At 71.5% G+C, this 57,671-nt stretch carries 48 protein-coding genes (1 of these 48 running past the window's edge); 26 read left to right on the top strand and 22 right to left on the bottom strand.

The annotated features are described in order from the left end of the window. Nucleotides 1-1,479, top strand: partial view of an alpha-amylase family glycosyl hydrolase gene (locus DIZ27_RS22445; RefSeq protein ID WP_109380237.1) — the 3' portion only. Its footprint begins 258 nt before the window's first position; the window shows 1,479 of its 1,737 coding nt (coding positions 259-1,737); the start codon falls outside the window, past its left edge; it ends in the stop codon at nucleotides 1,477-1,479. Between the two features lie 46 nt (nucleotides 1,480-1,525). Further along, entirely contained in the window at nucleotides 1,526-3,700 is a 2,175-nt protein-coding gene (locus tag DIZ27_RS22440; RefSeq protein WP_109380236.1) for a discoidin domain-containing protein, read from the top strand. 97 nt (nucleotides 3,701-3,797) lie between these two features. Here DIZ27_RS22440 and DIZ27_RS22435 read toward each other — a convergent pair whose 3' ends face one another. Continuing rightward, nucleotides 3,798-4,742, bottom strand: coding sequence for a DUF5996 family protein (locus DIZ27_RS22435; protein ID WP_109380235.1), 945 nt, complete (start codon nucleotides 4,740-4,742; stop codon nucleotides 3,798-3,800). Between the two features lie 234 nt (nucleotides 4,743-4,976). Between DIZ27_RS22435 and DIZ27_RS22430 the strand changes: the two genes are divergently transcribed. The 4 genes from DIZ27_RS22430 to DIZ27_RS22415 all read left to right on the top strand — a co-directional run bounded on the left by DIZ27_RS22430 (nucleotide 4,977) and on the right by DIZ27_RS22415 (nucleotide 7,040). Then, entirely contained in the window at nucleotides 4,977-5,402 is a 426-nt protein-coding gene (locus DIZ27_RS22430) for a hypothetical protein (RefSeq protein ID WP_109380234.1), read from the top strand. Nucleotides 5,403-5,566: 164 nt separating this feature from the next. Further along, complete coding sequence (gene fdxA, locus DIZ27_RS22425) at nucleotides 5,567-5,893, top strand: ferredoxin (RefSeq protein WP_109380233.1); 327 nt, start codon at nucleotides 5,567-5,569, stop codon at nucleotides 5,891-5,893. A 32-nt stretch (nucleotides 5,894-5,925) separates the two neighbouring features. After that, nucleotides 5,926-6,600: a metalloregulator ArsR/SmtB family transcription factor gene (locus DIZ27_RS22420; RefSeq protein ID WP_109380283.1), complete on the top strand. Its 675-nt coding sequence runs from the start codon at nucleotides 5,926-5,928 to the stop codon at nucleotides 6,598-6,600. 125 nt (nucleotides 6,601-6,725) lie between these two features. Next, the gene (locus DIZ27_RS22415) at nucleotides 6,726-7,040 is read left to right on the top strand and encodes a hypothetical protein (RefSeq protein WP_309074891.1); all 315 of its coding nucleotides are present in this window, start codon (nucleotides 6,726-6,728) and stop codon (nucleotides 7,038-7,040) included. 27 nt (nucleotides 7,041-7,067) lie between these two features. Here the strand turns inward: DIZ27_RS22415 and DIZ27_RS22410 are convergent, their stop codons facing one another. Beyond that, nucleotides 7,068-8,066, bottom strand: a complete 999-nt coding sequence (locus tag DIZ27_RS22410) for a DUF2510 domain-containing protein (protein ID WP_109380232.1) — start codon at nucleotides 8,064-8,066, stop codon at nucleotides 7,068-7,070. A 394-nt stretch (nucleotides 8,067-8,460) separates the two neighbouring features. Here DIZ27_RS22410 and DIZ27_RS22405 point away from each other — a divergent pair, with 394 nt between their 5' ends. After that, entirely contained in the window at nucleotides 8,461-11,196 is a 2,736-nt protein-coding gene (locus DIZ27_RS22405; protein ID WP_109380231.1) for an AAA family ATPase, read from the top strand. Nucleotides 11,197-11,233: 37 nt separating this feature from the next. Here the strand turns inward: DIZ27_RS22405 and pcaD are convergent, their stop codons facing one another. The 4 genes from pcaD to pcaH are packed head-to-tail and all read right to left on the bottom strand — an operon-like array spanning nucleotide 11,234 to nucleotide 15,097. Further along, nucleotides 11,234-12,361 carry a 3-oxoadipate enol-lactonase gene (gene pcaD, locus DIZ27_RS22400; protein WP_109380230.1) on the bottom strand — a complete coding sequence of 376 codons (1,128 nt, stop codon included), beginning with the start codon at nucleotides 12,359-12,361 and terminating at the stop codon, nucleotides 11,234-11,236. Beyond that, nucleotides 12,358-13,710 (bottom strand): 3-carboxy-cis,cis-muconate cycloisomerase, encoded by a 1,353-nt coding sequence (gene pcaB, locus DIZ27_RS22395; RefSeq protein WP_109380229.1) that lies wholly within the window; start codon nucleotides 13,708-13,710, stop codon nucleotides 12,358-12,360. Before pcaB ends, pcaD begins: the two co-directional genes overlap by 4 nt. Beyond that, nucleotides 13,707-14,312 carry a protocatechuate 3,4-dioxygenase subunit alpha gene (gene pcaG, locus DIZ27_RS22390; protein WP_109380228.1) on the bottom strand — a complete coding sequence of 202 codons (606 nt, stop codon included), beginning with the start codon at nucleotides 14,310-14,312 and terminating at the stop codon, nucleotides 13,707-13,709. The genes pcaB and pcaG overlap by 4 nt, the downstream gene beginning before the upstream one ends. A gap of 5 nt (nucleotides 14,313-14,317) precedes the next feature. Next, nucleotides 14,318-15,097 (bottom strand): protocatechuate 3,4-dioxygenase subunit beta, encoded by a 780-nt coding sequence (gene pcaH, locus DIZ27_RS22385; protein WP_109380227.1) that lies wholly within the window; start codon nucleotides 15,095-15,097, stop codon nucleotides 14,318-14,320. A gap of 364 nt (nucleotides 15,098-15,461) precedes the next feature. Here pcaH and DIZ27_RS22380 point away from each other — a divergent pair, with 364 nt between their 5' ends. Continuing rightward, nucleotides 15,462-15,920 (top strand): MarR family winged helix-turn-helix transcriptional regulator, encoded by a 459-nt coding sequence (locus DIZ27_RS22380; RefSeq protein ID WP_109380226.1) that lies wholly within the window; start codon nucleotides 15,462-15,464, stop codon nucleotides 15,918-15,920. Between the two features lie 51 nt (nucleotides 15,921-15,971). Here the strand turns inward: DIZ27_RS22380 and DIZ27_RS22375 are convergent, their stop codons facing one another. Further along, nucleotides 15,972-16,976 carry a DUF3048 domain-containing protein gene (locus DIZ27_RS22375; RefSeq protein WP_109380225.1) on the bottom strand — a complete coding sequence of 335 codons (1,005 nt, stop codon included), beginning with the start codon at nucleotides 16,974-16,976 and terminating at the stop codon, nucleotides 15,972-15,974. Between the two features lie 235 nt (nucleotides 16,977-17,211). Between DIZ27_RS22375 and DIZ27_RS22370 the strand changes: the two genes are divergently transcribed. Then, a complete protein-coding gene (locus DIZ27_RS22370; protein ID WP_109380224.1) occupies nucleotides 17,212-18,402 on the top strand; it encodes a zinc-dependent alcohol dehydrogenase in 1,191 nt (396 codons plus the stop codon). Nucleotides 18,403-18,531: 129 nt separating this feature from the next. Here DIZ27_RS22370 and DIZ27_RS22365 read toward each other — a convergent pair whose 3' ends face one another. Both DIZ27_RS22365 and DIZ27_RS22360 read right to left on the bottom strand, forming a co-directional pair. Continuing rightward, the gene (locus DIZ27_RS22365) at nucleotides 18,532-20,715 is read right to left on the bottom strand and encodes an OmpL47-type beta-barrel domain-containing protein (protein ID WP_109380282.1); all 2,184 of its coding nucleotides are present in this window, start codon (nucleotides 20,713-20,715) and stop codon (nucleotides 18,532-18,534) included. 14 nt (nucleotides 20,716-20,729) lie between these two features. Then, a complete protein-coding gene (locus DIZ27_RS22360) occupies nucleotides 20,730-23,249 on the bottom strand; it encodes a ThuA domain-containing protein (RefSeq protein WP_375231994.1) in 2,520 nt (839 codons plus the stop codon). Nucleotides 23,250-23,508: 259 nt separating this feature from the next. Between DIZ27_RS22360 and DIZ27_RS22355 the strand changes: the two genes are divergently transcribed. The 3 genes from DIZ27_RS22355 (at nucleotide 23,509) to DIZ27_RS22345 (ending at nucleotide 26,024) form a co-directional block, all read left to right on the top strand. After that, nucleotides 23,509-24,492 carry a multicopper oxidase domain-containing protein gene (locus tag DIZ27_RS22355; protein ID WP_109380222.1) on the top strand — a complete coding sequence of 328 codons (984 nt, stop codon included), beginning with the start codon at nucleotides 23,509-23,511 and terminating at the stop codon, nucleotides 24,490-24,492. An 83-nt stretch (nucleotides 24,493-24,575) separates the two neighbouring features. Next, entirely contained in the window at nucleotides 24,576-25,616 is a 1,041-nt protein-coding gene (locus DIZ27_RS22350; RefSeq protein ID WP_109380221.1) for a LacI family DNA-binding transcriptional regulator, read from the top strand. A gap of 162 nt (nucleotides 25,617-25,778) precedes the next feature. Next, nucleotides 25,779-26,024: a WhiB family transcriptional regulator gene (locus DIZ27_RS22345; RefSeq protein ID WP_109380281.1), complete on the top strand. Its 246-nt coding sequence runs from the start codon at nucleotides 25,779-25,781 to the stop codon at nucleotides 26,022-26,024. A gap of 88 nt (nucleotides 26,025-26,112) precedes the next feature. On the opposite strand, the gene DIZ27_RS22340 is transcribed toward DIZ27_RS22345, so the two are convergent. The 5 genes from DIZ27_RS22340 to DIZ27_RS22320 all read right to left on the bottom strand — a co-directional run bounded on the left by DIZ27_RS22340 (nucleotide 26,113) and on the right by DIZ27_RS22320 (nucleotide 31,946). Beyond that, nucleotides 26,113-27,087: an acyl-ACP desaturase gene (locus DIZ27_RS22340; RefSeq protein ID WP_109380220.1), complete on the bottom strand. Its 975-nt coding sequence runs from the start codon at nucleotides 27,085-27,087 to the stop codon at nucleotides 26,113-26,115. Nucleotides 27,088-27,268: 181 nt separating this feature from the next. Beyond that, on the bottom strand, nucleotides 27,269-28,045 hold the full coding sequence (gene ddaH, locus DIZ27_RS22335) for a dimethylargininase (protein ID WP_109380219.1): 777 nt from the start codon (nucleotides 28,043-28,045) through the stop codon (nucleotides 27,269-27,271). 211 nt (nucleotides 28,046-28,256) lie between these two features. Further along, a complete protein-coding gene (locus DIZ27_RS22330; protein ID WP_109380218.1) occupies nucleotides 28,257-29,873 on the bottom strand; it encodes an ABC-F family ATP-binding cassette domain-containing protein in 1,617 nt (538 codons plus the stop codon). Nucleotides 29,874-30,209: 336 nt separating this feature from the next. Then, complete coding sequence (locus tag DIZ27_RS22325) at nucleotides 30,210-31,439, bottom strand: GDSL-type esterase/lipase family protein (RefSeq protein WP_109380217.1); 1,230 nt, start codon at nucleotides 31,437-31,439, stop codon at nucleotides 30,210-30,212. A gap of 90 nt (nucleotides 31,440-31,529) precedes the next feature. Further along, nucleotides 31,530-31,946 (bottom strand): SsgA family sporulation/cell division regulator, encoded by a 417-nt coding sequence (locus DIZ27_RS22320; RefSeq protein ID WP_109380216.1) that lies wholly within the window; start codon nucleotides 31,944-31,946, stop codon nucleotides 31,530-31,532. Between the two features lie 234 nt (nucleotides 31,947-32,180). Between DIZ27_RS22320 and DIZ27_RS22315 the strand changes: the two genes are divergently transcribed. Beyond that, entirely contained in the window at nucleotides 32,181-32,897 is a 717-nt protein-coding gene (locus tag DIZ27_RS22315) for an endonuclease V (protein ID WP_109380215.1), read from the top strand. Here DIZ27_RS22315 and DIZ27_RS22310 read toward each other — a convergent pair. Both DIZ27_RS22310 and DIZ27_RS22305 read right to left on the bottom strand, forming a co-directional pair. Continuing rightward, nucleotides 32,894-33,100, bottom strand: coding sequence for a hypothetical protein (locus tag DIZ27_RS22310; RefSeq protein ID WP_109380214.1), 207 nt, complete (start codon nucleotides 33,098-33,100; stop codon nucleotides 32,894-32,896). The two genes, DIZ27_RS22315 and DIZ27_RS22310, sit on opposite strands and share 4 nt — an antisense overlap. A 94-nt stretch (nucleotides 33,101-33,194) precedes the next feature. After that, the gene (locus DIZ27_RS22305; protein ID WP_109380213.1) at nucleotides 33,195-34,391 is read right to left on the bottom strand and encodes a trans-acting enoyl reductase family protein; all 1,197 of its coding nucleotides are present in this window, start codon (nucleotides 34,389-34,391) and stop codon (nucleotides 33,195-33,197) included. Between the two features lie 262 nt (nucleotides 34,392-34,653). Between DIZ27_RS22305 and DIZ27_RS22300 the strand changes: the two genes are divergently transcribed. From DIZ27_RS22300 to DIZ27_RS22290, 3 genes are read left to right on the top strand one after another with little or no spacing between them, the layout of a single operon-like run. Next, a complete protein-coding gene (locus DIZ27_RS22300; RefSeq protein ID WP_109380212.1) occupies nucleotides 34,654-35,808 on the top strand; it encodes a CaiB/BaiF CoA-transferase family protein in 1,155 nt (384 codons plus the stop codon). Next, on the top strand, nucleotides 35,805-37,019 hold the full coding sequence (locus tag DIZ27_RS22295) for an acetyl-CoA C-acetyltransferase (RefSeq protein ID WP_109380211.1): 1,215 nt from the start codon (nucleotides 35,805-35,807) through the stop codon (nucleotides 37,017-37,019). Before DIZ27_RS22300 ends, DIZ27_RS22295 begins: the two co-directional genes overlap by 4 nt. 39 nt (nucleotides 37,020-37,058) lie before the next feature. Then, a complete protein-coding gene (locus DIZ27_RS22290; protein ID WP_109380210.1) occupies nucleotides 37,059-39,284 on the top strand; it encodes a 3-hydroxyacyl-CoA dehydrogenase NAD-binding domain-containing protein in 2,226 nt (741 codons plus the stop codon). A gap of 83 nt (nucleotides 39,285-39,367) precedes the next feature. Here DIZ27_RS22290 and DIZ27_RS22285 read toward each other — a convergent pair whose 3' ends face one another. Then, on the bottom strand, nucleotides 39,368-40,066 hold the full coding sequence (locus tag DIZ27_RS22285) for a MerR family transcriptional regulator (protein WP_109380280.1): 699 nt from the start codon (nucleotides 40,064-40,066) through the stop codon (nucleotides 39,368-39,370). Between the two features lie 181 nt (nucleotides 40,067-40,247). Here DIZ27_RS22285 and DIZ27_RS22280 point away from each other — a divergent pair, with 181 nt between their 5' ends. From DIZ27_RS22280 to DIZ27_RS22270, 3 genes are all read left to right on the top strand, one after another. Then, on the top strand, nucleotides 40,248-41,969 hold the full coding sequence (locus DIZ27_RS22280; RefSeq protein WP_109380209.1) for a BCCT family transporter: 1,722 nt from the start codon (nucleotides 40,248-40,250) through the stop codon (nucleotides 41,967-41,969). 162 nt (nucleotides 41,970-42,131) lie between these two features. Next, nucleotides 42,132-43,163, top strand: coding sequence for an oxidoreductase (locus DIZ27_RS22275; RefSeq protein ID WP_109380208.1), 1,032 nt, complete (start codon nucleotides 42,132-42,134; stop codon nucleotides 43,161-43,163). A gap of 100 nt (nucleotides 43,164-43,263) precedes the next feature. Then, complete coding sequence (locus DIZ27_RS22270; protein WP_109380207.1) at nucleotides 43,264-44,904, top strand: ABC-F family ATP-binding cassette domain-containing protein; 1,641 nt, start codon at nucleotides 43,264-43,266, stop codon at nucleotides 44,902-44,904. A gap of 241 nt (nucleotides 44,905-45,145) precedes the next feature. Here the strand turns inward: DIZ27_RS22270 and DIZ27_RS22265 are convergent, their stop codons facing one another. From DIZ27_RS22265 to DIZ27_RS22260, 3 genes are all read right to left on the bottom strand, one after another. After that, complete coding sequence (locus DIZ27_RS22265) at nucleotides 45,146-47,533, bottom strand: Tex family protein (RefSeq protein WP_109380206.1); 2,388 nt, start codon at nucleotides 47,531-47,533, stop codon at nucleotides 45,146-45,148. 105 nt (nucleotides 47,534-47,638) lie between these two features. Next, complete coding sequence (locus tag DIZ27_RS47270; protein ID WP_258308504.1) at nucleotides 47,639-47,770, bottom strand: LPFR motif small protein; 132 nt, start codon at nucleotides 47,768-47,770, stop codon at nucleotides 47,639-47,641. A gap of 95 nt (nucleotides 47,771-47,865) precedes the next feature. Then, complete coding sequence (locus tag DIZ27_RS22260) at nucleotides 47,866-48,642, bottom strand: enoyl-CoA hydratase/isomerase family protein (RefSeq protein ID WP_109380205.1); 777 nt, start codon at nucleotides 48,640-48,642, stop codon at nucleotides 47,866-47,868. 267 nt (nucleotides 48,643-48,909) lie between these two features. Here DIZ27_RS22260 and DIZ27_RS22255 point away from each other — a divergent pair, with 267 nt between their 5' ends. Beyond that, a complete protein-coding gene (locus DIZ27_RS22255; protein WP_109380279.1) occupies nucleotides 48,910-49,413 on the top strand; it encodes an ATP-binding protein in 504 nt (167 codons plus the stop codon). 29 nt (nucleotides 49,414-49,442) lie between these two features. Here DIZ27_RS22255 and idi read toward each other — a convergent pair whose 3' ends face one another. Beyond that, nucleotides 49,443-50,036, bottom strand: a complete 594-nt coding sequence (gene idi / locus DIZ27_RS22250; RefSeq protein WP_109380204.1) for an isopentenyl-diphosphate Delta-isomerase — start codon at nucleotides 50,034-50,036, stop codon at nucleotides 49,443-49,445. A gap of 282 nt (nucleotides 50,037-50,318) precedes the next feature. Beyond that, a complete protein-coding gene (locus DIZ27_RS22245) occupies nucleotides 50,319-51,257 on the bottom strand; it encodes a cation diffusion facilitator family transporter (RefSeq protein ID WP_109380203.1) in 939 nt (312 codons plus the stop codon). Between the two features lie 512 nt (nucleotides 51,258-51,769). On the opposite strand from DIZ27_RS22245, the gene DIZ27_RS22240 reads away from it, so the two are divergent. The 6 genes from DIZ27_RS22240 to DIZ27_RS22215 form a co-directional block, all read left to right on the top strand. Continuing rightward, nucleotides 51,770-53,662, top strand: coding sequence for a DUF5941 domain-containing protein (locus DIZ27_RS22240; RefSeq protein ID WP_109380202.1), 1,893 nt, complete (start codon nucleotides 51,770-51,772; stop codon nucleotides 53,660-53,662). After that, nucleotides 53,659-54,411 (top strand): sugar phosphate nucleotidyltransferase, encoded by a 753-nt coding sequence (locus DIZ27_RS22235; RefSeq protein WP_109380201.1) that lies wholly within the window; start codon nucleotides 53,659-53,661, stop codon nucleotides 54,409-54,411. Before DIZ27_RS22240 ends, DIZ27_RS22235 begins: the two co-directional genes overlap by 4 nt. After that, nucleotides 54,399-55,460 (top strand): iron-containing alcohol dehydrogenase family protein, encoded by a 1,062-nt coding sequence (locus DIZ27_RS22230; RefSeq protein WP_109380200.1) that lies wholly within the window; start codon nucleotides 54,399-54,401, stop codon nucleotides 55,458-55,460. Before DIZ27_RS22235 ends, DIZ27_RS22230 begins: the two co-directional genes overlap by 13 nt. Beyond that, the gene (locus DIZ27_RS22225) at nucleotides 55,438-56,217 is read left to right on the top strand and encodes a CDP-alcohol phosphatidyltransferase family protein (protein WP_109380199.1); all 780 of its coding nucleotides are present in this window, start codon (nucleotides 55,438-55,440) and stop codon (nucleotides 56,215-56,217) included. The genes DIZ27_RS22230 and DIZ27_RS22225 overlap by 23 nt, the downstream gene beginning before the upstream one ends. Before the next feature lie 44 nt (nucleotides 56,218-56,261). Further along, the gene (locus tag DIZ27_RS22220; protein WP_109380278.1) at nucleotides 56,262-57,107 is read left to right on the top strand and encodes a glycosyltransferase family 2 protein; all 846 of its coding nucleotides are present in this window, start codon (nucleotides 56,262-56,264) and stop codon (nucleotides 57,105-57,107) included. A 108-nt stretch (nucleotides 57,108-57,215) separates the two neighbouring features. Continuing rightward, on the top strand, nucleotides 57,216-57,671 hold a 456-nt coding region (locus tag DIZ27_RS22215; protein WP_375231993.1), incomplete at its 3' end, for an ABC transporter permease.

Below are 57,671 nucleotides of genomic sequence, written 5' to 3'. Positions count from 1 at the left end.
GCCGAAGCGGAGAAACTCATCACCGAGGCGTGGGGACTGGGAATCCGCACGATCGTCGACATCGTGCCGAACCATGTCTCCGACCAGCATCCCTGGTTCCGCGCCGCCCTCGCCGGCGGCCCCGAGCGCGAACTGTTCCACTTCCGCCGGGGCCGCGGGGAGCGCGGCGAACTGCCGCCCAACGACTGGCGGTCGGAGTTCGGTGGCCCCGCCTGGACCCGCCCACCCGTCTCCCACCACCACCCTTCCAAGGAAGGCCCTACGGGCCCTGTTGACCCCGTCTCCCACCACCACCCTTCCAAGGAAAGCCTTACGGGCCCTGTTGACCCCGTCTCCCGCCACCCTTCCAAGGAAGGCCCTGTGGGCCCCACTGACTCCGACGGCGACTGGTACCTCCACCTGTTCGCCCCCGAGCAGCCCGACCTCAACTGGGCGCACCCCGCCGTCCGTGAGGAGCACGAGGACATCCTGCGGTTCTGGTTCGAGCGGGGCGTGGCCGGCGTGCGCATCGACTCCGCCGCGCTGCCGGCGAAGGACCCCCAGCTGCCCGACTTCACCGAGGGCCTCGACCCGCACCCGTACGTGGACCGCGACGAACTCCACGACATCTACCGCGGCTGGCGGGCCGTCGCCGACGAGTACGGGGCCGTCTTCGTCGGCGAGGTCTGGCTCCCGGACACCGAACGCTTCGCCCGCTATCTGCGCCCCGACGAACTGCACACCGCGTTCAACTTCTCCTTCATGACCTGCCCCTGGGACGCCGGTCGGCTGCGCACCTCCATCGACGAGACGCTCGCCGAGCACGCCCCCGTCGGCGCGCCCGCCACCTGGGTGCTGTGCAACCACGACGTGACCCGTACGGTCACCCGCTACGGGCGCTCGGACACCGGCTTCGACTTCGCCACCAAGGCCTTCGGCACCCCGACCGACCTGTCCCTGGGCACCCGCCGGGCCCGCGCCGCCGCCCTGCTGTCGCTGGCGCTGCCGGGCGCGGTCTACGTCTACCAGGGCGAGGAACTCGGCCTGCCCGAGGCCGACATCCCGCTTGACCGCGTCGAGGACCCCATGCACGCCCGCTCCGGGGGCACCGACCCCGGACGTGACGGATGCAGGGTGCCGCTGCCGTGGACGGCCGACGCGCCGCACGCCGGTTTCGGCGGCGAACCGTGGCTGCCACAGCCCGCCGGCTGGGCCTCGTACGCCGCCGACCGGCAGGCCCGGGACCCCGGCTCCATGCTCGCCCTGTACCGCGAGGCGATCCGCCTGCGCCCGGCCTTCGGCGACGGACCGTTCACCTGGCTGCCCACCACCGAGGGCGTACTCGCCTTCACCCGCGCGGACGGCGGCGCCATCTGCGTGGTGAACCTCGTGGACGCGCCCGCCGCCCTCCCGGCCCACACCGGACTGCTCCTCGGCAGCGGCCCCCTCGACCCCGAGGGACGCCTGCCGAAGGACACGGCGGTCTGGCTGCGCGCCTGAGACCGCACCCGTTTGTTCCCGCACCCCCACCACGAAGGGACCAGCCATGCGCACATTCAGATCGACTGTCAGGGGCATGCCAGCCATTGGTGCGGTCGTCGCCGTCGCCGCCGGCATGCTCGTCGCCCTCGCACCCGCGCCCGCCCGTGCCGCCGCGGGCGCCACCCTCCCCTTCACCTCGGTCGAAGCCGAGTCCGCCACGACCACCGGTACCAGGATCGGTCCCGACCACACCCAGGGCACCCTCGCCTCCGAGGCCTCGGGCCGCCGGGCCGTCCGGCTCGACACCGGTCAGCGGGTCGAGTTCACGGTGCCGCGCGCGGCCAACGCCGTGAACGTCGCCTACAGCGTCCCCGACGGGCAGTCCGGCTCGCTCGACGTCTACGTCAACGGCGAGAAGCTGGCCAAGACCCTGCCGGTGACCTCCAAGTACTCCTACGTCGACACCGGTTGGATCGCAGGCTCCAAGACCCACCACTTCTTCGACAACGCGCGCCTGCTGCTCGACCGGAACATCCGGACCGGTGACACCGTCGCCCTTCAGGCCACGGGTGTCCAGGTCACCGTCGACGTGGCCGACTTCGAGCAGGTGGCCGCGCCCGCCGCCAGACCGGCCGGTTCGGTCTCCGTCATCGACAAGGGCGCCGACCCCAGCGGCCGGGGCGATTCCACACAGGCCTTCCGGGAGGCCGTCTCCGCGGCTCAGGGTGGGGTGGTCTGGATACCGCAGGGCGAGTACCGGCTCACCTCCGCACTGGGCGGCGTCCAGAACGTCACCCTCCAGGGCGCGGGCCACTGGCACTCCGTCGTGCGCTCCTCCCGCTTCATCGACCAGTCGAATTTCGCCGGCAACGTCCACATCAAGGACTTCGCCGTCATCGGTGAGGTCACCGAGCGGGTCGACTCCAACCCCGACAACTTCGTCAACGGCCCGCTCGGCCCGAACTCGTCCGTGTCCGGCATGTGGCTCCAGCACCTCAAGGTGGGCCTCTGGCTGACCGGCAACAACGACAACCTGGTCGTGCAGAACAGCCGCTTCCTCGACATGACGGCGGACGGCCTCAACCTCAACGGCAACGCACGCGGGGTGAAGGTCCGCGGCAACTTCCTGCGCAACCAGGGCGACGACTCGCTCGCCATGTGGTCGCTGTACGGGCCCAACAGCAACAGCAGTTTCGAGAACAACACCATCTCGCAGCCGAACCTCGCCAACGGCATCGCGATCTACGGCGGCACCGACATCACCGTCAGGGGCAACCTGATCGCCGACACCAACGCGCTGGGCAGCGGTATCGCGATCTCCAACCAGAAGTTCCTCGACCCGTTCCACCCGCTGGCCGGCACGATCACCGTCGACGGCAACACCCTGGTCCGCACCGGTGCCATGAACCCCAACTGGAACCACCCCATGGGTGCCCTGCGAGTCGACTCCTACGACAGCGCCATCGAGGCACAGGTCAGGATCACCGGCACCACCATCACCGACAGCCCGTACAGCGCCTTCGAGTTCGTCTCCGGCAGCGGGCGCGGACACGCCGCGAAGAACATCACCGTCGACGGCGCCACCGTCGACGGGGCCGGTACGGTCGTCGTCCAGGCCGAGACACCGGGCGCCGCCACCTTCCGGAACGTCACCGCCACCGGCATCGGTTCGGCCGGCACCTACAACTGCCCCTATCCGGCCGGTTCGGGCACCTTCACCCTCACCGACGGCGGCGGCAACTCCGGCTGGGACAGCACCTGGTCGGACTGCTCCACCTGGCCGAAGCCCGGCGGGGGCGACCCCGACCCCGACCCGGACCGCAACCTCGCCCAGGGCCGCCCCGCGACCGCCACCGGCTCCCAGGACGTCTACACGCCGGCCAAGGCGGTCGACGGTGACGCGAACACCTACTGGGAGTCCGCCAACCATGCCTTCCCGCAGTCTCTGACCGTGGACCTCGGCTCCAGCCGGGCCGTCCGGCGACTGGTGCTGAAACTGCCCCCGCAGCCCGTGTGGCAGACCCGCACCCAGACCCTCGCCGTCCAGGGCAGCACCGACGGCTCCGCGTACACGACGGTCCTCGCCGCGAAGGAGTACCGCTTCGACCCGGCCACCGGCAACACGGTCACCGTGACGCTGCCGGACGGCACCGACCTGCGCCACCTCCGGCTGCACGTCACCGGTAACACCGGGTGGCCGGCAGCCCAGTTCAGCGAAGTGGAGGCGTATTTTTCCTGACGTCCTTCCGCCCGGCCTCGGCCGCCCCGCGCCTCGCCGCCCGGATCTGCTCGTACACACGGGTCCGCGGTTCGGTGAAGCGCGGGCCGGCCCCGGCTCAGGCCCGCTGTGCGGCGACGGGGTCGGTCACGCCTCCCGGGCAGGCGTTCCGTTCGATGTCCCAGCCCGCCGTCTCCGCGCCGGCCCGGTAGGCACTCCGCAGGAAGGCGAGTACGTCGGCGCGCGGCGAGGACGCGGTCCTGGCCTTCTCGTACTCGAGGACCGCCAGACGGCTGCCGGTGCCGCGTTCGACCCACGAAGCGGCCGCGGGCTGCAGCGGATGGCGTGCCAGGCCGGTCGGTTCGGGCGCGGTGTAGGAGTAGAACGCCGCCCGGGGGAAGGCCGGGTCGCCGAACCAGAAGCCCGCACTGATCACCTCGCGGGAGTACGCCTCCCTGGTGACCGGATCGACGGATTCGGAGTGGGGGACGACGGTGTCGGAGAACCTGGTCACCGCGATGTCGAAGGTGTGCCAGAAGTGGTGCACCGGACTCGTCTTTCCGCACCACTCGGCGGCGTACTCCTCCAGGACCAGGTTGACCTGGGACAGGATGACCCAGTAGCGGTTCACCGACTCCTGGTCGTAGGCGCGGTGTTCCGTGTCCTCGTCGAAGGGGCGGTCGGAATCCGGCAGGTCGAAGGGGTGCGGCAGCCCGATGCGCACGGAGACGTCGAGTTCGGTGAGCGCGGACTGCAACCGCCGGTAGAAGTCGGCCACCGAGAGGCCGGGCAGCGGGAACGACACCTCGCGACCCGAACCGGTCGTGACGAGAAGCCTGTGGTCGACGAAGTCGAAGTCGATGCAGAAGAAGCGGCCCTGGTCGTCCAGTCCCATCGGGCGGGTGGTGATGCCACGTCCGGTGAGATGGTAGGGAACGTTCCACCAGTGGTTGCGGCGTGGCGACGCCGCGAGCCGCACCTTTCCGACCACCTGCGCGAACCGGTGCAGCGTCTCCTTGGTCGCCCGCCATTCGGCGTAGGGCAGCGGGGGAAAGAGTTCCACAGCTCCTCCAGGGTGCCGCGTATATGTGCATGTCGGGATATGAGCCTGTTTGCCCTTGAACGGTATCCCCCTCAAGGGAAGGTCGAAAGGCGAGGGGCGCCCGGTGTGCCCGCTCGCGGTGCGCCGGACGGGCTTGCGCGATGGGCGCACTGGAAGGCGCTTCGATCTGCCGGTGAGTGCCGCGCGTCCTGGGCTGGATCGCGATCGCGCTTCACATCCTCACCGGGAGTCCCCATGCGTCTGCCCATCGAGCTCAGGCACGTGGCGCCGCGTCCGGCCACGGGAGCGTTCATCCTCGACTCGGGCCTGTCCAGGCGTCGGGTCGACGAGGAGACCGCGGCCCAGCTGCATGGAATGGCCAAGAACACCTACCCGGGCCTGGAGCGGATGCGGCCCGCGACCTTCGTGCGGCTGCTGTCCACCGGGGAGATCACGCTGGGAGCCGCCCTGCTCCTGCCCTTCGTGCCCACGGTGGTGGCGGGTGCCGGGCTCGCCGCGTTCTCGTCGGGGCTGCTGGGTCTGTACCTGCGCACTCCGGGGATGCGGCAGGAAGGCAGTCTGCGGCTGACCCGGGAGGGCACCGCGTTGGCCGAGGACGCCTGGATGCTCGGCATCGGTCTCGGATTCGTCGTGGACGAGATGACGCGCGACACGCGCTGACCGTCCGGTCCCGGGGCGAATCGGCTGCTTCGCCCGAACAGAGCCCTGCCCGACCGGGCAGGGCCCTGTTCCCTGTGGCCCCCGGCCGTCACCGGTGGTGGACCGATGCCGTGAGGCACTATTCTTACAGGTGAGATTCGTGAAAATTCGGGGAGGAGGACGTCGTGACCTATGTGATCGCGCAGCCTTGTGTCGACGTGAAGGACAAGGCGTGCGTCGACGAGTGCCCGGTCGACTGCATCTACGAGGGCCGGCGGTCCTTGTACATCCACCCGGACGAATGTGTCGACTGCGGCGCCTGCGAGCCGGTCTGCCCGGTCGAGGCCATCTTCTACGAGGACGACACTCCCGAGGAGTGGAAGGACTACTACAAGGCGAACGTCGAGTTCTTCGACGACCTCGGCTCGCCCGGCGGCGCCTCCAAGCTGGGGCTGATCGAGCGGGACCACCCGCTGATCGCCGCGCTGCCGCCGCAGGACGGCGCGACGTGACCTCCGGGGAACGCGCCGGGGGAAGCGATCCGATGACCCCGCGCCGCCGTAGCGTGCTCGAGGTGCTGCGCGCCGCCGGCGCGCCGCTCGGCGTCAACGAGGTGGCGGAGCGGGTGGGGGTTCACGCCAACACGGCGCGCTTCCACCTGGATTCGCTGGTGGCGCGCGGGGCGGTGGAGCGGACTCCGGAGGCGTCGTCCGGACGGGGGCGCCCCCGTGCGGTGTATGCGCCGCGTCGCGGAATGGACCGTGGAGGGCGGCGTGAGTACCGACTGCTGGCCCGGATGCTGCTCAGCCGGCTCGCGTCGACCGGCGCCGACGCCGAGGCGGAGGCCGTAGAGGCCGGCCGGGCCTGGGGGCGGCATCTGGTCGACCCGGCACCGCCCTTCCACACCGTGACCGGCCGTGAAGCCGTCGACCGGCTGGTCGGACTCCTCGCCGACCTCGGCTTCGACCCGGTGGACCCTGTGAACCCGGTGGACCCGGTGAACGACGTGCCCGATGACGTGCCCGACGTCATTCGTCTGCGGCACTGTCCGTTTCTCGAACTCGCCGAGGAGTACCGGAAGATCGTCTGCCCGCTCCATCTGGGCCTGATGAAGGGCGCGTTGGCCGAACTGGACGCGCCCGTCGCCGCCGACCGGCTGGAGCCGTTCGCCGAACCCGACGTCTGTCACGCCCATTTCGTCCATGCGCGCGCCGCGTAGAGGAAGGGCAGTCCGGCAGTGAACTCCGTATCGGCCGCCACCGCGGGCGCCGCCGTCTTCGTCTGGCTCTGCATGGTGCCGGCGATCTCCTTCCTGGAGACGCCGTCGAAGTTCCGTGCGCCGGGGTGACCATCCAGATCGGCCTCGGTATCGGCGGTGTCGTCTTCCGGGCGCTCAACCTCGTCGAGCTCGCCCTCGCCGCGACCACCCTTGTCGCCGTGGCGGCCGGCGGGGCCGGCACCTCGGTGGTCGTGCTCGCCGTCGTGGTGGCCCTGGCGCCGGCAGCCCGACTCGGTGTGATCCGGCCCCGGCTCGACCGCCGGTCCGACCGGGTGCTCGCCGGAGAGCAACTGCCCCGCTCCCACTGGTACTACGTGGCGTTCGAGGCCGTCAAGGCAGTGGCGCTCCTGGCTCTCGGCATCCTGCTCCTCACCGTATGAGCGCCACCCGGCCGTCGCGTCAGCGGGTCATACGTCCTGGCCGTCGCCGCCGCGGCCCTTCGCCTCCTCGATGCCCTCGATGATGTCGTCGAGGACCGACTGCTTCTGGTCGGTGTCCAGACCGAAGCGGATCACGACGATCTGCTTCGGCCGCGCGGGGGAGGGAAGGGCCAGCGACTGGACGTACCCGTCGGAGCCCTTGCTGGTGACCGCCTTCCAGCGCACCAGGTAGCCCTTCTGCCCGGCGACGTCCACCGCCTTCGACTCGAGGACCTCGTGCGAGGTGATCCTCCCGTAGGAATCGCCGCCGTACGACTCCTCGGCGTTGGCGGCGATGTCCGCCTTGGCGACCTCCTCGGCGGTGGAGCCGCGGATACCGAGGGCCGGCGCCGGTGCCGAGTAGGCTCCGCCCTTGGTGCAGGTGCTGGAGGTGTTGCCGGGGCATTCGTAGGTGTCCTCCGACATTATCTGGGCGCCCACCCGGCCCTCCTGGCCGTACCAGCCGTCCGGGATGGGCAGGCTGATTCCGCTCAGCCCGTCGGTCACCGACCCGCTCTCGACCCGTGGCGGCCGAGAGGTGTCCGGGTCGGCCCCCTCCCCGTCGGGACCGCCCTTCGGACCGCCTTCCGACCCACCGGGGCCGCCGTCCCGTCCGCCCGGCCCCTGTGAGGCCGCGGAGTCACCACTCCCGCTGTCGTCGGTCAGCGCGTACACGCCGACCCCGATGCTCGCCAGCACCGCGACGGCCGCCGCCACGGCGATTCCGATCCGCAGCCCGCGTCCCCGGCCGGAACCCGAGCCGGACTGCACGACCCCGGGGTATCCCGGGTGCACCGGGTACGCCGGATGGGCCGGGTACGCCGGCCCGGCCGCCGTGCCCGGTGCCGGAGGGCCCCAGACGGGTGCCGAACCCGTCGGCCGGACCTGGTCCGTCCAGGCAGTGCCGTCCCACCAGCGCTCGGTGGCCGGTCCGTCATTCGTCTGCCCGGGGTCGGGATACCACCCGGGAGGAGTCGCCTGCGTCATGCCCCCACCGTATGAGGCGTCGATGAAAGCCGGATGAGACCGGAGGAGACCGGAGAAGAGAGGTCCGTCACCTCCGGTGGTCGGCCGCCCCCGCCCCGGCCGACCACCCTCGGTGCACCCCCAGCAGGACCGGCGTGCCGCCGCTTCACCGCAGGCCTTCCCCTCCCCGGCGCGCCCCTGTGGAACTGATCCGACGTTGCGTCACCATCCCATCCATTGACAGGTGTTGACCTTTGGGACCTTCGGACCCCCAGGTGAGCGCCGGGACGCGTCGACCTCTGTACCGCGTGTCACCCGTCACGGCAAGAGCGGGCACGGTACTGCTCCATCAGGGCTGTCGGAGGACTACGCTCGACGCCTGTACGTCGTTCGGGCGACTTGGGGAGGCAGCGGGATGACGGAGGTACGGCCCACGGTCGCGGCCTCGCCCTCCCTCTGGGAGCGGGACGAGGAGGTCGCCGCCATCACCGCGGTGGTCGACACCCTGTGCGCGGACCGGTCCTCACCCGGCGGCCTGCTGGTGCTCCAGGGCGAGGCGGGGCTCGGCAAGACCACGCTGCTCGCCGAGACCCGGCGCATCGCCGAACAGCGCGGCTGCACCGTCTGGTCGGCCCGCGGCGGCGAGACCCTGCGCTCCGTCCCCTTCAACGTCGTACGCCAACTCCTCCAGCCCGCGCTGCTGTCGATGCTGCCGGAGGAGACCCGTGAGTACCTCGGCGACTGGTACGACATCGCCGGCCCCGCCCTCGGCGTCGCGGAGCCCGGCGCCCGGCACATCGACCCGCAGGGCGTCTGTGAGGGGCTGGTCGCCGCGGTGCGCCGGCTGGCCCGCCGGGACTGGCCGCTGGTGCTGACCATCGACGACGCCCACTGGGCCGACCAGGAGACCCTGCACTGGCTCGCCGTCCTCGCCGAACGCCTGGCGGAGGTGCCCGTCCTCGTCGTGGTCGCCCGCAGGCCGGGCGAGGTCTCCGGGGTGAGCGCCCGCCACCTGGACGCCGTCGCCGAGGCGGCCGAGCACCCCGTCACCGTCCTCAGCGCCCTGACCCCGCTCGCCACGGCCGGACTCACCCGCGCCACCCTGGGCGAGAACGCGGACGCCGCGTTCTGCCGCGAGGTGTGGGCCGTCACCGGCGGCAACCCGTACGAGACCGTCGAACTCCTCGCCAAGGTCCAGGACAGCGAACTCGAACCCGTCGAGACCCACGCGGGCGAACTGCGCGCGCTGAACCGCTCCGCCCGCGGCGGCGGACTCGTGGCCCGCCTGGAACAACTCGGCATAGACTCCACCCGGTTCGCCTGGGCCGCCGCCATCCTCGGCACCGACATCACCGTCGACCTGGTGGCCCGGCTCGCCACCCTGAACCGTGACGACGCCGTCCGCTGCGCCGAACTCCTGCGCGGTGACCGCATCCTCACCGTCCCCGACCCCGGCACCGGCCGCACCGGAGCGGCCGACCTCGAGTTCGTCCACCCGCTCATCGCCACCGCCGTCTACAACTCCATCCCCGACGCCCTGCGCCGGGCCATGCACGGCATCGCCGCCCGGATCGTCACCGATTCCGGACGCGGCGCCGCGTCCGCCTCCCGGCACCTCCTCGAGGTACATCCGGACGACGACGAGGAACTCGTGTGGCAACTGCGTGAGGCCGCCCGCGAACACCTCGCCACCGGCGCCCCTGACGCGGCCCGCCGCTGCCTGGAACGCGCATTGGAGGAGCCGCCCCGCCCCGAGGTCCAAGCGCACGTGCTCTACGAACTGGGCTGCGCCACCTTCCTCACCGCACCCGCCCGGACCATCGGCCACCTGCGGACCGCGCTCGGCATGTCCGGCCTCGACGGCGAGGCACGGGTGGACGCCGTGGTCCGGCTCTCGCAGGCGCTGCTGCACAACAACCAGATGGAGGAGGCCCTCCGCACCGTCGAGGCGGAGGCCGCCCGACTGGAGCCGGGACCCGCCCGGATGCGGCTGCAGGCCGTGCAGTTCATGTGGGAGGGCATCCACGCCGACGAGGCCGCCGCACCCGGCCGCAGCGAACGCCTGGCCGCCCTCGCCGCCACCTGCACCGGCCGTGACAACTCCGAGCGCGCGCTGCTCATCCTGCGCGGCTTCGACGCCATGATGCGCGGCGAGAACGCCGAGGAGGTCGCCGAGATCTGCGACCGCGCCCTGGTCAACGGCCGCCTCGCGCCCGGCCTCGGCTGGACCGACTCCGAATGGGGCGTCGAACTGCTGCTGATGCTGGCCGGGGTCTACGCCTACACCGACCGCCTCGACCGCGCCGAAAGCCTCTACAACGAGGCCTTGCGCGCCTACGAGACGGCAGGCTGGAGCGGCGGCCACCTGGCCCTCGCCCACGCCTACGTCGGTCTCGGGCACCGCAGACGGGGCCGCCTGGCGGCGGCGGAGAAATCGTTGCGCGAGTCCCTGCGCCTGGCCGAACGCGTCGGCCGCGGTCTGCCCCTGTACTGGACGGCGACCTGCAACCTGGTCGACACCCTGCTCGCCCGCGGGCACGTGGACGAAGCCCGGGCGGTCGCCGAACGGCACGGGTTCGCACCGCCCTACCCGTCCACCATCGTGCTTCCCGACCCCCGCTCGGTGCGCGGCAGGCTGCTGCTCGCGGTCGGCCGCACCGAGGACGGCGTCAACGAACTGGAGGCCGCCGAGAAGGCGGCGGCCTCCCGCGGCCACCACAACCCCGTCCACGTCTTCTGGTCCGCCGACCTCGCCCGCGCCCTCGCCGGGGCGGACCCGGCCCGTGCCGCCCGGCTCGCCGTGGAGTACCGCAGGCGGGCCGAACGCTTCGGCACGGACACCGCCCTAGGGGAGGCCCTGAGCTGTGCCGCCGCTCTGGAGACCGGCCAGCGGGCGGTGCGGCTCGCCGCCCAGGCCGTCGCCTACCTGGAGTCCTCACCCTGCCAGTACGAACATGCCGCCGCCCGCGGCGAGTACGGCATCCTCGCCCGCTCGAAGACCGACCTGGAGCGCGGTCTGGCGCTCGCACGGTCCTGCGGCGCGGACGGGCTGGCCGCGCGGGCCCGGGCCGAACTGGCCTCGGTCACCGGACAGGCGTCGACCGCCACGCCTGCTCCGACCGCCGGGCGGGGCCCGGGCAACCGGCCGTAGCGCCCCGCCCCTTCACGGCCCCCGGACCCCGGGCCCGTCACGACGTGCCGTCGGCCTCCTCCGCCAGTACCCGCTGGGCCGTCGCGAAGGCCGAGTTGGCCGCCGGCACGCCGCAGTACACCGCCGTCTGCATCAGCACTGCTCCGATCTCCTCGGGGGTGAGCCCGTTGCGCAGTGCCGCGCGGACGTGCATGGCCAGCTCGTCGTAGTGGCCGTGCGCGACCAGCGCGGTGAGCGTGATCATGCTGCGTTCGCGGCGGGTGAGCGTCGGGTCGGTCCAGATCTCGCCCCAGGCGTAGCGCGAGATGAAGTCCTGGAATTGCGCGGTGAACGCCGTCTGCCGGGCCTGGGCCCGGTCCACGTGCGCGTCCCCGAGAACCTCGCGCCGTACCCGCATCCCGCTGAGCGCGTCCCCGCCGAAGTGGGCCCGCAGCGCCGTCAGCACCGCCTCGGGGCGCTCCGCCGGCGCCAGATGAGAGGCGCCCGGGATCTCCACGAGCCCCGCACCCGGCACCGCGTCGGCGATCTCGCGCAGATGCGCCGGGGGCGTCGCCGGATCCTCCCGGCCGGCCACCAGCAGGGTCGGCACCCGGATCTGTGCGAGGTGCTCCCGCAGATCGAACGCGGCCAGCGCGTCACAGCAGGCGGCATACGCCCCGGGATCGGCGTCCCGGTGGTCGCGGACCAGCTCCGGCACCGTGAAACCGGGCGTGAACCAGCGGGCGTTCGCATTCTCCGCGAGTCCCGAAAGCCCCTCGCTCCGTACCAGCGCCGCCCGTTCCTCCCACGCCTTCGAGCCGTTGAAGTGCGCCGAGGAACAGATCACGGCCAGCGACGGCACCCGCTCCGGGTGACGCACGGCCAGTTCCAGCCCCACCGCTCCGCCCAGCGACACGCCCGCATAGGCGAACCGCTCGATGCCGAGCGTGTCGGCGAGCCCGATCACCAGATCCGCCAGCTCACCGACGGTCGCGCCGGGACCGATCAGTCCGGCCGCCGAACCGCCGTGCCCCGGCAGGTCCCAGCGGACCACCCGGTGCGTGATCGACAGCTCGGGCGCCACCTTGTCCCACAGGGCGTACGACGTGCCCAACGAGGGACCGAGCAGCAGCGGGGGAGCGGAACTGGGCCCCTCGACAAGGTGGTTGAGGACGGTGTCGGTCACGAGCGCTCCAGTGCACGGTCGGTGAGAGGTCCGGCAGAGCCGGTGTAACGGGTGGGGTCGGTCGCGGCGGCGAGGTCGATGTCCTTCAGTTCCGGCAGTTCGGCCGACTCGATCTGTTCGGCGAGGAGTTCACCGAGGTCGCGGCCCTCGGTGTAGGCGCGCCGCGCCAGGCGGGTGAGCAGTTCCTTCGCCCGGCCGCGACCGAGTACGGGCGCCAGCTCCGCGGACAGCCGCTCGGAGACGATCAACCCGTGGGTGAGGCCGAGGTGTCCACGCATCACGTCCGCGTGCACCCGCAGCCCCTCGGAGAGTTCGGCGGCGTCCCGGGCCGCTCCACCGGTCAGGCGGAGCAGGTCCCGCAGCGGTTCCCACTCGGCGTGCCAGGCACCGGCCGGCCGCTCGTCCTCGGCCACCAGTGAGCCGTACAGCGTGGCCGCGAGCTGCGGTGCGCGCCGGGCCGCCGCCGCGATCAGCGTCGAACGCACCGGGTTGGCCTTGTGCGGCATGGCCGAGGAGCCGCCACCGCTGCCCTCGGAGACCTCCGCGATCTCGGTGCGGGAGGAGGTGAGCACGTCCGTCGCGAGCTTGCCCAGCGCCCCGGCGGTGAAGGCGAGGGCGCCGGCGAGATCGGCGACCGGAGTGCGCAGCGTGTGCCAGGGGAGAGCGGGCGGACACAGTCCGAGCTCCCGGGCGTAGAGCGCGGGGAGCGCGGTCGCGTCCGTCGCCCCGTACGCCGTGAAGGCCGCCAGGGTCCCGGCGGCACCGCCGAGTTGGGCCGGCAGCGAGGCGCGTACGGCCGTCGCACGGTCGCGGGCGTCGAGCACCAGCGACCGCCACCCGGCGGCCTTCAGCCCGAACGTCGTCGGCACCGCGTGCTGGGTCAGCGTCCGCCCCGGCAGTACCGTGTCGCGGTGCTCGGCGGCGAGGACGGCCAACGCCCGCTGGCAGCGGTCGAGGTCGTCGAGGAGCGGGCCCAGCACGCGGTGGGCGACCAGCATCATCGCCGTGTCCATGATGTCCTGGCTGGTCGCGCCCCGGTGCACGGAGGGACCGTGCTCCTCGCCGACCGCCCGGGTCAGGTCCGCGACCAGTGGGATCACCGGGTTCCCGCCGCCCCGCGCACGCTCGGCGAGGGACGCGGGGTCGAAGCGCCCGGGGTCGGCGGCCACCTCCGTGACCGCCGCCGCGGCCTCGACGGGGACGAGCCCCGCGGCCGCCTGCGCCCGGGCCAGCGCGGCCTCGGCGTCCAGCAGCGCCCGCAGCACGGCGTCGTCCCCGGTCTCGGCGGCGGCCGGGGAACCGGCCCACCCGGGGGCGAGCAGACCGGTACCGGTGTCGGGTGATGTCACTGGAACTCCAGGAAGACCGTCTCGCCCTCGCCCTGAAGGCGGATGTCGAAACGGTACGTCCCGTGGCCCTCGTCCACCGCGATCAGCGTGTCGCGGCGGTCCGCGTCGAGCCGGGACAACAGCGGGTCCGCCGCGAGCACGGCCTCGTCGCCGGGCAGGTGGATCCGGGTGAACAGATGCATCAGCAGGCCCCGCGCGAACACGCACACACTGAGGTACGGCGCGTGCTGTCCCCGCGCCCCCGGCCGCAGCGTACGCACGTACCAGTGGCCGTCGGCATCGGTCTGGATCCGGCCGAAGCCGGTGAACTCCACCCCGTTGCGGCCCAGGAAGTCGCCGCTCGCCGGGTCCCGCCGCATCGAGCCGTCGGCCGTCGGCAGATTGCCCTCCGGATCGGCGCCCCACACCTCCAGCAGTGCGTCCGGCAGCGGGTTGCCCTCGCCGTCGTACACGTACCCGTGCACGGTGACGGTCTCCGGGTGGCCGAGCGGTGCGATGTCCTCGCCGCCGCGGAAGGGCAGCGCGTAGCCGTAGAACGGGCCGACGGTGTGCGAGGGGGTGGGCAGCACGTTCTCCGGACTGTTCGTGTCGATCTTCGTCATGGTGGTCAGCGCCCTTCTTCCATCCAGGTGGCCCGCGGTCCCTCGAGCACGATGTCCCAGTGGTAGCCGAGGGAGAACTCCGGCACCGACAGGCTGTGGTCGTAGGTCGCCACCAGCCGCCGGCGGGCCGCGTCGTCGGTCACCGACTGCAGGATCGGGTCGTAGGGGAAGAGCGGGTCGTTGGGGAAGTACATCTGCGTCACCAGCCGCTGGGTGAACGCCGACCCGAAGACGGAGAAGTGGATGTGCGCCGGGCGCCACGCGTTGACGTGGTTGCGCCACGGGTACGGACCCGGCTGGATGGTCGTGAAGCGGTAGAAGCCGTCGGCGTCGGTCAGGGTGCGACCGGCGCCGGTGAAGTTGGGATCCAGCGGGGCGTCGTGCTGTTCCCGCTGATGGGCGTACCGCCCGGCCGAGTTGGCCTGCCAGATCTCCACCAGCTGGCCGCGCACGGGACGCCCGTCGCGGTCCAGCAGCCGCCCGGAGACGGTGATGCGCTCACCGACGGGCTCGCCGTCGTGGTGGCGCGTGAGGTCGTTGTCGACCACGGTGATGTCCCGCTCACCCCAGGCGGGGGAGGACAGCTCCACCAGCTCCGGGTCCTTGGACACGTCGACGGCGATCGCCGGCTGCTTGGGGTGGCGCAGCACCGAGGAGCGGTACGGGGCGTAGTCGCGGCGCGGATGGTGCTCGACCGGGGCGCCGCCCGCCACCCGCTTCTCGTACGCGGAGTGCTCGGCCGCGATCTCCTGGTCGATGTCGTGCTGGGTGAGTGCGTTCGTCACGACAGTCCCTCCACAACGGTCGGTCCGGCTCCGGTCGGGGCGGTGCTCCCCTCGACCACCTCCGCCACTGCCTCCGCTGCGGAGGCCAACACCTTGTCCATCAGGAAACCCCATCCCTTCCAGTCCGGCCGACCGGATGCGCACCGGTCCGCGGCCGTGTGTCGTCGGTACCGAGATAATCAGGGCACTGATTATTTTCGCAGCAGTCCTTCACGCTGTCATCGCTGGGCCGAAGCGTCAATACCCTCTTCTGTCCAGCGGCGATGTCTTCAGGAGGCGATGTCTTCAGAAGCCGCAGACAGGTCAGCCCTCGCGCAGGTATTGTTCAGTGCACCAACTAAACGACATAGGGCAGGGGGCGTACATGGCAGCGGTGGACCTCACCAGCCATCCCGGGCATCTGGCCCGGCGGCTCCAGCAGGCGCACCACCTGCTGTGGAACACGATGGTCTCCGAGGAGATCACCTCGCCGCAGTTCGCGGTCCTCAACGCGCTCGTCGCCGAGCCCGGCCTGGACCAGCGCACGGTGGGGGAGCGGGTGGGGCTCGACCGGTCCACCATCGCCGAGGTGATCGGCCGGCTCCTCCGGCGGGACCTGCTCGACAAGGTCCGTGATCCGCAGGACGGCCGCCGCTTCCTGCTCCGGCTCACGGACGACGGCCTGCGCACCCACCGCAAGCTGGTGGTGCGCACCGCCCGGATGAACCAGGTCTTCCTGGCCCCGCTGGGCGACGACGAGCAGGCCGCCTTCTTCGAGCTGATCCGCCGGGTGGCGGACGCGGCCGAGGGGCTGCGCCACCCCGCCGTCCCGTCGAACCGGTGAGGCGGTGAGGCGGCGGCGTGGTCGCGACGCCGGGTGACGGCCCCGCGCTGATCAGGGGGCCTTCGCGTACACCACCCACACCTGCCCCCGCGCGAAGTTCACCGGAGCGCCGTCGTTCGTCGTGAACGAGGTGCCGTCCGTGGCGTCCGGCCTGCTCCAGCGGACCTCGTGGGCGCGCCCGTCGCGCAGCACGGTGGCCTCCCCGGAGCCCACCGTCTCGGTGTACGGCGTGTTGTTGCCGAGGCGGTCGCGGTAGTCGGAGGGGCGAACGGTCACGTACTGCACGACGACGGTCGCGGGCGCCAGCCGCTCGCCCCGCGGGGTGACCGCGGGATCGCCGTCCATCGAGACCAACCAGCGGTCGCGGGCGTCGGACCAGGTGAAGGCGAAGCGGGCCGCCGGATAGCGCACCGTGTGCGTGGCCTCGGGTGTGCCGCCCCGGGGCGGCGGACCCTGGTGGAAGCCGGTGGTCAGCGCGGATCGGCCGGGCGGGTCGTCCAGGAGCCGCCGGGGGTGCAGGTAGAGGTTGTGCGGGGAGGACCGGTCGGTGGCCCGGTCGTAGACACCCGCCTTCGATCCGGGCGTCCCCGGGGTCAGGGCCTCCAGCGGAGCCTCGTCGATCAGCGGCAGCAGTCTGCTCTGCGCCCCGGAGAACGCCAGGATCGGCCGGTCGAACTGGCGCAGCAGCTCCAGATCGGCCTCCCGGGCGCTGCGCACCGGCCCCACGGACTCGGGCAGCCGGGTGGAGTAGACCGCCATCAGCCGGCTCAGCCCGCCCTCGACCTGCTCGACGTACACCACGTCCGCCGCGTCCAGGCCCGTTTGCGGCCGGGCCGCAGGAGTGTTGTCGAGCTTCACGGCGAGCACCGGAGGGCTGCCGGTCCCGTCCGGCCGCGGCTCGAGCGGCGACGGCCCGCGCTTTCCGCGCCCGTCGTCGACCGGTCCGTCCGAGGCCGTGCAGCCGGCCGCCAGACCGGCCGCCAGGAACACCGCCAGCAGTGCTCTCGCCGTTGCCGTGCGCCGTGCCGCGCGTCGTGTGCGCGTCCCTCGTCCCATGCCCACCGTCGCCACCCTGCCCGCCCTGAATCATCAGTTGTCTTGATTTTGCGCTTTTCTGATCGTCGGTGGCTATGCCTGATCAATGACGGTCCCGCGCGGTGGCTTCCGCCGATCGGCCCAGGGGCGCGCGGTTCGGCACGGACCGCTCGGGTACCCGGGACCCCGCACGAAGAAGCCACGAAGAAGCACAGCGGCAACGGCACACCGGCCACCACGAAGGGAGCGGGCGGCGATGAGGGCAGTGACCTGGCAGGGAAAGCGGGACGTCAGGGTGGAGAACGTGCCCGATCCCCGGATCGAGGAACCCACGGACGCCGTCATCCGGATCACCTCCACCGGCCTGTGCGGCTCCGACCTGCATCTGTACGAGGTGCTCACCCCGTTCATGACCCCGGGCGACATCCTCGGCCACGAGCCGATGGGCATCGTCGAGGAGGTCGGCGCCGCCGTGCCGGACCTCCAGGCCGGCGACCGGGTCGTGGTGCCGTTCCAGATCGCCTGCGGCAACTGCTGGATGTGTCTCACCGGCCTGCCCACCCAGTGCGAGACCACTCAGGTCAGCGCCGAGGGCATGGGCGCGGCCCTGTTCGGCTACACCCGCCTCTACGGCGCGGTGCCGGGCGGCCAGGCCGAGTACCTGCGGGTCCCGCAGGCCCAGTACGGTCCCATCAAGGTTCCCCAGGGGCCGCCCGACGACCGGTTCGTCTACCTCTCCGACGTGCTGCCCACCGCCTGGCAGGCGGTCGCCTACGCCGATGTCCCGAAGGGCGGCAGCATCGCCGTGCTCGGCCTCGGTCCCATCGGCGACATGGCCTGCAGGATCGCCCAGCTCAAGGGAGCCGGCCGGGTCTTCGGCGTGGACCTGGTCCCGGAACGCCTGCACCGGGCGCGTGACCGGGGCGTGGAGACCTTCGACCTGCGCTCCTTCGACGACGAGAAGGAACTCGTCACGGCCCTGCGCGACCAGACCGACGGGCGTGGGCCCGACGCCGTGATCGACGCCGTCGGCACCGAGGCGCACGGCAGCGCGGCGGCCCGCATGGTGCAGAACGCCTCCGCGCTGCTGCCCCGCAAGCTGAGCGGTCCCATGGCGGAACGCTTCAGCGTCGACCGGCTCGCCGCCCTCCACACCGCGATCGAGATGGTGCGCCGCGGCGGCACCATCTCGATCACCGGCGTCTACGGAGGCATGGCCGACCCGATGCCCATGCTCACCCTGTTCGACAAGCAGATCCAGATGCGCATGGGGCAGGCGAACGTACGCCGCTGGAGCGACGAGATCATCCCCCACCTCACAGACGACGACCCCCTCGGCGTCGAGGACTTCGCCACCCACCGCGTGCCGCTGTCGGACGCGCCCCGGGCCTACGACATGTTCCAGCGCAAGCAGGACGGCGCGGTCAAGGTGCTCATGCAGCCGTGAGCCCGAAGACGCCGGGGGAGCCCAGTCGGGGCCGGCCGAGCCGGGTCAGGAAGCCCGGGCCCGCGGCTTCCTGACCGTTGATCAGCTCAACTCGGTTCGGCTCGGCTCGGCTCCTTGGTCAGTGCCGTCTCACGGCAGTTCCTTGATCCGGACGTCCCGGTACGAGACCACGTCGGTGGTGCCGTGGACCTGGAGCCCGACGTAGCCGGAGGCGAACCGCCGCCCGTCCGTACCCGGGTCGTCCGAGCGCGGCGGGGTGAAGTCCTGGCCACCGGTGTTGTCGAACTCGTTGATCAGCACACCGTTGCGGTAGACCGAGTAGTGCTGGTCCACCACGCGGATCTCGTAGTCGTTCCAGGTGCCCTTCTGCGTCACGCCCGCACCGGCCAGGCCCACCCGGTCGAAGCCGTAGACCGAGCCCGTCTTGTACATGTCGCCGGTGGGGGAGTCGAACACCTGCACCTCGTGCCCGTACTTGATGGCGACCCACTCCGGCCGCGTCTCCTCCGGATGGTCGTGCACCTGCGGGAACCGCACGAACACACCGGAGTTGGCGTTGCCGGTGCCCGGCGCGTCGTCCCGCCACTGCAGCTTCAGCGAGAAGTCGCCGTACTTGCGCTCGGGGAACCACAGCATGCCGAGTCCGGCCCTGGTGGTGCCGGAGGTGATCGACCCGTCCGGGTTCAGCCCGAACGAACCCCCGCCCACCTGCTGCCACTTGGCGAACGACTCCGCACTGCCGTCGAGGATCGTGCGGTAGCCCTCGGTCTGGCCCGGCTTGCCGATCCCGGACTGGCCGGCCGCCGTGTTGATCGCCCGGTGCTCCCGCCGGTCGACGACTCCTTCCTTCTCGAGCTTGTCCAGCACGCCCTTGACGTGCTTCAGGAACAGCGCGTGGGACGTCCACTCCTTCTCGTCCTCGATCAACTCGCCGATCCGGCACCGGTTGTTGGTGACCCGGTTGGGCACACCCGAGTCGACCTCGCCGACGAACACCGTCAGCCGCTCGTCGAACTCCGGGCAGGGCGGTGGGGGGACCTGGCCCGACACGACCGTGAAGCTCACCGTGAGCGGGGCGGAGGTGTTGCCCGCCTTGTCGCTCGCCCGGTAGGCCAGGGTGTGCCTGCCCACCCGGTCGACGACCACGGGCGCCGTGTACGCCAGGTAGGGCCCGCCGTCGAGCGAGTACTCGATGCCGGCGACGCCGGAACCGTGCCCGTCGGTGGCGCTGACGGTCACCTTCGCGCTGCCGACGTACGCCCCGTCGGAGTTCTTCGAGCCCGCGACGGTCACGCCGGTCACCGGCGGGGTGGTGTCCTGCGGGGGCGCGGAGACGACGGTGAACTCGACGCTCTTCTCGGCCGCCGCGTTACCCGACTTGTCCGTGGCGCGATAGCGCACGGTGTGCGTACCGACCTGATGCACCATCACCGGGCCGGTGTACGCCCGCCAGGCGCCGGAACCGATCGCGTACTCGATGGTGTTGACACCGGAGCCCGTGTCGGAGGCGGTGACGGTGACGGTCGCCATGTCGATGTACGCGCCGTCGGCGTTCTTCTCACCGTCCACCGTCGCCGAGGTCTCCGGTGCGGTGGTGTCGTCCGTCGGCGGGGCGACGACGGTGAACCCGACGCTCTGCTCCGCCGAGACGTTGCCTGCCTTGTCCAGGGCGCGGTAGCGCACCGTGTGCGTACCGACCTGGTCGACGACGACCGGCGCGGTGTACGGCTGCCAGGCGCCGTCGGCGCCGATCGCGTACTCGATCCGGTCGACGCCCGAGCCCCCGTCGGTCGCCGTGACGGCGACACTCGCCGAACCGACGTAGGCGCCCTCGGCGTTCTGCGCGCCGGTCACCTCCGCGGTCGCCTCGGGCGCCGTGGTGTCCTCACCGCTGCCCTCGGTCACCACCAGGATGCCCTGCATCTGGCCGTGGCCGGGGATCGTGCAGTGGTAGAAGTAGCGGCCCGGGGTGAGCGTGACCTCGGCGGTGTACCGGCCTTTCTGGGCGTCGTTGGGGTTGGCCAGGATGTTGAGCTGGACGTCGTTGTTGAACTCGGGGTCCGAGGTGACGAACGTCAACGTGTGTGGCATACCAGTGGTGTTGCCGGTGGCCACGCTGTTCTCGAAGACGATCGTCGCCGGTCCGGCCACCGCGGTCGCCGGTGCCGAGAGGTACTTGTCGATGTCGTTGCCCGCGGTCCAGGTGAGTACCTGGTCCGCCGCCTTGGCCCCGGAGGCCTCGGTGTCGTCGGCCGCAGAGATGCTCTGCAGCCCGAGCGTCATGAGCAGGGCGGCCAACAGGGCGGCCCAGATTCTGCGTTGCCGTATCACTGGGTTCCCCTCGCCAGCTGACCGGCGGCCGGGGTCGGGCCGCCGCCCTTGTAGGTGACCCGCCACAGCGCGGACTTGGCGTCCGAGGTGAAGAAGCCGCGGCCGTAGTCGAGGACGTACAGCGCGCCGTCCGGACCGAACTTCCAGTCCATCAGGTTCTTGATGCCGTCGTTGCCGATCGGCACGATCTTCTTCAGGGACTCCGAGTGCACCGGCAGTCCGCCGTCGCCCTGGGTCTTCGGGTTCATGAGCACCGCGTTGCGCGGCTGGTCGGCGTCGTAGAAGTCGCCGACGAACCACTTGCCGTCCCAGTAGGCCGGCCACTTGGTGTCACTGCCGTTCGCCTCGTCGAAGCGGTAGACGGGCCCGTTCATCGCGGCCTGCCCGCCGCCCTTGAGCCAGGGCAGCTTGTAGGTGGTCTCCTCCTGCTTGTAGGAGGGGACGCCGTTTCCGTCCCGGGGAAAGACCGGGCCGCCGCCCTGCGGCGAGTACCAGATGTTGTTGCCGGTCACCGGAGGCAGGTTGACCAGGCCGTCGTTGTTCGGCGACTCGTTCTTCGGGCGGTCGCAGTCGTACCAGCCCAGCGGCTGGGACGGATCGGGCAGATTGCGGTCCCGGTAGGGCTGCTTGTCGCCCATGCAGTACGGCCAGCCGCGGTTGGACGCCTTGGTGATCGCGGCGAAGGTGTCGTACTTGGCCGGGCCCCAGGTCGTCGACGGCTGCCCCGCGTCCGGGCCGACCCAGCCGGCGTAGAGCACGTCGGTCACCGGGTCGACGAAGATGCGCGCCGGGTTGCGCACACCCATCACATAGATCTCGCCGCGCGTCTTGCCGCCGCCCTCGGCACTCTCCTTGCCGGTGAACAGATTGCCCTCGGGGAGCGTGTACGTCCCGTCCGGCTCCGGGTGGATGCGCAGGATCTTGCCGTTGAGGTTGTTGGTGTTGCCGGCCGTGCGGCGCGCGTCCGCGAAGGAGACGCCCTTGAAGTTCGGCTCGGGGTTGTTGCCCGAGTAACCGCCACTGAAGCCACTGGAGTTGTTGTCACCGGTGGCGATGTACAGGTTGCCCTTGGAGTCCCAGGCCAGCCCGCCGCCCGCATGGCAGCAACTGTGGATCTGCACTGGCCAGTCGAGCAGCACCTTCTCGCTGCGCAGGTCCAGCTTGCCGGTGGACTCGTCGAACGTGAAGCGGGAGACCCGGCGGTCGGCCATGCGCTTGACGCGGTCGATCTCCGAGTGGGGGGTGTAGTGCAGATACACCCATCCGTTCCGCTCGAACGCCGGGTCCAGCTCGATGCCCAGCAGCCCCTCCTCGACCTTGACCAGTTCGTCGCCGCCGCCCTTGTTCCCGAAGACGGTGAGTGCGCCGGCCAGGGTCACCTTCCCGGTCTTCGGGTCGTAGACGTGGATCTCGCCCTTGCCCTTGCCGATGTCGGGGTTGTTCCAGTCGGTGACCACCGGCTGGGAGGAGTCGGCGCCGCCGCGGCCGATGTAGAAGACTCGGCCGTCGGGAGCGGTGACCAGCCCGTGCGGCTCGCCGATCTGGTCGTTCTGGCCCGGCTGGTTGGGCCGGGTGAGCCGCTCCGCCGCGTAGTTGCCGTTGATCGTCGCCTTGCAGTCCGCCTGGACGAGCCGCGTGGTCCACAGCAGGGCGCCGCGCAGATGGTCACGGAAGTCGCTCTCGTCGTACGACGACACCGTGCCGCCCATCCCGGTGTAGAAGGACCTGCCGCCGTCGTAGTCGCGGCACCAACTCACCGGGTGGTCTGCTCCGTTGGCGCTCGTTCCGGGCTGGTAGGTCGACTCGCGGACCCTGGCCACGGTGTGCACCTCGCCGGACGGGTTCTTCGTCCAGTTCAGCCACTTGTCGGGCCGTTTCCACTCCTGCGGCAGGCTCTTGGTCGCCGGATGCCGCCGGTCGCCGACCTCGACGGTCGCTCGCTGGGCGCCCGCCGGGCCGGACGCGGCCGGACGGGCGCCGATGAGACCGGTGAACCAGTCCGAGTACGGCTCCGCGCGGGCCGCGTCATGAATACCGAGGAACCCGCCGCCGGCCTCCATGTAGGCCTCCAGGCCCGCCTCCTGGGCCGGGTCGAGGACGTCACCGCCGCCGGTGAGGAACACGATCGCGTTGAAGCGGCCCAGCCTCTTGTCGTTGGTGAAGACCGAGGCGTCGTCCGTCGCGGTGACCTCGAAGCGCTGGTTCGCCGGGCCGGACAGTCCGATCTTCTCGATCGCCTCGATCCCGGCGTTCACCACCGGCGACTCGTCGCCGGCCGCGGCGGAACCGTGGAAGAGCAGCACCCGCACGTCCGCGCCACCCGGAGGCGACTTGATCGACATCGTTGTCAGGGCCGGGTCGTCGTCCGGGCGCGCGCTGGCGGCGGGACCCGACAGCAGTCCGGCGGCGACGACTCCGGCGGTGACGGTCGCCGCCCACGTCCTTCGCCCCGCTCCGGTCCTTCTCGTGCTTCTGGTGCCTCTTGTGCCTCTTGTGCTCAACCCCTTTAAGCGCATGGGTTCTTGATGCGATGTGAACCGCATGTGGCCACCCACCCCTCTTCGGTCGCAGCGACAGCGTCAAGGAAGCTAGACCTCTTTGTGCCACACGCCAATACCTATGGCCGCAATGAAACGAACTTTGTCCTGAGTGTGGATAAACAAGAGGGTGGCCGGTACGGTTTTCCAGGTTCATGACAGCAACATCACGGCCATTGTGTTCACGTCTCTCACGGATCCGCACCATCAAGTCCCTTACCAGTAGGGAGAGTTCGGCATGCAAAGACGCGACTTCAACCGGCGGGTGCTGCTGGGCGGCGCGGTCGTCGCGACATCGATGTCCCTGGGGCCCGAGGCGGTCAGCGCCTCCACGCCGGCGAAGACCGCGCCCGCCGGCGGCGAGGTGAGGCGCATCAAGTTGTACGCCGAGCGACTGGACGGCGGAGGGATGGGCTACGGCCTGGAGAAGGGCAAGGCGTCCGTCCCCGGCCCCCTGATCGAGCTCAACGAAGGCGACACGCTGCACATCGAGTTCGAGAACACCATGGACATACCGGTGAGCCTGCACGTCCACGGCCTGGACTACGAGATCTCCAGCGACGGCACCAGGATGAACCGCAGCGACGTCGCCCCCGGCGACACCCGCACCTACACCTGGCGCACCCACAGACCCGGACGGCGCGCGGACGGCACCTGGCGCTCCGGCAGCGCCGGCTACTGGCACTACCACGACCACGTCGTCGGTACGGAACACGGCACCGGCGGCATCCGCAACGGCCTGTACGGAGCGGTGATCGTACGGCGCAAGGGAGACGTCCTGCCGGACCGGACGCACACGATCGTCTTCAACGACATGACGATCAACAACAGGCCCGCCCACACCGGCCCCGACTTCGAGGCCACCGTCGGCGACCGCGTCGAGATCGTCATGATCACGCACGGCGAGTACTACCACACCTTCCACATGCACGGTCACCGCTGGGCCGACAACCGGACCGGCATGCTCACCGGCCCCGACGACCCGAGCCAGGTCATCGACAACAAGATCGTGGGCCCGGCGGACTCCTTCGGCTTCCAGATCATCGCGGGGGAGGGGGTGGGGGCGGGCGCCTGGATGTACCACTGCCACGTCCAGAGCCACTCCGACATGGGGATGACCGGGATGTTCCTGGTGAAGAAGCCGGACGGCACGATCCCCGGCTACGACCCGCACGAGCACGGCCACGGGGCCGTGGGGGAGGGCGAGGCGCACGAGCGCTGACGGGCGGCACCCGCGAGAGCGCTCTCACCTCTGCCGCGACCGGGGCTATCCTGATCCGCAGCCGCAGGTGAGGAGCCGCCGACGTGACCGAGACAGTGCCGCGCCCCACGCTGGAGGCCGTGGCCGCGCGGGCCGGGGTCTCGCGGGCCACCGTCTCCCGCGTGGTCAACGGCGCCGACGGCGTCACCGAGCCCCTGGCCGAGCGGGTCCGGCAGGCGGTGGACGAACTCGGCTACGTGCCCAACCGGGCGGCCCGCAGCCTGGTGACCAACCGCCACGACGCCATCGCCGTCATCGTCGCCGAACCGGAGAGCCGTGTCTTCGCCGACCCCTTCTTCGCCCGCCAACTGCGCGGCATCAGCAAGGAGCTGACGGCACACGACAACCAGCTCGTGCTGCTGCTCACCGAGGGCCGGGCCGACCACGCCCGGGTCGCCCGCTACCTGGCCGGCGGCCATGTCGACGGCGCGCTGGTGTTCTCGCTCCACCTCGACGACCCGCTGCCCGAACTGATCCAGCGCGCGGGCGTCCCGACGGTGTTCGGCGGCCGGCCCGGCTGGTCCGGCGGCAGGGACGGCGTCGTGTACGTCGACAGCGACAACCGGGGCGGTGCCCGCGACGCCGTACGGCACCTGCTCGGCCTCGGCCGCGGCCGGGTCGCGCACATCACCGGCGCCCTGGACCAGACCTCGGCGGTGGACCGGCTGGACGGCTTCCGGGACGCCGTGGTCGACGGCGATCCGCGGCTCGTGGCGGAGGGCGACTTCACCGTGGCCGGCGGCGAGCGGGCGATGCGGGAACTCCTGGAGCGCTGCCCCGACCTGGACGCGGTCTTCGCCGCCAACGACCTCACGGCGGCGGGCGCGCTGCGGGTGCTGCGCGAGCACGGGCGGCGGGTGCCGGACGACGTGGCGGTGGTCGGCTTCGACGACATGCTGCCGTTCGCCGAGCAGACCGACCCCCCGCTGACCACGGTCCGCCAGGACATCCTGGAGATGGGTCGGCTGATGGCCCGGATCCTCCTGCGCGGACTCGACCGCACCGTCCGCACGCACGACACCGTGGGAGGCGACCCCGCCGGTGTGATCCTCCCGACGACGCTGGTACGCCGCGCCTCCGCGTGACACGTCCCCGCGCGCCGCCGTGCGTTCCGGCGTCCGCGCGGGCATCGTTCGTGCGGTGGTCGGCGGTGGTCGGCGGTGGCCGATGGAGGCCGGCGGTCCTCGGCGTGGCGCGTTGAGCCGGCGTTGATCGAACGTTTTTCGACGGTCGGCACGCTTTCGACCATGCACATCGACACCATCGCGTCGCCCGAACTCGCCTGGCAACAAGAGGCCCTGTGTGCGCAGACCGGAGGCGACTTCTTCTTCCCCGAGCCCGGCAGCTCGGTACGTGAGGCCAAACGGATCTGCGGTATGTGCCCCATCCGCGCCACCTGCCTCGACTACGCCCTGACCAACGACATGCGCTTCGGCGTCTGGGGCGGACTGTCGGAGAAGGAACGGCTGGAGTTACGGCGTACGCCTCACTAGTGCCTGCCGAGGCACTGGAGGGAACGGCGGGCCGCCCGGTCTGCCCGGGCGGCCCGCCGGTGTCTGCGGGGAGGGAGAGAGCGCGAGGTCAGCCGGCCGCGCGCGCCGCCATCCGGGCCTTGCGGGCGGCGAGCTTCTCGTCGAACTTCGCCGCCTCGGAGTCCAGACCGCCGAGGAACATCCCCAGTTCCTCCTGGGCCTGACGGCCCTCGGCGCCCAGCCCGTCGATCTCCATGACCTTCAGGTGGCGGATCACCGGCAGGAGCACGTCGTCGTGGTGGATGCGCAGGTTGTAGACCTCGCCGATCGCCATCTGCGCCGCCGCCCGCTCGAAGCCGGGAATGCCGTGCCCCGGCATCCGGAAGTTCACGACGACGTCCCGCACCGCCTGCATCGTGAGGTCGGGGGCGAGCTCGAAGGCCGCCTTGAGCAGGTTGCGGTAGAAGACCATGTGAAGGTTCTCGTCGGTCGCGATGCGGGCCAGCATCCGGTCGCAGACCGGGTCACCGGACTGGTGGCCGGTGTTGCGGTGCGAGATACGGGTGGCCAGCTCCTGGAACGCGACGTAGGCGATCGAGTGCAGCATCGAGTGGCGGTTGTCCGACTCGAAGCCCTCGCTCATGTGGGACATGCGGAACTGCTCGAGCTTGTCCGGGTCCACTGCCCGCGAGGCGAGCAGGTAGTCCCGCATCACGATGCCGTGCCGGCCCTCCTCCGCGGTCCAGCGGTGCACCCAGGTGCCCCAGGCGCCCTCCCGGCCGAACAGCGTGGCGATCTCGTGGTGGTAGCTCGGGAGGTTGTCCTCGGTCAGCAGGTTCACCACCAGGGCGATCCGGCCGACCTCGGTGACCTTGGACTGCTCCTTCTCCCATGCCTCGCCGTCCTCGAAGAAGCCGGGGAAGTTACGGGCGTCGCTGAACGGCACGTACTCGTGCGGCATCCAGTCCTTGGTGACCTTCAGGTGTCGGTTGAGCTCCTTCTCGACCACTTCCTCCAGCGCGTACAACAGCCGGGCGTCGGTCCACACGGCCGGGCTGCCGAGGTGGGGAGAAGTGATCGACATGGGGTGCTCCAGGGGGGACGGGGGCAGACAAGGGGGCGTCGGCGGGCGGCGCCGACGACCTACGGGATCGTAGGCTACGAAACCGTAGGTTACGAAACCGTAGGTTAAGGGCGCCATAAAGGCCGCAGATCAGGGGGGGGTACGCGTGTCGGCCAGGAGCCATACGGGAAGGGACCACCCGTCAGGCGTGCAGGTCCCGGAGCCGGACCGAGAGACAGGTGACGCAGCCCTCGAGCTTCTCGAACTCCCCGATGTCCACCGGCACCGGCGCGTACCCGAGGTCCGCGAACAGCTCCGCGGTCTTCGGGGCGCTCGCCGCCATCAGCAGCCGGTCCCCGCCGAGCAGCACCACGTGTGCACCGGACTCCTCCGGCACCGGAAGGAAACGGGGGAACAGCGACGGCGCGTCCAGGTTCGGGATGTGGCCGACGACCGTCCCGTCCGGCAGCGCCGTCACCGCCGACTTCAGGTGCAGCACCTTGTTCACCGGCACGGCGACGACCCGGGCGCCCAGCGGTTCGAACGTCGCCCGGAGCTGCTGGATCCCGGCCGCGTTGGTTCTCCCGCCCCGGCCCACGTACACGGTGTCGCCGATCTTGAGCACGTCCCCGCCGTCCAGGGTGCCCGGCTCCCAGATCCAGTTCACCGAACAGCCCAGCGCGGCCACGGCCTCCTCGACCCCGGTGGTCTCCGGGTGCCGGGACTCGGCACCGGACCGGGCGATCAGGGCCACGTTCCGGTACATGACGACCGTGTCCTCGACGAACACGGAGTCGGGGCAGTCGTCGGCCGGGTCCACCTCGACCGTCTCCCAGCCGTGGCCGCGCAGCACCTCGGTGTACGCCTCCCACTGCTCCACCGCGCGGTCGACGTCGACGCCCTCCCGCTCGATGTGTGTCACCAGCCCTTCGGCCAGTCGGGGACCGGGACGGCGGACGAGGGCCTTCTTGCTGGACACGAGCGTGACTCCGTATCGGACGGGGCAGGTCTGGCGCCGTCACCGAGGGCGCCGGTGGGCCGGCCGGTCTCCCACGGATGGCCGCGCAGCCATCATGCAGGGAGAAGCCGGTCCGGGCCACCCCCGGCGGCGACGAGATCTACCACCGGTAACCAGACGTGCGGTTCTGGTCCGTGCCGTCCCGACCCATGCCGGTGGAGGGCCGGGCCGGTCAGCCGACGGCGTCCGGTGCGGTCTCCCTCAGTTCTCCCTCCTCCAACAGCAGCCATCGCGTGATCCCGACCGACTCCAGGAACGGCAGGTCGTGGCTGGCCACGATCAGCGCCCCCTCGTAGGACTCCAGGGCCGTGGTGAGCCGGCGGACGCTCGCGATGTCGAGGTTATTGGTCGGCTCGTCCAGCATCAGCAGCTGGGGCGCGGGCTCGGCCAGCATCAGCGCGGCCAGTGCCGCCCGGAAACGCTCACCGCCGGAGAGCGTCAGCGCCTTCTGGTCGGCACGGGCGCCCCGGAACAGGAAGCGGGCGAGCCTCGCCCGGATCCGGTTGTTGGTGGCACCCGGCGCGAAGCGGGCCACGTTCTCGGCGACGCTGAGCTCGCCGTCGAGGACATCGAGCCGTTGCGGCAGGAACCGCAGCGGGACCTGTGCCGTCGCCTCGCCGGACACCGGCGGGAGCTCGCCCGCGATGGTGCGCAGCAGCGTCGTCTTGCCCGCGCCGTTGCGTCCGATCAGCGCGACCCGCTCGGGACCCCGCAGCTCGAAGTGGCCCTCCACCCGGGCGCCGTAAGCGAGTTCCAGACCCCTGAGGGTGAGGACGGTGCGCCCCGGTGGTACGGCGGTGTGCGGCAGGTCGACACGGATCTCGTCGTCGTCCCGTACGGCCTCCACCGCCTCGTCGAGTCGCTCCTTGGCTCCGGCGAGCTTCTCCTCGTGCATGATGCGGTGCTTGCCCGCGGACTCCTGTGCCGCGCGCTTGCGGGCGCCCATCACGATCTTCGGTTCGCGTTTGCTGTCCCACATCTTCTGCCCGTACCGCTTGCGGCGGGCCAATTTGACCTGGGCGTCCGCCAGTTCACGCTTCTGTTTGCGCAGATCCGACTCGGCGACCCGCACCATGCGTTCGGCCGCCTCCTGTTCGATCGTGAGTGCCTCCTCGTAGGCCGAGTAGTTGCCGCCGTACCAGGTGACTTCTCCGGAGCGCAGATCGGCGATCTGGCCGACCAGTTCCAGGAGTTCGCGGTCGTGGCTGACCACGACCATGAGGCCCGGCCAGTCCTCGACGGCCGTGTACAGCCGTCTGCGTGCGTACAGGTCGAGATTGTTGGTGGGTTCGTCGAGCAGCAGTACGTCGGGCCGGCCCAGCAGCAGCGCGGCCAGCCGCAGCAGCACCGACTCGCCGCCCGAGACCTCGCCGATGGTGCGGTCCAACCCGATGTGTCCGAGGCCGAGTTCCCCGAGGGTGGCCAGGGCGCGCTTCTCCACGTCCCAGTCGTCGCCGACGGTCTCGAAGTGCGCCTCGGCCACGTCGCCCGCCTCGATGGCGTGCAGTGCGGCGCGCTGCGCGGCGATGCCGAGCGCGTCGTCGACCCGCAGCGCGGTGTCGAGCGTCACGTTCTGCGGCAGGTACCCCACCTCGCCGGCGACGCGTACGGCGCCGTCGGCCGACCGGAGTTCACCGGCGATGAGCTTCAGCAGGGTTGATTTTCCCGACCCGTTGACGCCGATGAGTCCGGTCCGGCCGGGACCGAAGGCGGCGTCGAGGCCCTCGAAGACGGGGGTGCCGTCGGGCCAGGTGAAGGACAGGGAGGTACAGGTGATGGATGCGGGCATACGGGCCTCCGCGCGGTTGCGTGGTGTGGTCGGGTGCAAACGCGTATCGAGACACCGCGGGACGACAGGCCGGGCGGGAGGGTCCGGGCATGAAAAAAGCCCTGCTCCGCAAGGACGGCTCGTACGCCGAGGTCGCACGCGGCGTGCACACCACACAGGTGTGACGCGGTGTCTCAGGACCTCAGACGAGCAACGTCCCTCTCCGATCGACGGCAACAGAAGCGCTATGAAAGGTACGAGAGGCCGGATTCGCTGTCAACGCGTTTTCGGAGTGGCGGAGTGGCGGAGAGGGGGAGAGGGGGCCAGGCGGAGGGCCGGAGGGGCCGGCCGGGCGGCTCAGCCGGCGAACGGCCCGCCGTCGCCGAAGGCCAGCTTCGCGAAGCGCTCGCCGATGCGACGGTGCGTGGCGGCGTCCGGGTGCAGCGCGTCGGGCAGCGGCAGCTCGGCGTGGTCAGCCTCGCCGTAGAGCTCGCGACCGTCCAGGTGGTACAGGTTCGGGTCGTCGGCGGCCCGCTGCTCCACCAGCCGGGCCAGCTCCTCCCGTACGACGTTGAGGGTGAGCTTGCCGGCGGCCCGTTCCTCGGGGTTCCCCATGGCCGCGAATCGGAGCCGGCCCTCGCCGATGGTGCTGAAGTCGGGGACGCTCGGGCCCGGGGTGTCCTCGTGGATGGGACACAGGATCGGCGAGACGACCAGCAGCGGCGTCGCCGGATGGCCGTCGCGGATGGTGTCGAGGAAGCCGTGTACCGCCGGTACGAAGGCACGCAGCCGCAACAGATCGGCGTTGACCAGATTGATCCCGATCTTGACGCTGATCAGGTCCGCGGGGGTGTCCCGCATCGCCCGCGCGGTGAACGGGTCGAGCAGCGCGCTGCCGCTCAGCCCCAGATTGACCAGGTCCACCCCGCCGAGGGAGGCGGCCAGCGCCGGCCAGGTGGTGGTCGGGCTCGCGGCGTCGGACCCGTGGCTGATCGAGCTGCCGTGGTGCAGCCACACCCTGCGGTCCCCACCGGCCACCGGCTCCACGGGGGCGTCGGTGCGCAGGGCGACCAGCTGGGTCATCTCGTTGTGCGGGAGCCAGATCTCGACGCGCTTGTCATGGTCCGGCAGCCCGGTGAAGCGGGCGGTGCCGACGGGGCCCGGCCGCAGGTCGGCGGAGCCCGTGGCCATGTTCACCAGCATGACGTTCCCGCCGGTGACCTCGGCCTGCCCGGCAGGTTCGCCGTCGACCAGCAGGTCGTAGAGGCCGTCCGGACGGGGCGGGGCGCCCTCGTAGGCCATCTTGGTGCGGAGCGCGTCCAGCTCGACGGCGGTGGCCCGGGTGCGGAACACCAGCCGGACGCCGGACGGTTGCGCCTCCGCCATGTTCAGCTGACCGTCGGCACCCTGCGCGCGGGCCCGGGCGGGCAACCGGTGCGGCTGCACCCCCTGCGCGGTCCGTTCCAGTTCGAGCGCGCCGCGCAGCAGCTCCTCGGTGAGCGGGGTGGTGATCCAGCCCGCCGCCGGGGGCGTCGGCGTGGCGCCGGGGGCGGGGGCGCGAGGGTCGCGGGGGACTGAGGCACTCATGATCGCAGGTTGTCAACGGGGTGGACGGTCCGCAAACGCTTTTCCGGGCGCGGGCGCCCATCGGGCGCCCGGCTCGCCCCACGCCGTGGCTCAGCAGGCGTCGCGGATCAGTTCCGCGAGGCCGTGGTCCAGGTCGAGCTGAAGGTGCTCCAGGCCGACCGGCACGAGTTCGCCGGCGGCCTCGAGGAATCTGCGGATCTCGCCCGAGCGGACATGGACGACGGCGGTTCCCTCGGGCGCGTGGAACTCCAGCACCGTCCGGTCGTAGCCGTACGGCCGCACCCGTACGTCGCCGTGGCCCTCGGGTTCCTGCAGCCCCGCGGTGAGCAGTTCGCGGGCGAAGGTCCAGCAGACCTCGACGCCCTCCAGGGTGGCGGGGGCGGGGAAGGTCATGCGCACGGCGAACGGGTCGCTCCGGTCGTAGTGCAAAGTGGCGGGAATGCTCGGCATCCGCGGCGCGGCGGCGACGAGCCGGGCCTCGACGGGCTGCTCGATGACGGTGGACAACGCCTTGCTCCCTCGTGACGGCTGAACGACGGCTGAACGGCTTCCGGGCGGATAGGGCGGCCTACTCAAAGAGACGACGGAATCAGCCAATCCGTGCCCGCCGGAACAGAGTGACCTCTGTCACCGCCTTCATGCGTCCAAGTGGCCAAAGTCTCCCGGCGGGTGGTGTGCGCGGCTTGCGCGGGACCCCGCCCCGCCGCGAAAAGATCCCGGGCCCGTAGGCTCGTCGCCACCATGACGAGCGTACGCATCCCCGCGGACTGGCCCACGACCGAGGAGCAGGCCCGCGCGGTCCAGGACGGACTGCGCGGGCGGGTGGTGCTCGACGAGCCCGGCCCGCCGCCCGGAACGGGCCGTGTCACCGGGGTGGACGTGGCGTACGACGACGAGCGGGACCTCGTCGCGGCGGCGGCCGTGGTCCTGGACGCGGGCAGCCTGGAGGTCGTGGCCGAGGCCACGGCCGTCGGCCGGATCTCCTTCCCGTACGTTCCGGGCCTGCTCGCCTTCCGGGAGATCCCCACCGTCCTGACCGCCCTCGACGCCCTGCCGTGCCCGCCGGGACTGGTCGTCTGCGACGGCTACGGACTTGCCCACCCCCGCCGCTTCGGCCTCGCCAGCCACCTCGGGGTGCTCACCGGCCTGCCGACGATCGGCGTCGCCAAGAACCCCTTCACCTTCACTTTCACGCCCCCGGCGGCCCCGCGCGGCAGCACGGCTCCGCTGCTCGCCGGGGCCGAGGAGGTCGGCCTGGCCCTGCGCACCCGGGACGCGGTCAAGCCGGTCTTCGTCTCGGTCGGCCACCGCGTGACCCTCGCCAACGCCCGCGCCCACACCCTCGCGCTGACCCCCGCGTACCGCCTCCCGGAAACCACCCGCAGGGCGGACGCCCTGTGCCGCCGGGCCCTGCGGGAGGCGGGGGGTGCGGGGGAGGCGGCGGGCGCCGACGCCTAGGCGGCTCCCTGCCGCTCGTCCTGCTCGATGCGCCAGCGCCCCACCTCGCGGTACTCCGAGTCGTAGATCTCCGCTCCGTCCCCGGGCTCCATCGGGTAGTGGCGCAGGTTCCCGCCCCAGTACCGCAGAATCCGCCCCAGCTCACCCACGGGATCCTCGGCCAATGCCTCGTCGTCCATGCTCACTTCGAGAAGAAATCGCATGCCCTCGATTGTTTCATTGAACTTCCCTTTGAGACTTGGGTGAAAGGCATGGTCGGTCTGCAGGAGGCAAGCGTCGAAAAGTCTCAACCCGAGCTCAGGACGGGCGGGTCGCGGCGACGCGGAAGCGGATGCCCGCGGACCGCAGCCGCTCGATCAGCGCACCGCCCATCGACACCGCGGTGGTGACCTGTCCCGAGGTCGGCGGGAGGTCGTCGAAGGCCAGGCAGAGCGCCGCCTCGGCGAGCATCTTCGCCGTCTCGTCGTAGCCGGGGTCGCCGCCCGCGACCTCGGTGCAGACCCGCCGTCCGCCGCCCTCGCCCACGAAGCGGACGGTGAACCAGCTCCTGGCGCGCTTCTCGGGTCCCGGCCCGTCACCGGGCGCCAGCCGGCCGGACAGGCGGCGCCGCAGGGGCGGCAGTTGAGCCGCGGCGACCAGCGCGGCCACGGCCGCGACCCCGCCCACCGCGAACGGCAGGTGCCGGACGGCCGCGTAGTGCCGGTAGCGGAAGTCGGGCCCGTACCGGTCGAGCGCCTTCGCCGACCGGCGCACGATCCGCGCGTCGATGGTCGGCAGGGGCAGCGCCCAGGCGCCGACCTCGGGGGCGTAGCGCGGCCCGCCCGACGGCGCCGACACCCGGCGCCCCATCAGCCGCGGCTCGTGCCGCCGCCGGTCCCGGGCCGCCGCGCGGAGCTGTCGGGGCCGGGCGAACTGGCCCAGCGCCGAGGCGAAGGTCCCGCCCGAGAAGGTGGCGTCGGCGGTCACGAAACCGTCCACCGTCAGCGGCACCCCCTCCGGCAGTTGCAGCACGGTGAAATACGCGCCCAGGTCGTGCGGAACCGAGTCGAAGCCGCAGGCGTGCACCAGGCGTGCGCCGGTCTCCCGCGCGCGTGCGTCGTGGCGGACGTACATCAGGTCCACGAACTCCGGTTCACCGGTGAGGTCGAGGTAGTCGGTGCCGGTGTCCGCGCAGGCGGCGACGAGTTCCTCGCCGTAGGTCACGTAGGGGCCCACGGTCGTGGCCACCACGCGCGCGTGCTCGGCGAGCGTGCGCAACGAGGCCGGATCGGACACGTCCGCCCGCAGCACCCCGATCTCCGGATCGCCGGAGGGCCGTTCCAGCCGTTCCCGCAGGCGCTCCAGCTTCTCGGGGGAGCGACCCGCGATCGCCCAGCGCAGGCCGGAGGGCGCGTGGGCGGCGAGGTACTCGGCGGTGAGCGTCCCGACGAAGCCGGTGGCCCCGAAGAGCACGATGTCGTAGGGACGGTCGTCCGTCCTGTTCAGCCTGTTCATGACACCCCTTGTCGTGGCGCCCCTCGTGATCGTGACGCCCCTGGCTCCGCGGTCGTGCCGCCGTCGGTGGCCGAGGCTAGCGTGAGGGGTGCGGAACCCGACGACCACGGTGGGAACGCCGAGCCGAGCGGGGGCGCGGCGCGGACCGCGCCGTAGAGTGGCCGGGACGCATGGCCAAGCGCTTGCTCGGCCTCTTGTGCCGGATGGAACGTGTTCTTAGCATCACTGGTGTTACATCAGTTGTGTCACAGCTGGGGGTGCGATGACGAAGGTACCGACGCAGGGTCCGCTCACCGGAGTGCGCGTGGTCGAGCTGGCCGGGATCGGCCCCGGCCCGTTCGCCGCCATGCTCCTCGCCGACCTGGGCGCCGACGTCGTCCGCGTGGACCGCCCCCGCACCCCGGTGCTCGCGATCGAGGCCGCGTACGACGTCACCAACCGCAACAAGCGCTCCGTGGTCGTCGACCTGAAGGCCTCCGACGGCGCCGACCGCGTCCTCGACCTGACCGAACGCGCCGACGTCCTCCTCGAGGGCTACCGCCCCGGCGTCGCCGAGCGCCTAGGCGTCGGCCCCGGGGACTGCCACGCCCGCAACCCGCGCCTCGTCTACGGCCGCATGACCGGCTGGGGCCAGCACGGCCCGCTCGCCGACCGCGCGGGGCACGACATCGCGTACATCGCCCGCACCGGCGCCCTCGGCATGATCGGCAGCCCGGACCGGCCGCCGGCCGTCCCGGCCAACCTGCTCGGCGACTACGCGGGCGGTTCCCTCTACCTCGTCGTCGGCGTCCTCGCCGCGCTGCACCACGTGCGCGCGGGCGGCACCGGGCAGGTCGTCGACGCCGCCATCGTGGACGGCACCGCCCACCTGTCGGCGATGATCCACGGCATGCTCGCCGCCGGCGGCTGGCAGGACCGGCGCGAAGGCAACCTCCTCGACGGCGGCTGCCCGTACTACGGCACCTACGAGACGGCCGACGGCGGGTACATGGCGGTCGGCGCGCTGGAGCCGCAGTTCTACGCCGAGTTCCTGCGGCTCCTCGGCATCGAGGACCAGGCGGACGCCCACACGGACGTCACCCGGTGGCCCGCGCTCCGCGAGCACGTCGCCGCCCGCTTCAAGGCCCGTACCCGCGACGAGTGGACCGCCGACTTCGACGGCTCCGACGCGTGCGTGGCCCCCGTCCTGTCGCTGCGCGAGGCCCCGCACGACCCGCACCTCGCCGCCCGCGGCACCTTCACCGACCACGACGGCATCACCCAGCCCGCACCGGCCCCGCGGTTCTCCGCCACCCCCACCACCGTGCGCACCGGGCCCGCCCGGCCGGGCGCCGACACCGACGACGTGGCCCGCGACTGGGACGTCCCCCGACTGCTGTCCGCGCCCCGAGACCCTCAGCGAAAGGCCACCCCGTGAGCACCGAAGCGTACGTGTACGACGCGATCCGCACCCCGCGTGGGCGCGGCAAGGCGAACGGCGCCCTGCACGGCACCAAGCCCGTCGACCTGGTCGTCGGCCTCATCCACGAGGTCCGCGACCGCTTCCCGGACCTCGACCCGGCCGCCGTCGACGACATCGTGCTCGGTGTCGTGGGCCCCGTCGGCGACCAGGGCTCCGACATCGCCCGGATCGCCGCCATCGCCGCCGGACTGCCCGACACCGTCGCCGGCGTCCAGGAGAACCGCTTCTGCGCCTCCGGCCTGGAGGCCGTCAACCTGGCCGCGGCCAAGGTCCGTTCCGGCTGGGAGGACCTCGTGCTGGCCGGCGGCGTGGAGTCGATGTCCCGAGTGCCCATGGCCTCCGACGGCGGCGCCTGGTTCAACGACCCGATGACCAACCTCGCCACGAACTTCGTCCCCCAGGGCATCGGCGCCGATCTGATCGCCACCATCGAGGGCTTCTCGCGCCGGGACGTCGACGAGTACGCGGCCCTGTCGCAGGAGCGGGCGGCCACCGCGTGGAAGGAGAACCGCTTCGCGCGGTCCGTCGTCCCCGTGAAGGACCGCAGCGGACTCGTCGTCCTGGACCACGACGAGCATCTGCGCCCCGGCACCACCGCCGACTCCCTCGCGGGGCTCAAGCCGTCCTTCGCGGACATCGGCGACCTGGGAGGCTTCGACGCGGTGGCGCTGCAGAAGTACCACTGGGTGGAGAAGATCGACCACGTCCACCACGCGGGCAACTCCTCCGGCATCGTGGACGGCGCCTCCCTCGTCGCCATCGGATCCAAGGAGGTCGGTGAGCGCTACGGGCTCACCCCGCGCGCGCGGATCGTCTCCGCCGCCGTGTCCGGCTCCGAGCCCACCATCATGCTCACCGGCCCCGCTCCCGCCACCCGCAAGGCGCTCGCCAAGGCCGGGCTGACCATCGACGACATCGACCTCGTCGAGATCAACGAGGCGTTCGCGGCGGTCGTGCTCCGCTTCGTGAAGGACATGGGCCTGTCGCTGGACAAGGTCAACGTGAACGGCGGCGCCATCGCGCTCGGTCACCCGCTCGGCGCAACCGGCGCGATGATCCTCGGCACCCTCGTCGACGAACTCGAACGCCAGGACAAGCGCTACGGCCTCGCCACCCTGTGCGTGGGCGGCGGCATGGGCATCGCCACCGTCGTCGAGCGCATCTGAGCCCCAGCGACCCACACGCGACTTCTACGGAGACCCCTCATGACCGAGAGCACCACCATCCGCTGGGAACAGGACGACACCGGCGTCGTCACCCTCGTCCTCGACGACCCCGACCAGTCCGCGAACACCATGAACCAGGCGTTCCGCGACTCGCTCGCCGTGATCACCGACCGCCTGGAGGCGGAACTCCGGGCCGACCCGGACTCCATCCGCGGCATCATCCTCACCTCCGCCAAGAAGACCTTCTTCGCGGGCGGCGACCTGCGCGACCTGATCCGGGTCACCCCCGACACGGCGCAGGACCTGTTCGACGGCGGCCTGGCGATCAAGCGGCAGCTGCGCCGCGTCGAGACACTCGGCAAGCCGGTCGTCGCGGCGATCAACGGCGCCGCCCTGGGCGGCGGTTACGAACTCGCCCTGGCCTGCCACCACCGCGTCGCCCTCGACGCGCCCGGCTCCAGGATCGGCTGCCCCGAGGTCACCCTCGGCCTGCTCCCCGGGGGCGGCGGCGTCGTCCGCACCGTCCGCCTGCTCGGCATCGCCGACGCCCTGCTGAAGGTGCTGCTCCAGGGCACCCAATACAGCCCGCGACGCGCCCTGGAGAACGGCCTCGTCGACGAGGTGGCCGACACCCACGAGGAGCTGCTGGCCAAGGCCCGCGCCTTCATCGACGCCCACCCCGAGTCCGCCCAGCCCTGGGACCGGCCCGGCTACCGCATCCCCGGCGGCACCCCGTCCCACCCCAAGTTCGCCGCCAACCTGCCCGCCTTCCCGGCCAACCTGCGCAAGCAGACGAACGGCGCCCCCTACCCGGCGCCGCGGAGCATCCTCGCCGCCGCCGTCGAGGGCGCCCAGGTCGACTTCGAGACCGCCCAGGTCATCGAGGCCCGCTACTTCGTCGAGCTGGCCGCCGGACAGACGTCGAAGAACATGATCCAGGCGTTCTTCTTCGACCTCCAGGCCGTCAACGCCGGCGCCAACCGCCCCCAGGGCATCGAGTCCCGCCAGGTACGCAAGGTCGCCGTGCTCGGTGCCGGGATGATGGGAGCCGGCATCGCCTACTCGTGCGCCCGCGCGGGGATCGACGTCGTCCTGAAGGACGTCTCCCTGGAGGCGGCGGTCAAGGGCAAGGGCTACTCCGAGAAGCTGTGCGCCAAGGCCGTCGCCAAGGGCCGGACGACCCAGGAGAAGGCCGACGCGCTGCTCGCCCGGATCACGCCCACCGCCGAGGCACAGGACCTGGCCGGCTGCGACGCGGTCATCGAGGCCGTCTTCGAGGACACCACCCTCAAGCACAAGGTGTTCCAGGAGATCCAGAACGTCGTCGCCCCCGACGCGCTCCTGTGCTCCAACACCTCCACCCTGCCCATCACCGCCCTCGCCGAAGGCGTCGAACGCCAGGGCGACTTCATCGGGCTGCACTTCTTCTCGCCCGTCGACAAGATGCCGCTCGTCGAGATCATCAAGGGCGAGCGGACGGGGGACGAGGCGCTCGCCCGTGCCTTCGACCTGGTCCGGCAGATCAAGAAGACGCCGATCGTCGTCAACGACTCGCGCGGCTTCTTCACCTCACGCGTCATCGGCCAGTTCATCAACGAGGGTGTCGCCATGGTCGGCGAGGGCATCGAGCCCGCCTCCATCGAACAGGCGGCCGCCCAGGCGGGCTACCCCGCCAAGGTGCTGTCCCTGGTGGACGAGCTGACCCTCACCCTGCCGCGCAAGATCCGGACCGAGTCCAGGCGGGCCGTCGAGGAGGCCGGCGGTACCTGGACCGAGCACCCCGCCGACGCCGTCATCGACCGCATGGTCGACGAGTACGACCGCCCCGGCCGCGCCGCCGGCGCCGGCTTCTACACGTACAAGGAGGACGGCGGACGCGACGCCCTGTGGCCCGGCCTGCGGGAGCACTTCACCAAGCCCGGCCACGAGATCCCGTTCCGGGACATGCAGGAGCGGATGCTGTTCTCCGAGGCGCTGGACACGGTCCGGCTGCTGGAGGAGGGCGTGCTGACCTCGGTTGCCGACGCCAACATCGGCTCCATCCTCGGCATCGGCTTCCCCGGCTGGACCGGCGGCGTCCTGCAGTACATCAACGGCTACGACGGCCGCGCCGGGGGAGATGCCCGCGCCGGGGGAGAGACGGGCCTGCCCGGATTCGTGGCACGCGCGCGTGAACTCGCCGAGCGCTACGGCGAGCGCTTCGCGCCGCCGGCGCTGCTGGTGGCCAAGGCGGAGAAGGGGGAGCGGTTCACGGACGCCGGCTGAGGCGCCGGGAGCGCCCGGGCGGGGGACGGGAACGCGGGCCCGTCCCCCGCTGTCCGTCCCCCCGCCCGTCCCCGTCTCCCCGTTCATTCCCCGCCGTCGAGCCACTCCCGCAGTTCCTCGCGCAGCGATCGCTGAAACGTCGTCAGCAGCGCCTGCACCACGAGCGGATGCATATGGGCGGACAGCGATTTCACCTCCCGCGTGTCCCGCTCCGCCACCGCGTCCCGCAACAAACGCGACAGGTCCTGGGCGGCCGCGCGCGCATGCTCGGTGAGCGCCGCGCGGGCGGCGAGGATCGTCTCGTGCGCCAGCGGTACGTCCAGCAGCTCGACGCCGAGTCGCAGCAGACCCGCGTCGACCCGGAAGTCCTGGCCGTCCCGCTCGACGACGTTCAGCGCGGCCAGCCGCCGCAGATCCTCCTCGTCCAGCACCCGCCCCGCGCGCCGCTCCAACTCCTCGCGCGACACCCTCTCCACCGTGCCGGGCGCCCAGGAGGCCACCACCGCACGCTGGATCGCCAGGTCCCGCGCGCTCAGATCCGGCGGCAACTGCCCCAGATACCGTTCGATGGCCGCCAGCGTCATGCCCTGCCGCTGCAACTCCTCGATCAGCGCCAGCCGGGCCAGGTGCTCCTGCCCGTAGTGACCGACGCGACGCGGCCCGATCACCGGGGGCGGCAGCAGCCCTCTGCTGCCGTAGAACCGGACCGTCCGCACCGTGACCCCGGCCTTCGCCGCCAGCTCGTCGATCGTGAGGGCCGGCCCCTCGATGTCGGTCGTCATGTACAGCAGTATCACTGTCCCACCAGCAGTGCGACACCTCGGCCACTCCGACTGCCGGTCACGGTCCGGCCGTCGATCGACAGGACGACGACTGCCGGGAGGTGAGTTTCAGGCCATATGTGGTAGGGGCTTGTCTGGGGGAGTGAAGCTCCGCCCATCGGCTCGACGAAAGGTGCCGCCCGTGACGCAGGATCAACCCGGCGACAAGGACCATACGGCAGGCCCGGGGTCGGCTTCGGGAACGGAACCCACCGGACGTGAGAGCCCTCGCACCGACCGGGTGGTGTTCGGTGTCACGGCCGTGCTCACCGTCGCGTTCGTCGTATGGGGCGCCACAGCGACCGAATCGCTCGAGGACGTCTCGAGCACCGCGCTCACCGGTCTGATGCACAACGGCGGCTGGGCGTTCATGCTGGCCGCCTCCGGCTTCGTCGTCTTCGCCCTCTGGCTCGCGATCAGCCGTTACGGAAAGATCCATCTCGGCGCCGAGGGCGAGAAACCCGAGTTCCGCACGGTCTCGTGGGTCGCGATGATGTTCAGCGCGGGCATGGGTATCGGCCTGATGTTCTACGGCGTCAGTGAGCCCTTGGCGCACTACATCACCGCGCCGCCGGGCACCCACCCGGCCGACTCGGGCGAGCGCATGGAACTGGCCATGGCGACCACGCTCTTCCACTGGACGCTGCACCCGTGGGGAATCTACGCCGTGGTCGGCCTGGGCATCGCCTACAGCACCTTCCGCAGGCGGCGCCGTCAGACCATGAGCGCGGTCTTCACCCCGCTCATCGGGGCGAAGCACGCCAACGGCGCCCCCGGCCGCGTCATCGACATCCTCGCGATCGTGGCGACCGTCTTCGGCTCGGCGGCCTCCCTGGGCCTCGGCGCGCTGCAGATCGGCTCCGGCATGCGGAAACTGAACTGGCTGGACAAGGTCAGCACGGGGCTGCTGGTCGGCATCATCGCGGTGCTCACGGTCGCATTCATCGCCTCCGCCGTGTCGGGCGTGGAGAGGGGCATCCAGTGGCTGTCCAACACCAACATGGTGCTGGCCCTGGTGCTCGCCCTGTTCGTGTTCGTGGCCGGCCCGACGATCCTCGTCCTCGACCTGGTGCCCACCTCCATCTTCGGTTACCTGGGCGACCTGCCCCAGCTGGCCGGCCGTACGGAGATCAGCGCCGGCCAGGGAGTGGCGAAGTGGCTGGGCAGCTGGACGGTCTTCTACTGGGCGTGGTGGATCTCCTGGACGCCGTTCGTCGGTATGTTCATCGCCCGCATCAGCCGAGGCCGTACGATCCGTCAGTTCATCGGCGGAGTCATCCTCGTGCCCAGCACGGTCAGCCTGATCTGGTTCGCGATCTTCGGCGGTACCGCGATGCGGCTCCAGGGGCAGGGCCGGCTCGGTGCGGAGGCGACCCCCGAGGGCCAACTGTTCGCGGTGCTCCAGGAATACCCCATCGCCACGGCCTCGAGCCTGCTGGTGATGATCCTCGTCGGCATCTTCTTCGTCTCGGGCGCGGACGCCGCCTCGGTCGTCATGGGCACCCTCTCGCAGAAGGGGGCGCTCGAACCGGACCGCCTGGTGGTGGTGTTCTGGGGCGTGGTCACCGGCGCCGTCGCCGCGATCATGCTGCTGGTGGGCAGCGGCCAGGGCGACGCGCTGACCGGCCTGCAGAACCTCACGATCCTCGCGGCGGCCCCGTTCGTCATCGTGATGATCATGATGTGCGTGGCGCTCATGCGCGATCTGCGCCGCGATCCGCTCATCGTGCGGGGCGAGATGGCCTCCGAGGCGGTCGACATGGCCGTCATCGCGGGTCACACGAAGTACGACGGCGACTTCGAACTCCGTATCGGCCCCGGCCCCGGGCCGGACGTGGAGGGAGACCCGATCGGCAAGCAATGACCGCCGACGCCGCTTCAACCGCCCTCGGCGGCAGCGAGCGGGCCGGCCGTCTCCGTGGAAGCGGGGTGGCCGGCCCGTCCACTGCCCGGCCCGCGCATTGCGAAGTCAACGGAATACGTCATGCCGTGCTCGTGTCCGTCCGACTGCGGTAATACTCACAACATGCCTGCCGAGTACGCGACCTTCGGCCTGACACCGGCGATCCGTGCCGGTGGACTCCTCTCCGGCGGTGACTACCGGGTCCACCGGGACTTCGTCGACTTCGTCGTCGACGGACGCCCGCTGCTGTTCCGCCTCTGTGACCTCGACGCCGTCTCCCCGCTCGCCTCCGACGTGCCGCCCGCCATCTTCACCGCCCAGGTCCGCAGCCTGCTGCTGGAGACCGAGGCCCCGCTGCCGTCCGGCCGGTACATCGTCTACGGCTGCCCCGACTGCGAGGACCTCGCCTGCGGCGCGGTGACCGCCGCCATCGAACGGGACGGCGAGGACTACATCTGGCGGGACTTCGCCTGGCAGACCGACGAGCACGCCGACCTGGAACGCAACGGCTACCACGGCCTGGGCCCGTTCCGCTTCCGCGGCACCGACTACCGCACGGCCCTCGCCGCCCTGCTGGACGGCGCCGAGGGCACCCGCCGCCGTGTCCTGCTGATCGGGGCCCGCGTCGCCCTGCTCGCCAGGCTCGCCGCGGCCCTGCGCACCATCGGGATCGGCGCCGACATCGCCCAGGACGCCGACGGCGTCCCCGCCGACGAACTGCGCGGCTACAGCGCCGTGGTCTTCGGCCGGTCGGCCGGCGCCGCCGAACGGGACGCCGTACGCGGCGCGTTCGCCGCCGCCGGCATCGACGTGCCCTGCGTCGACGGCCTCGCCCCGGTCGTCCCCCTCCTCGTCGCCCAGACCGAACACGCCCTGGACCGCAGCCCGCCCGAGCAGCGCCGCCTCACCGCTCTGAGCGTCCCGGTCTCCGCGGCCGGTGCCGTGGCGGAGGTCGAGGTCACCTCGTCCTGCCGGGTACGGCTCACCGCGTACCGCGTTGATCGCCTCTCCCGCGCCCACACCCACGAACTCTTCGACGGCGTCCTGGAACCGGGAATCCACCGCATCCCCCTGGACGCGAAGGCGGTGAAGGGGGAGTCCTACCTGGTGGCCCGCACCGCCGGGGCGGTACGGACGACGTCCGTGCGGCGGTGAGGACCGGGGCGGGAAAAGCCGGGGGAGCGGCACGATGCCCGTGCGGCGGCCGGAACCGGCGCGCCGGCGGATGAGCCCGAAGGCTAGGATCGGCGGTCTGATGACTGCCACCCTCGTCGCCAAGAACCTCTCCGCCGGCCATGGCGACCGCTCCCTGTTCAGCGGCCTCGACCTCGTCGTCGCCCCCGGCGACGTGATCGGCCTGGTCGGTGCCAACGGCGCCGGCAAGTCCACACTGCTGCGCCTGCTCGCCGGCCTCACCGCGCCGGAGCAGGGCGAGCTGCGCCTCTCCCCGCCCACGGCGACCGTCGGACACCTCCCGCAGGAGCCGGAGCGCCGGCCCGGCGAGACCGTCCGGGAGTTCCTGTCCCGGCGTACCGGTGTCGCCGAGGCCCAGCGGACCATGGACGAGACGACCCAGGCCCTGGTCGACGGGGCGCCCGGCGCCGACGACGCGTACGCCGACGCCCTGGAGCGGTGGCTGGCCCTGGGCGGCGCCGATCTCGACGAGCGAGCCGAGGAGGTCACCGCCTCCCTCGGCCTGACCGTCGGCCCGGACCACCTCATGACCGCCCTGTCCGGTGGCCAGGCGGCCCGGGCAGGCCTCGCCTCCCTCCTCCTGTCCCGCTACGACGTCTTCCTGCTCGACGAACCGACCAACGACCTCGACCTGGACGGTCTGGAGCGCCTCGAACGCTTCGTGAGCGGGCTGCGCGCCGGGACGGTCGTGGTCAGCCACGACCGCGAGTTCCTCACCCGCACCGTCACCAAGGTCCTCGAACTCGACCTCGCCCAGCGGCGGATCAACCTCTACGGCGGCGGCTACACGGCCTACCTGGAGGAACGGGAGGTGGCCCGACGGCACGCCCGCGACGAGTACGAGGAGTACGCCGACAAGAGGTCCGCGCTCCAGGAACGCGCCCAGATGCAGCGGTCCTGGATGGACAAGGGCGTGAAGAACGCGCGCCGCAAGGCGGGCGGCGACAACGACAAGATCGGCCGCAAGTTCCGCAGCGAGGCGAGCGAGAAGCAGGCCGCCAAGGCCCGCCAGACCCAGCGCATGATCGAGCGCCTGGATGTGGTCGAGGAGCCGCGCAAGGAGTGGGAGCTGCGTATGGAGATCGCGGCGGCCCCACGCTCCGGCGCGGTGGTGGCGACGCTGCGGGACGCCGAGGTGCGACGCGGCGACTTCGTGCTCGGGCCGGTCTCGCTGCAGATCGACTGGGCGGACCGGGTGGCCGTCACGGGCGCCAACGGCGCCGGCAAGTCCACCCTGCTGGCCGCCCTGCTGGGCCGTGTCCCGCTCGACGCCGGGCACGCCGCCCTCGGCTCGGGCGTCCTGCTCGGCGAGGTCGACCAGGCCCGCGCCCTGTTCCACGGCACCGACACCCTGCTCGACGCCTTCCGTGCCGGGGTACCGGACACCGAACCGGCCGAGATCCGCACCCTGTTGGCCAAGTTCGGGCTCAAGGCGGACCAGGTGATGCGGCCCGCCGTCACCCTCTCCCCGGGCGAACGCACCCGCGCCGCCCTCGCCCTCCTCCAGGGCCGGGGCGTCAACCTCCTCGTCCTCGACGAGCCGACCAACCACCTCGACCTGCCCGCCATCGAGCAGCTGGAGTCGGCCCTGGACTCCTACGAGGGCACTCTCCTGCTCGTCACCCACGACCGGCGCATGCTCGACGCGGTGCACGTCACCCGCCGCCTGGAAGTGGCCGACGGCAAGGTGACGGAGTACTGACACCGAGTGCTGACGCGGCGCCGGGCGCCGACCCCGGCCGGACCGGGACGGGCACACGTTTGACGTGAGGGTCATACGGCCCGCAGCGGGCCCGCTGACAGCCCGCCCCGGGCGGTCTCGCACTCCTCGCTCGCCATGACGTCCCGAGTGCCGACCCGTGATGTCGACATGCCGACGCTCTACGGACGGGCCGGGCCCGGACCCCCACGCCGCAGCGGAGAATCCGGGCCCCGGGGAGAGGTCAGCGCCTGCCGTTCTTGGGGTCGACCAGGCCCGCGCGGCGCAGGGCGTCGGCCATCGCGCTGTTCGCCGGCGCGGGCGCCTGACGCGCGCCGCCGCTTCCGCGACCGCCGCCACCCCCGCGGCCCTGACCCTGCCCCTGGCGCTGCTGGGGCGGGCGTCCCATGCCGCGCTGCCGGCGCCCGCCGGAGGCGTCCCCCTGCTCCGCGGCCTCGTCGTCCAGCCGCAGCGTCAGCGAGATCCGCTTGCGCGGGATGTCGACGTCGAGGACCTTCACCTTGACGATGTCGCCCGGCTTCACCACGTCCCGCGGGTCCTTGACGAACGTCTTCGACATGGCGGAGACGTGGACCAGGCCGTCCTGGTGGACGCCGACGTCGACGAACGCGCCGAAGGCCGCCACGTTCGTCACCACGCCTTCCAGGATCATCCCGGACGACAGATCGGAGATCTTCTCCACGCCCTCCTTGAAGGCGGCGGTCTTGAACGCCGGCCGCGGGTCGCGTCCCGGCTTCTCCAGTTCCCGGAGGATGTCCCCGACGGTCGGCAGACCGAACGTCTCGTCCACGAAGTCCTGCGGCCGCAGCGAGCGCAGCACGGCGGTGTTGCCGACCAGCGAGGCGACCTCCTGGCCGGAGGTCTTCACCATGCGCCGCACGACCGGGTAGGCCTCCGGGTGCACGCTGGAGGCGTCCAGCGGGTCGTCGCCGCCGCGGATCCTGAGGAAGCCGGCGCACTGCTCGAACGCCTTGGGACCGAGCCGCGGCACCTTCTTCAGCTCGCGGCGGGACCCGAACGGCCCGTTGCTGTCCCGGTGGGCCACGATGTTCTCGGCGAGCCCGGACGTGATGCCGGAGACCCGGGCGAGCAGCGGCGCCGACGCCGTGTTGACGTCCACGCCCACGCCGTTCACACAGTCCTCCACCACCGCGTCCAGCGAACGCGACAGCTTCACCTCGGACAGGTCGTGCTGGTACTGGCCGACGCCGATCGACTTCGGGTCGATCTTCACCAGCTCGGCCAGCGGGTCCTGGAGCCGCCGCGCGATCGACACCGCGCCGCGCAGCGACACGTCCATGTCCGGCAGCTCCTGCGAGGCGAACGCGGACGCCGAGTACACGGAGGCGCCCGCCTCGGACACCATGACCTTCGTCAGCTTCAGCTCGGGGTGCCGGGTGATGAGGTCGCCGGCGAGCTTGTCGGTCTCACGGGACGCGGTGCCGTTGCCGATCGCGATCAGCTCGACCGCGTGCTCCCGGGCGAGCCGGGCCAGTTTGGCGATCGCCTCGTCCCACCGGTTCGCCGGGACGTGCGGGTGGATCACGTCGGTGGCGACGACCTTGCCGGTCGCGTCCACCACGGCGACCTTCACGCCCGTACGGAACCCGGGGTCGAGCCCGAGCGTCGCGCGGGTGCCGGCCGGGGCGGCGAGCAGCAGGTCACGGAGGTTGGCCGCGAACACCCGCACCGCCTCGTCCTCGGCCGCCGTACGCAGCCTCAGCCGCAGGTCGATGCCGAGATGCACCAGGATGCGCGTACGCCAGGCCCAGCGGACCGTGTCGAGCAGCCACTTGTCCGCGGGACGGCCCCGGTCGCCGATCCCGAACCGGTGGGCCATCAGGCCCTCGTACGAGGACGGGCCGTCCGTCGCCTCCTCCGGCTCCAGGACGAGGTCGAGGACCTCCTCCTTCTCCCCGCGCAGCATCGCCAGGACCCGGTGCGAGGGCAGCTCGGTGAACGGCTCGGCGAAGTCGAAGTAATCGGCGAACTTGGCGCCCGCCTCCTCCTTGCCGTCGCGCACCTTGGCGGCGAGCCGCCCGCGCACCCACATGCGCTCCCGCAGCTCGCCGATCAGGTCGGCGTCCTCCGAGAACCGCTCGGTGAGGATGGCCCGCGCTCCGTCCAGGGCGGCCTGCGGATCGGCGACGCCCTTGTCGGCGTCCACGAACGCGGCGGCCGCGGCGAGGGGCTCGACGCCCGGATCGCCGAGCAGCCCGTCCGCCAGCGGTTCCAGCCCCGCCTCACGCGCGATCTGTGCCTTGGTGCGCCGCTTGGGCTTGTACGGCAGATAGATGTCCTCCAGGCGCGCCTTGGTCTCCGCGCCCCGGATCCGCTCCTCGAGCTCCTCGGTGAGCTTGCCCTGCTCGCGCACCGACTCCAGGATCGCCGTGCGACGCTCCTCGAGCTCCCGCAGATAGCGCAGCCGCTCCTCGAGCGTGCGCAGCTGCGCATCGTCGAGCATTTCGGTCGCTTCCTTGCGGTAGCGGGCGATGAAGGGCACCGTCGAACCGCCGTCGAGCAGTTCCACGGCGGCTCTGACCTGCCGCTCCTGTACGCCGAGCTCCCCGGCGATCCTGCCTTCGATGGACCCTGTGGGGGGTGTCGTCACGATCCCGTACCGCCTTCTTCGCTGAGGTTGCGCGGCAATTGTGGCAGGTGGCGCCGACAATCGGGGATCAGGGCGGCGACTCGTCGGGCCGTGGCGCGCGCCGGGTCAGGCGCGCCGGCCACGGCCGGCGGACGAGGCACCGCCGAAGAGACGGGCCAGAGCCCGGAACGGCAGCGTCACGACGGTGGCGACGGCGCCGCCGATCTGGCGCAGGACATCCGCGATGGCATGGAACACGTGTTTCCCCTTTCCTCCCCCGACCGTCTTCGGCCGGGACGGACCATGTGGGCCTCCGTGTACCTCGTCGACGCCTCGACATGCGCGCCGTGCCGCTACGACCGCCCCGAGGCGGTCTGTCGTTGACCCGAAAGGCTCCAGGTGAACCGGGGCGGTCTGCGTTCCAGGAACGCGGCGACCCCCTCCGCGGTGTCGCCGTTCCCGTGCGCCCGCTCGCTCCAGTGGTCGTCCCGGTCGGTGCGCCCGTTCGCGAACTCCTTCGCCGCGGCCTGCGTCAACTGCGAACGGGATGTCAGGATCCGAGTGAACTCCGCGACCCGCCGGCCAAGTTCGCCCTCGGGGAGCACCTCGTCGACCAGTCCCGTACGCAGGGCCCGCCCGGTGTCGATCAATTCACCCGAGAACAGCAGGTACTTGGCGGCGGACGGACCCACCAGCGACACCAGCCGCCGGGTGGAGGACGCCGGGTAGACGATGCCGAGCCTGGCCGGTGTCACCCCGAACACCGCTCCCTCCTGGGCGAACCGCAGATCGCAGGCCGCCGCCAGCTGTGCCCCGCCGCCGACGCAGTGGCCCCGGATCGCCGCCAGCGTCGGCTTGGGGAAGGCGGCGAGTGCCTCCTCGGCCGCCACGGCGAGCCGCTGCGCCTCCTGCGGCGACCCCCGGAGCGTGGAGATGTCCGCCCCGGCGCAGAACGTCCCGCCCTCGCCGGTGAGCACCAGTGCCCGTACCCCGGGGTCACCCGCCAGCGTGTCGAGCAGCGGCGGCAGCGCGCGCCACATCGCGGTCGTCATGGCGTTGCGCTTCGCCGGATGGCGGATGACGACCGTGGCGACCGCATCGGTGACACTGTGCAGCACCTGGGGCTCCATGGGGTCGGATGCTATCCGCCCCGGTCGGGGCACTGACCGGCAGGAGCGCACGACGAAGGAGAGGGTGAGGGCAAACCCATACAATCCGAATAGTTTGCTCAGGTGGCGCCAGGCGAGCAGAAACGATCCCGCGATGGGCGGCGACAAACGTCGACGATCAGAAACGCTCGATATCCGCTGACTTCTGTTCAGCACTTCGGGGAGACGCGGATCGTTACCAACACTCGACGTGTGGTGACAATCGAGTGTGAGGGCGGCGACCTGACGATGGACGACCAGGGGAGCGGCCCCGGCCCACGCCCGGAGGGCGGGGAGAGATCCCTCGAGGCGGGTACCGCGGCGCCGCTTCCGTACGAGGGTGTCTGGCGCTTCACCGCGCCCGCCGTCGACGCCTCGGTCCCGCAGGCGCGCCACGCCGTACGGGACCTGCTGCTGCGCCAGGGGGTGCCGGTCGCCGACGACGTGGTCCAGGGACTGCTGCTGATCGTCTCGGAACTGGTCACCAACGCCGTACGGCACGCGGCACTGCTCTCCCCGACGCTCGCCGTCGAGGTCGCCGTCGGTGCCGAGTGGGTCCGGGTGTGCGTGGAGGACAACCATCCCTACCGCCCGACCGCCCTGGAGACCGACCACGGCCGCACCGGCGGCCGCGGACTGCTCCTGGTGCGCGAGATCACCCACGAGGCGGGCGGTCTGTGCGACGTGGAGCACACCGCGAGCGGCGGCAAGGTGGTCTGGGCCGCCCTGCCGCTCAAACCCGTGCGGCTCTGAAACCGGTCACCGGCGGGTGACCGGCACGGTCACCAGCCCGCCGACGGTCCCGTCAGCTCCCGGATCGCCGGGCGGGCGGCGTCCAGGACGGTCATGAACCACACCGAGAAGGTGTCCTCGGCATGCCGCCGGGCCAGCTCGTCCGGGGTCACGAACGCCGTCGACGCCACCTCCTCCGGGTCCGCCCGCAGAGGTGCCTGCACCATGCCGACGAACAGATGGTTGTACTCCTGCTCCACCAGGCCCGAGGCGGGGTCCGGGTGGTTGTAGCGGACCGTGCCGGCCTCGGCGAGCAGGGACGGGGACAGGCCCAACTCCTCGAAGGTCCGCCGGGCCGCCGCCGCGAACGGTGCCTCACCGGGGTAGGGGTGACCGCAGCAGGTGTTGGACCACACACCGGGGGAGTGGTACTTGCCCAGCGCCCGCTGCTGGATCAGCAGCCGCCCGCGCTCGTCGAACAGGAACACCGAGAACGCCCGGTGCAACTGTCCCGGGGGCTGGTGGGCGGCCAGCTTCTCCGAGGTGCCGATCGTCACGCCCTCGTCGTCGACCAGCTCCAGCAAGATCGCCTCGGCGGTACCGTTCGACGGACTGTGCGTCGCGTTGGCAGGTGTGATCGGCATACCCATCCTTCACTCGGTCTTCGCGCCCCAGTCTGCCGCACGAATCCGGCACTCCCGGCACTCCCGGCCCGCCCGCATGTCCCGCGGGCGGCGCGACCGGCCGGTGGCGTCGGCCGGACACCGGGAGGGGGCTCGGTAAGCGATCGTGCCCGGACCGGTTGCCGCAGAACCGTCCGGAGCCGCACGGCATGAGGGAAAGGGCGCCGGAACGGGGGCGAAAGGATGCGTTCCGCCGGCGAGCGGTCCCCGGCCCCACGCCCCGGGCACGCCTTCGGCGCCGCCTCAGTGGCAGAGTCGTGCCTCGTGCTCCGCGTGGCCGCGTGGCTCCAACTGGAAGGTGCAGTGCTCCACGTCGAAGTGGTCGCCCAGACAACTCTGGAGCTCGTGCAGCATCTTCTCGTGCCCGAGGGCGTCGAGGACCTCGGGGCGGACCACCACGTGGGCGGAGAGCACCGGCATGCCCGAAGTGATCGTCCAGGCGTGCAGGTCGTGGACGTCCTCGACGCCGTCCGTGGCCAGGATGTGCGCGCGGACCTGGGCCATGTCCACGTCCTTGGGCGCCGCCTCCAGCAGGACGTCCAATGTCTCGCGCAGCAGCTTGAAGCTGCGGGGCACGATCATCAAGGCGATCGCGAGGGAGGCGATCGGGTCGGCGGCCGTCCAGCCGGTGGTCATGACGACCAGGGCGGAGACGATCACGGCGAGCGAGCCGAGCGCGTCGGCGGCCACCTCCAGGAACGCCCCCCGCACGTTCAGGCTCTCCTTCTGCCCGCGCATCAGCAGCGTCAGCGACACCAAGTTGGCGACGAGACCGATCGCGCCGAAGACCAGGGTCAGCCCGCCCTCGACGCCGGCCGGCGAGACGAACCGCTGGACCGCCTCGAACAACACATAGCCGCCCACCCCGAGCAGCAGCAGACAGTTCGCCAGGGCGGCGAGGATCTCCGCACGGGCGTATCCGAAGGTGCGGCGCTCGCTCGGCGGGCGGTTCGCGAAATGGATCGCCAGCAGGGCCATGCCGAGCCCCAGCGCGTCGGTCGCCATGTGGGCGGCGTCGGCGACGAGGGCCAGCGAGCCGGACAGCACACCGCCGACGATCTCGACGACCATGACACCGAGCGTGATCGTCAGCGCCACCCGGAGCCTGCCGCGGTACGCCGCACTCGCCGTACCGCCGGCGGGTGCTCCGTGCGCGTGCCCGTGATCGTGCCCAGCCCCCATGGAGACCGTCCTTTCGTCGCTCGTCCCGATCACAGTGAACTACGGGTGGGGGGTATGGGGCAACGCGGCACTGAACACCGTTGTCATGTGCCTTGACCTGCGGAAACCGATCGCAGGTCAGGAGTGGTCGGGCGTTCCTCGAACCTTGCGGCGCAGCCGTCCTCCGTGATGAGGTCCACACCGGGATCGCCGCACACGGGCGCCGGCGGAGAATCGGACGAAGCCGCTCCATGCCGCGACCGGCGGCCCGCCTCCGACCGGCAATGTCCCGTATTCGACTCAATGTCCCTTCTGGGTGCGTGGTTTGTGAGTCGGCCCCGCCATCCCTGATGATGATCGCGGCAGGGATGCGAGTGGAACCACGTCGATCCAATCGTCGAACACGCGGTGAACGTGGGTTCAGGGACATCCGATAGCCTCAGCCGACATGCCGCCCGGAGGCACGTACGGGCGCCCCCACTCATGTACACGACCGGCGTGGACGCGCCGACACTCCAGGGAGTGAGATTCGGTTGTCGACCGCCATCCTCACCGGACAGCCGGTCCCCGGTTCGTCACTCGAGTCGGACCTGCGCTCCCTCGGCTTCGACGTGCGGATCGCGGCCGACACCGCCGAGGCCGAGACCCTGCTCGCCGAGGTGTCCGCAGGCCGACGGGTCGCCGTCGTCGACGCCCGCTTCGTGGGCCATGAGCACGCGCTGCGCCTCGGTCTCACCGACCCGCGCTTCCCGCTCGCCGCGATCCCCGGCGCCGTCACCGCCCAGCCGGCCGGCCGCCAGGCCCTGACCCGCGCGATGGCCCGCGAGAGCTCCGCCACCGGCGAGAGCCCGGCCGGCGGCACCACCCTCACCGGTAGTCTCGCCGACCGCGTCGTCGCCGCCCTCGAAGCCGACTGTGCCGACAGTGCTGACGGCATCGACGTGTACCGCCCCGACCTGGGCAGCCTCGTCGCCACCGTCCCCGACGACCCGCAGGCCCGCAACGAGGCCAGGCAGGCCGTCGCCGCGGTCGACGACGAGGCCGTCCGCCTGAAGTCGGCGGTCAAGGCCCGCGACGGCTTCTTCACCACCTACTGCGTCAGCCCGTACTCCCGCTACCTCGCCCGCTGGTGCGCCCGCCGCGGGCTGACCCCCAACCAGGTCACCACCGCCTCGCTGCTCACCGCGCTCATAGCGGCGGGCTGCGCCGCCACCGGAACCCGCGGCGGCTTCGTCGCCGCCGGCGTCCTGCTGCTGGCCTCCTTCGTGCTGGACTGCACCGACGGTCAGCTCGCCCGCTACTCCCTGCAGTACTCCACCCTCGGCGCCTGGCTCGACGCCACCTTCGACCGCGCCAAGGAGTACGCCTACTACGCGGGCCTCGCCCTCGGCGCATCGGCCGCGAGCGGCAGTGGGGGAGGCGACGACGTGTGGGGCCTCGCCCTCGGCGCGATGGTCCTGCAGACCTGCCGACACGTCGTGGACTTCTCCTTCAACGAGGCGAACACGGGGGACCCTGCCAACACCAGCCCCACCGCCGCCCTCTCCAACCGCCTCGACAGCGTCGGCTGGACGGTCTGGGTCCGCCGCATGATCGTCCTGCCGATCGGTGAGCGCTGGGCGATGCTCGCCGTCCTCACCGCCCTCACGACCCCCCGCATCACCTTCTACGCCCTGCTGATCGGCTGCGCCTTCGCGGCGACGTACACCACGGCGGGCCGTGTCCTGCGCTCGCGGAACCGCAGGGCCATGGGGGTCCCCCCAGGCGTTCAGCCCTGGGGGAGCGCCGAGCGCGCGACACGGGCCCTCGCCGACCTGGCCGACACCGGGCCGCTCGCCGAGCGCCTGGCGGCCGTGCTGAGGAACACCGCACGGAGCCTGCCCGGCTTCACCGCCCCCGCCGTCGCCCTGCTCGGCGGCGCCGCCGTCGTCACCACGGCCGCCCTGACCGGCTTCGGCGGACCGTGGACCGTCCTCGCGGCCCTGCTCTACGTCCCGGCCTCCGCCCTGGCCGTCGCCCGCCCGCTGGGCGGCGCCCTCGACTGGCTGGTCCCCCCCTTCTTCCGCGCCGCCGAGTACGGCACGGTCCTGGCGCTCGCGGCCAACGCGGACGTGAACGGAGCGCTACCCGCGGCCTACGGACTGGTTGCCGCGGTCGCCTACCATCACTACGACACGGTCTACCGCATCCGCGGCAACGCGGGCGCGCCCCCGCCCTGGCTGGTGCGGGCGATCGGGGGGCACGAGGGCCGCACATTGGCGGTCGCCGTACTGGCGGCCCTGCTCACCGCCTCGCAGTTCACGGTCGCACTCACGGTGCTCGCCGTGGCCGTGGCCCTGCTGGTGCTCGTCGAGAGCATCCGCTTCTGGGTGGCCGCCCACCGGGGCGGCGCGCCCGCCGTACACGATGAAGGAGAACCCGCATGATCGGCCTCGTGCTGGCGGCCGGCGCCGGACGGCGTCTGCGTCCCTACACCGACACCCTGCCCAAGGCGCTGGTGCCGGTGGGGCCCGCGGGCATAGAGGGTGAGCCGACGGTCCTCGACCTGACCCTCGGCAACTTCGCCGAGATCGGCCTCACCGAGGCAGCCGTCATCGTCGGCTACCGCAAGGAGGCCGTGTACGAGCGCAAGGCGGCCCTGGAGCGGAAGTACGGGCTCAAGCTCACCCTCATCGACAACGACAAGGCCGAGGAGTGGAACAACGCCTACTCCCTGTGGTGCGGCCGTGACGCCCTCAAGGACGGAGTGATCCTCGCCAACGGCGACACCGTGCACCCCGTCTCCGTCGAGAAGACGCTGCTCGCCGCCCGCGGCGACGGCAAGCGGATCATCCTCGCCCTCGACACGGTCAAGCAGCTCGCCGACGAGGAGATGAAGGTCGTCGCCGACCCCGAGCGGGGCATGACGAGGATCACCAAGCTGATGGACCCCGCCGAGGCCACCGGCGAGTACATCGGCGTCACCCTCATCGAGGGCGACGCCGCCCCGGAGCTGGCCGACGCGCTGAGGACCGTGTGGGAGACCGACCCGCAGCAGTTCTACGAGCACGGCTACCAGGAGCTCGTGAACCGCGGCTTCCGGATCGACGTGGCGCCGATCGGCGACATCGACTGGGTGGAGATCGACAACCACGACGACCTCGCCCGCGGACGGGAGATCACGTGCCAGTACTGACCCGGCTGATCCCCTCCCCGCTCGTCGTCGACATCCGCCCCGGCGCCCTCGACGACCTGGGCTGTGTCCTCGCCGACGAGCGCATCTCGCAGTCCGGACGCCTCGCCGTCGCCGTCAGCGGCGGCTCCGGCACCGGGCTGCGCGAGCGGCTCTCCCCGTCGCTGCCCGGCGCCACCTGGTACGAGGTCGGCGGCGGCACCCTCGACGACGCGGTCCGGCTGGCCGGTGCCATAAAGGCCGGCCACTACGACGCGGTCGTCGGACTCGGCGGCGGCAAGATCATCGACTGCGCCAAGTTCGCCGCGGCACGCGTCGGCCTCCCCCTGGTCGCCGTACCGACGAACCTCGCGCACGACGGTCTCTGCTCGCCCGTCGCCACCCTCGACAACGACGCGGGACGCGGCTCCTACGGGGTGCCCAACCCGATCGCCGTCGTCATCGACCTGGACATCATCCGGGACGCCCCGGTGCGCTACGTACGCGCCGGGATCGGCGACGCCGTCTCCAACGTCTCCGCCGTCGCGGACTGGGAACTGGCGTGCAGGGTCAAGGGCGAGCGGATCGACGGACTCGCCGCGGCCATGGCCCGGCAGGCCGGCGAGTCCGTGCTGCGCCATCCCGGGGGCATCGGCGACAACGACTTCCTCCAGGTGCTCGCCGAGGCGCTGGTCCTCAGCGGCATCGCCATGTCGGTGTCCGGTGACTCGCGGCCGTCCTCCGGGGCCTGCCACGAGATCAACCACGCCTTCGACCTGCTCTTCCCCAAGCGGGCCGCCGCCCACGGGGAGCAGTGCGGGCTGGGCGCGGCCTTCGCGATGTACCTGCGTGGCGCGCACGAGGAGTCGGTGTACATGGCCGAGGTGCTGCGCCGGCACGGGCTGCCGGTGCTGCCCCAGGAGATCGGCTTCACGACGGAGGAGTTCGTCCGGGCCGTCGAATTCGCCCCGGAGACCCGGCCCGGCCGCTACACGATCCTCGAGCATCTCGACCTGAAGACCGAACAGATCAAGGACGTCTACGCCGACTATGTCAAGGCCATCGGTAGCTGAACTCCGCCCGGTCGTACACCCCGCGGGGGTGAAGGACCGGCGCAGCGGTGAGCACTGGATGGGACGCCTCTACATGCGTGAGGTGTCCCTGCGGGTGGACCGCTACCTGGTGAACACCAGGGTCACGCCCAACCAGCTCACGTACCTGATGACCGTCTTCGGCGTCCTCGCGGCCCCGGCCCTGCTGGTGCCGGGGATCACGGGGGCCGTCCTCGGCGTGGTCATGGTCCAGCTGTACCTGCTGCTGGACTGCGTCGACGGCGAGGTCGCCCGCTGGAAGCAGCAGTTCTCGCTCAGCGGGGTCTACCTGGACCGGGTCGGCGCCTACCTGTGCGACGCCGCCGTCCTGGTCGGACTGGGCCTGCGGGCAGCCGACCTGTGGGGCACCGGGCGCATCGACTGGCTCTGGGCCTTCCTCGGCACTCTGGCCGCCCTCGGCGCGATCCTGGTCAAGGCCGAGACCGACCTGGTCGGCGTGGCCCGCCACCAGGGCGGGCTGCCGCCGGTCAAGGAGGCCGCCTCCGAGCCGCGCTCCTCCGGCATGGCACTGGCCCGCCGGGCCGCCGGGGCCCTGAAGTTCCACCGGCTGATCCTCGGTGTCGAGGCGTCCCTGCTGATCCTGGTCCTCGCGATCGTGGACGCGGTCCGAGGCGACCTGTTCTTCACCCGGCTCGGTACCGCCGTCCTCGCCGGGATCGCCCTGGTGCAGACCGTTCTGCACCTGGTGTCCATCCTTGCCTCCAGCAGGCTGAGGTGACCGCTGTGGGCTCCTCCCTCACGGTCGGCGCGGTGATCATCACCATGGGCAACCGCCCCGACGAACTGCGCGCCCTGCTCGAGTCCGTCGCCAAGCAGGAGGGCGCCCCGGTCCAGGTGGTCGTGGTGGGGAACGGCTCGCCCGTCCCCGACGTACCCGAGGGCGTGCGCACCGTCGAGCTGCCGGAGAACCTCGGCATCCCCGGCGGCCGCAACGTCGGCATCGAGGCCTTCGGACCGAACGGCCGGGACGTCGACATCCTGCTGTTCCTCGACGACGACGGCCTCCTGGCGAGCCACGACACCGCCGAGCTGTGCCGCGAGGCGTTCACGGCCGACCCGGGGCTCGGCATCATCAGCTTCCGCATCGCCGACCCGGACACCGGGGCCACCCAGCGCCGCCACGTGCCCCGGCTGCGCGCCGCCGACCCGATGCGCTCCTCCCGGGTGACGACCTTCCTCGGCGGTGCCAACGCCGTACGCACCCGGGTCTTCGCCGACGTCGGCGGACTGCCCGACGCGTTCTTCTACGCCCACGAGGAGACCGACCTGGCCTGGCGGGCCCTCGACGCCGGCTGGATGATCGACTACCGGTCCGACATGGTGCTGTACCACCCGACCACCGCCCCCTCACGGCACGCGGTCTACCACCGCATGGTCGCCCGCAACCGGGTCTGGCTGGCCCGTCGCAATCTTCCCGCGCCCCTGCTCCCCGTCTATCTGAGCGTCTGGATGCTGCTCACGCTGGTGCGCAGGCCCTCACGCCCGGCCCTGAAGGCCTGGTTCGGAGGCTTCCGGGAGGGCTGGACCACCCCCTGCGGGCCCCGCCGGCCCATGAAGTGGCGTACGGTGTGGCGGCTGACCCGGCTGGGCCGGCCCCCCGTCATCTGACAAGCTCGTATCCGGAACCAGCCGGGAACCACGGGACCACACCCCGGGCCCCCGGCACGTGCCAGGCCCGCGGGGGCCGCGCATCTCGAAGAGGGAAAGCTTCCACCAGTGAGTGAGACAACGCACGACGGCACGGTCGCGGTCAGCGCGTCCGTACCGCCCGACGAGGGCCTCACGGCGGCCGAGCTCGCCGCCCGGTACGGGCTGACGGTCAGCGGCGCCCGGCCGTCGCTGCCCGAGTACGTCCGTCAGCTGTGGGCGCGCCGGCACTTCATCCTGGCCTTCTCCCGGGCGAAGCTGACCGCGCAGTACAGCCAGGCCAAACTGGGCCAGCTGTGGCAGGTGGCCACCCCGCTGCTGAACGCGGCCGTGTACTTCTTCATCTTCGGGCTGCTGCTGGGCGCCCGCAAAGGCATCCCGCACGAGATCTACGTGCCGTTTTTGGTGACCGGGGTGTTCGTGTTCACCTTCACCCAGAGCTCGGTGCTGGCCGGGGTGCGGGCCATCTCCGGCAACCTGGGCCTGGTGCGGGCGCTGCACTTCCCGCGGGCGGCGCTGCCGGTC

Origin of the sequence: Streptomyces sp. NWU339, assembly GCF_003143855.1 — a bacterium.
Lineage (GTDB): Bacteria > Actinomycetota > Actinomycetes > Streptomycetales > Streptomycetaceae > Streptomyces.
Note: the sequence above shows the minus strand (reverse complement) of the source record. Positions and strands in the feature narration are given on the sequence as shown.

Coding starts and splice junctions, on each gene's coding strand:
- DIZ27_RS22330 (WP_109380218.1), bottom strand. CDS start 29,873: ATGCCCGCATCCATCACCTGTACCTCCCTGTCCTTCACCTGGCCCGAC.
- DIZ27_RS22375 (WP_109380225.1), bottom strand. CDS start 16,976: ATGGGACGAGGGACGCGCACACGACGCGCGGCACGGCGCACGGCAACG.
- DIZ27_RS22260 (WP_109380205.1), bottom strand. CDS start 48,642: ATGGAGCCCCAGGTGCTGCACAGTGTCACCGATGCGGTCGCCACGGTC.
- DIZ27_RS22225 (WP_109380199.1), top strand. CDS start 55,438: ATGTCAAGGCCATCGGTAGCTGAACTCCGCCCGGTCGTACACCCCGCG.
- DIZ27_RS22245 (WP_109380203.1), bottom strand. CDS start 51,257: ATGGGGGCTGGGCACGATCACGGGCACGCGCACGGAGCACCCGCCGGC.
- DIZ27_RS22405 (WP_109380231.1), top strand. CDS start 8,461: ATGACGGAGGTACGGCCCACGGTCGCGGCCTCGCCCTCCCTCTGGGAG.
- DIZ27_RS22275 (WP_109380208.1), top strand. CDS start 42,132: ATGCCTGCCGAGTACGCGACCTTCGGCCTGACACCGGCGATCCGTGCC.
- DIZ27_RS22325 (WP_109380217.1), bottom strand. CDS start 31,439: ATGAGTGCCTCAGTCCCCCGCGACCCTCGCGCCCCCGCCCCCGGCGCC.
- DIZ27_RS22310 (WP_109380214.1), bottom strand. CDS start 33,100: ATGCGATTTCTTCTCGAAGTGAGCATGGACGACGAGGCATTGGCCGAG.
- DIZ27_RS22345 (WP_109380281.1), top strand. CDS start 25,779: ATGCACATCGACACCATCGCGTCGCCCGAACTCGCCTGGCAACAAGAG.
- DIZ27_RS22410 (WP_109380232.1), bottom strand. CDS start 8,066: ATGACGCAGGCGACTCCTCCCGGGTGGTATCCCGACCCCGGGCAGACG.
- DIZ27_RS22255 (WP_109380279.1), top strand. CDS start 48,910: ATGGACGACCAGGGGAGCGGCCCCGGCCCACGCCCGGAGGGCGGGGAG.
- DIZ27_RS22355 (WP_109380222.1), top strand. CDS start 23,509: ATGCAAAGACGCGACTTCAACCGGCGGGTGCTGCTGGGCGGCGCGGTC.
- DIZ27_RS22305 (WP_109380213.1), bottom strand. CDS start 34,391: ATGAACAGGCTGAACAGGACGGACGACCGTCCCTACGACATCGTGCTC.
- DIZ27_RS22440 (WP_109380236.1), top strand. CDS start 1,526: ATGCGCACATTCAGATCGACTGTCAGGGGCATGCCAGCCATTGGTGCG.
- DIZ27_RS22290 (WP_109380210.1), top strand. CDS start 37,059: ATGACCGAGAGCACCACCATCCGCTGGGAACAGGACGACACCGGCGTC.
- DIZ27_RS22315 (WP_109380215.1), top strand. CDS start 32,181: ATGACGAGCGTACGCATCCCCGCGGACTGGCCCACGACCGAGGAGCAG.
- DIZ27_RS22220 (WP_109380278.1), top strand. CDS start 56,262: ATGGGCAACCGCCCCGACGAACTGCGCGCCCTGCTCGAGTCCGTCGCC.
- DIZ27_RS22340 (WP_109380220.1), bottom strand. CDS start 27,087: ATGTCGATCACTTCTCCCCACCTCGGCAGCCCGGCCGTGTGGACCGAC.
- DIZ27_RS22420 (WP_109380283.1), top strand. CDS start 5,926: ATGACCCCGCGCCGCCGTAGCGTGCTCGAGGTGCTGCGCGCCGCCGGC.
- pcaG (WP_109380228.1), bottom strand. CDS start 14,312: ATGACGAAGATCGACACGAACAGTCCGGAGAACGTGCTGCCCACCCCC.
- DIZ27_RS22285 (WP_109380280.1), bottom strand. CDS start 40,066: ATGACGACCGACATCGAGGGGCCGGCCCTCACGATCGACGAGCTGGCG.
- DIZ27_RS22300 (WP_109380212.1), top strand. CDS start 34,654: ATGACGAAGGTACCGACGCAGGGTCCGCTCACCGGAGTGCGCGTGGTC.
- DIZ27_RS22370 (WP_109380224.1), top strand. CDS start 17,212: ATGAGGGCAGTGACCTGGCAGGGAAAGCGGGACGTCAGGGTGGAGAAC.
- DIZ27_RS22430 (WP_109380234.1), top strand. CDS start 4,977: ATGCGTCTGCCCATCGAGCTCAGGCACGTGGCGCCGCGTCCGGCCACG.
- DIZ27_RS22235 (WP_109380201.1), top strand. CDS start 53,659: ATGATCGGCCTCGTGCTGGCGGCCGGCGCCGGACGGCGTCTGCGTCCC.
- DIZ27_RS22270 (WP_109380207.1), top strand. CDS start 43,264: ATGACTGCCACCCTCGTCGCCAAGAACCTCTCCGCCGGCCATGGCGAC.
- DIZ27_RS22380 (WP_109380226.1), top strand. CDS start 15,462: ATGGCAGCGGTGGACCTCACCAGCCATCCCGGGCATCTGGCCCGGCGG.
- DIZ27_RS22360 (WP_375231994.1), bottom strand. CDS start 23,249: ATGCGCTTAAAGGGGTTGAGCACAAGAGGCACAAGAGGCACCAGAAGC.
- idi (WP_109380204.1), bottom strand. CDS start 50,036: ATGCCGATCACACCTGCCAACGCGACGCACAGTCCGTCGAACGGTACC.